We start from the raw sequence: 57,090 nt of genomic DNA on the forward strand, positions 1-57,090 counted from the left end.
TCAAGGTCCTGCTCGTCAAGCCATGCGTAAAGCAGGTCTGTCTGATGCAACGGGTGCAGTGACGATTAATAAACTATGTGGCTCAGGTCTAAAAGCGGTCATGCAAGCCCATGACGGTATCAAAGCGGGCAGCTTCAATGTCGCTGTTGCCGGTGGTATGGAATCGATGACCAATGCCCCTTATATCATGCCAGGTTCGCGTGGCGGCTATCGTATGGGACATAAAGAAGTCAAAGACCATATGTTCTTAGATGGTCTAGAAGATGCCGAAACAGGTAAGCTGATGGGTCAGTTCGCGCAAGAAATGGCAGATGAAAAAGGTTATACCCGTGAGCAAATGGATGATTTTGCTATCGAATCGCTTAACCGTGCGTTAACTGCTATTAAAGAGGGTCATTTCGAAGATGAAATTACAGCGGTTACCTTTAAAACCCGTAAAGGCGAGCAAACCGTTGACACTGACGAGCAGCCTGCCCTTGCCAATGCTGAGCGCATTCCTACCCTGCGTCCAGCCTTCTCAAAAGACGGTACCATCACGGCGGCAAATGCCAGCTCAATCTCAGACGGTGCTGCCGCTGTCGTATTGATGAAAGAGTCACAAGCCAAAGCTGAAGGTCTTGATTACCAAGCGCGTATCGTTGCGAGCGTTTCTAACTCTCGTCACCCGAGCGAATTTACGATTGCGCCGATTGGTGCGATTGAAAAAGTATTAGCAAGCGCTGGTTGGTCAGTGGCTGATGTCGATCTATGGGAAATCAATGAAGCGTTTGCCATGGTTACGATGGCCGCTATGGATGATTTAAACATCGACCATGCTAAAGTAAACATTGAAGGTGGCGCTTGTGCACTTGGTCATCCAGTAGGCTGTTCAGGTGCTCGTATCTTAATCACCCTCATCAACTCTCTAAAGCGTACTGGCGGCAAAAAAGGCGTTGCGACGTTATGTATCGGTGGCGGTGAAGCCGTAGCAGTGGCTATTGAACTTGCTTAATATTCTATCGTTCTAAATATTAGCTCTGCTAAAATCGCTCGTAGGTTGTAATCTTTTAATATATTTGCCAAAATTTAAAAGCCGCATTGCTAATTATCTTTGGCAATGCGGTTTTTTTATACTCAAACCTTACAAATAACGACAAGCCATTTATGACAGTAAGAAAGTGTTAACTTAAATTTATATAGGGATTGTTTCTTTTACAGGCTATTACACGCGTTTACTTCAAGCGAACACTTTGCTACTTTGCTCATATATCTCATTCCAAACCCTGCTGTTACGATAATAACAAGTTGATGCAGAGGCAGCTTAACGCACTTTGCTACCATCGTTAATTTAATAAAATAAATTATTGGTAAAATAGTTTATGCAAATTACAGCAATGCAAATTTAGAATAACTGTTAATCTACTCATACAAAAGGAAGATAATAATGAGCCAACTAATTCGTTTGAAAGATATCCAAGCTACCCACCGTGACCTAATTGGTGATGACTATTATGATCCAACGGGCAAAACAGCCTATGGTGTTAATGAAGAAAAAATTGGTAAGATTGATGGTGCCTTGGTAGAAGATACCACTGGTCGCATTCGTTATTTAATCGTTGATGCAGGTGGTTGGTTTAGCACAAAAGAAGTATTGGTACCAGCCGGTTTGGCACGTATCGTCGGTGATGATGTATTCTTTGATAGCTTAACGCAAGCGCAAGTAGAAGCAATGGAAGTGTACGACCACGATTATCAATATAGCTATAAAGATCAGTATCAAAAAGATCGCCAATCATTTGTCGCCGATAGTATTCCAGTAGCAGAGCGTATGGAAATTACAGACACTGCTTATAATGCGCCAAATACGCTAGAGCTATTAGAAGAGCGTTTGACCGTTAATAAAGATCGTATCGTAGCTGGTTTGGTAAAAGTCGGTAAGCATGTGGTCACCGAAGAACGAAATATCGATGTCAACCTAGAAGAAGAACATGCCAATATCGAACGCACCAATGTAGACCGCCCAACAGAACGCCGTATCGGCGATATCGATGGTAATCAGACCATTGAAGTTGAGCTAGAAGCTGAACGTGCACGCGTGAACAAAGAGACTTATGTCACTGAAGAAGTAAATGTCGGTAAAACGTCAGAACAGCACACTGAAACTCTGGTAGAAACCATTCAGCGTGAAGAGTTAGATATTGACGGTGATGGTAATGTAATTGACCGTGATGGTAACCCATTCACTCGTGATGACATTACTGCTGAAGATGTACGCCGCGCTCGTGGTATGTAATAGGCTACTCTTTCGCATAGCTGCAAGATGTAATTAGTGATTTAGATGTTTGTTATTTAAAGCACTGTTATCTAAAGCGCTATTATTTAAAGAACCATTATGCGATAGTTACTAGCAGCTGAGCGTACCCGCTTAGTAGATAAGACCAGAGCTTTGTCTCTGGTCTTTTTTTATATCTAACCGTTTTTTATGCTTAATAATGAGGAACATCACCATGAACGCCAATAATGAAAATAATTATCCTGACACCAGCTATCCTGACCTTGCAAACGCTACTGAGCACAGCTCACACGATGAATTAACGTCATCAAGCTTATCGTTACCTGCAGATAATCAGGAGCAAGCGATATTAGCCAATCAAAAAGATAACGTTGTAAATAATCTAACAAATACTGGCAACGGTGGTTATTTAGAATTATTAGAAGAGCGTCCAGTGGTCAATAAAGAGCGCTTAGATGTGGGTAAAGTAACCGTCACTAAGCACTCTCGTACTAAAACTATCCAAGTGCCTATTGAGCTGGTGGAAGAGTATGTGACAATAAAGACTGAATATGATGATGCTGAGAGTCAGGATTTATTGTCAGGCAATTATGATGATAAAGATATCTTGCGTCACGTTGAGCCATCGTTAGATAGCAAGGCAGTCGTTACCATCAATGGCAAGCAGGTTGAGATCGGCGATGAACCGATTGAGATAATTCTATCGCGTCAAGTAGCGACTATTACCAAAGATACCTATGTTATTCAAGAAGTGGCGATTGAAAAAACCACACATACGCATACTGATAGTATCCAAGTAGCGCTTAAACATGAAGAGCTAGACGTCAAAGAAGAAGGTTTTTTAGCACACGACGGCAATTCAGCTCATAAAAAATAAATTATTTTTAAAGAATTTAAATATTAAACGTAAAAAAGCAACGCGAACGTTGCTTTTTTTATGAGGTATTTTAATTTGAGAATAAATTAATAAGAACTACTATTACATAGCATTTTCTGCTGTTTTCTTACAATCATAAGTAGTAACATTGGCTGCATCTTTACCCGCTGTACGCATCACACCCGTTTCACGTTCTTTACTAGCCACGCGCCACTGCACAAAACCTTCACTACCATCAATAGCAGTTGCTGCTTCAAATACTTCAGGATTACTGTCATCATTAGTCTTCGTCAAGGTTACCGTTCCTTGAGCAGTACCAATAACCACTTGATTGTCCATGTCTTTGTAAGTCGCTTCAACTCTCAGCTCAGGTGAACATAAATACGTTATCTGATTCACGCCTGTATTGACCGAAGCAATCGTATCATCTTCCACGTCGTTAATAGGCGCATCTACGACTACGTCACTTGGCTCGGCAGGCTCAGCAGACATAGGCACTGACTGCTCTTCACTGATGCTGTCTTCTAAACTTGGCTCTGTCTCTTGCTTTGGTTGGCAGGCGCTAATCGTCATGGCACCAGCCAGCAAACCTGTTATGACTACGGAGGTACGCAACTGTTTTAATAATTCTAAATTCACAATGCTCTCCCAAATAAATATGTTAAACACTATAGCCTGTCTATAAATGCACGCCTATGTTGAATTTGTAAGTAATCACTACAATGCCAATACTAATTTTACTCAGCCCATAAAAAAGCCCCTGTTAAACAGGGACTTTTTATCATAATTTACTTATGCTTAGTTAATAATGTTTGGTTATCAATATTTAGATTTTACCATGACATTGTTTATACTTAAGTGCTGAGCCACATGGACAAGCAGCATTACGGCTGATATTCATACCAGCATATGGGTTTGGCTCATTGGCATTGTTGCCGCTGCCGACCATAGCACCGCTCATACCTGCAACTGCTGCACCAGCAAAATTAAGATTTTGCGCTACCGCTCTATCCTTAGCGCCATCTACGCCACTATCCATATTATCGATATCACTGTGCTCAAACTGCATTTGCATCTGTGCTGCATTCTCACGCTGCTGGACTTCCAGTGCTTCTAGCTCTTCTTTAGTTGGAATATGCACGCGTGATAAATCTTGTACCGTCTCAGATTTAATTGCACCAAGCATCATTTGGAATAGCTCAAACGACTCACGCTTATACTCTTGTTCAGGGTTTTTCTGTGCATAACCACGTAGATGAATACCTTTACGCAGCTGATCCATCTGCGTTAAATGCTCTTTCCAGTGCTTATCTAGACTTTGCAGCATAAAGTGACGCTCAAGCTGGGCAGCATCTTTTTCACCCATTTGCTCACGACGACTATGATAGCGATCTAAGGCAGTTTGGATGACTTTTGCACGTAGCGCTTCTTCATCCAAGCGGCGGTCTTCATCGAGCCAATCATTAATCGGCATCGCAATCTTGAATTCGTCTTCAAGCTCATCCTCTAAACCGTCGACATTCCATTGATCATCAATAGATCCTGGCGGAATAAACTGGCTAATCATGGCGTTATAGACTTCATAATGCATGACTTTAATGGCTTCGAGCAAATCCATATCTGCCAGTAAATCATCACGCTGACCATAAATAACTTTACGCTGCTCATTGGCCACGTCGTCATATTTCAGTAGATTTTTACGCGCATCAAAATCGCGACTCTCAACTTTACCTTGGGCGTTTTCAATCGATTTGGATACCATTTTATGCTCAATGGCTTCATCTTCTTTTAGACCCATCGCACGCATCATATTGACCACGCGGTCGCCTGCGAAGATACGCATCAAATCATCTTCAAGCGATAGAAAGAAACGCGACATACCAGGATCACCCTGACGACCCGCACGACCACGTAACTGGTTATCAATACGGCGTGATTCATGACGTTCAGAACCAACAATATGTAAACCACCAGCTGCAACGACTTGGTCATGTTGCACCTGCCATTGCGCTTTTAGACGCGCCATTTCTTCTGGGCTGACAGATTCTGGATCTTCAATAAACGACTGCCAGTTACCGCCAAGGATAATATCTGTACCACGACCTGCCATGTTAGTCGCAATAGTGACTGATTTTGGGCTACCCGCCTGTGCGATGATTTCTGCTTCACGCTCATGTTGTTTAGCGTTAAGGACATTATGCTTGACGCCTTCTTGATCCAGCAAATAAGACAACTCTTCACTGGCTTCAATCGTCGCTGTACCAACCAATACTGGCGCACCCTTTGCCTGAATCTCTTTAATCTCGCGGATAATACCTTTATATTTGCCTAGCTTAGTTAAGAAAATCTGATCATCCATATCGATACGAGCAATGGGCTCATGCGTTGGAATCACAATGACATCTAAGTCATAGGTTGATTTAAATTCTGCCGCTTCAGTATCAGCAGTACCAGTCATACCGGATAGTTTGTCATAAAGACGGAAAAAGTTCTGGAATGTCGTGGTTGCAAGCGTTTGGTTTTCGGCTTGAATCTCAGCGTTTTCTTTGGCTTCTACTGCTTGATGCAAACCTTCTGACCAGCGACGACCGGGCATAGTACGGCCAGTATTTTCATCAACGATAACCACTTCGCCATCATCGACAATATAGTGAACGTTTTTGACAAAAACATGGTGAGCACGAATAGCGGCTTGTACATGCGCGAGAAGTGGTAAACGGATTGGGCTATATAAGCTTTCGTTTTCACCCAGCTCGCCGACTTCGATTAAGAAGCGTTCAATCTTTTCATAGCCTTTTTCACTAATCTCAATCTGACGGTTCTTTTCGTCAATCCAGAAATCTTCTTCTTCATTATTTTTATTGGCTTCTTCGTCTTTTGAACGTATCAGCACTGGGATAATGGTGTTAATCAGCGCATACATACGTGATGAATCTTCGGCTTGACCGGAGATAATCAGCGGCGTACGTGCCTCATCAATTAAGATAGAGTCAATTTCATCGATAATACAGAAGTTCAGCGGACGCTGCTTTTTCTCATTTAAACTAAAGACCATGTTATCGCGTAGATAGTCAAAACCGTATTCGTTATTGGTACCGTAAGTGATATCCGCTTGATAGGCATCAATTTTTTCTTGCGGTGGCTGCTGTGAATAAATCACCCCAACCGTCATACCCAAAAAGCCAAATAACGGACGGTTTAATTCAGCGTCACGTGCGGCCAAATAATCGTTGACCGTCACTAGATGGACGCCTTTGCCACTAATAGCATTGAGATACATCGCCAAGGTGCCCATCAAGGTTTTACCCTCACCGGTTTTCATCTCAGCGATTTTACCTTCGTGCAAAGTAATACCACCGATCAGCTGCACATCATAGTGACGCATACCCGTAACGCGTAGTGACGCTTCACGGCAGACCGCAAAAGCTTCTGGCAATAGCGCATCTAAGCTTTCACCATTTTGGTGCCGTGCTTTAAATTCTTCAGTTTTTTGTTGTAATTGCTCATCAGACAGGGCTTGTATTCCAGCCTCTTGTGCGTTGATTTTGCTGACCACTTTACGCATGCGTTTAAGTTCACGCTCATTTTTGGTGCCAACGACACTGCCTATAATCTTTGATAACATAATTTTTTGACCTATGGAAATATTCGATAATTAGTGCGTATTAGTCAACGCTTTACTCGCCGCCTTGTCATCATCCGGCTAAGTGGTACACAATGAAGTATCGCCTAATGAAGTATCGCCCAATTAAGTGTGACGTCATTATATATGGTTATGACGCCGATGGATACAAGGGCGGTTAGTAGATATTTGCCGACGTTAAAACGCGATAGGACGTGTTAAAATAGCGTTTATTTACCTAAGATTTTTTGATTCTTCTGTTTGTTAGCAGTGCGTTTTTTAGGTACTTCTCTTTTATTGCAAACCTATTGCCACTAGCCTCTATATATAAAGCCTTCTATCTAGCCAAACTTATTTAAGCACACTTATTTACTAAACGAAAAAGACAATCTAAGAGATCCTGCATGCCAGTCAAACCTTCTGCTCAAACCAATGACATTTTAAAATCCACTTCAAAATCTTTGCCAGCTGACTTTGACTTATTGGTCATAGGCGATGCCATTTATAATTTGGCTGATCATACGCCGATGATGGTGCAATATCTAACCATGAAAGCCAACTATCCACAAGCGCTACTGCTATACCGGATGGGTGATTTTTATGAGCTATTTTTTGATGATGCTAAGCGCGCTGCGCAACTATTGGACATCACCTTAACCCGCCGCGGTACGGATAAAGCTGGTAACACTATTGCGATGGCAGGCGTCCCTTTTCACGCTGCCGATAGCTATATGGCACGCTTGATTGCCGCTGGGCAAACGGTGGTTGTCTGTGAGCAAATTGACGAAACCTTTAATGGTAATAGCACTGGCAATGCAGGTAATAAGTCCAATGCGCCTACAATGGGCGATAAGCAAAAGAAAGATAAAAGCAAATCTGCCGCTGGCACTATTATGCGCCGTGAAGTGGTAAAAACGCTGACCGCAGGGACGATTACAGACGACGCCTTAATTGCACCCAATCATACGCCTACTGTTGTCGCTATTGATATCTTAATACCTAAAGCGAACAGTAAGCAATCCTTGCAAGCAGCCATCAGTCAGATGGATTTAGCCGCTGGAACTTTGACGACGCAAACGCTCAGCGCCAGCTATAATAACAGCCACAATGATATTGAAGCTTTACAAGCTCAGATGCTGACAGTATTAGCGCGCTTCGCCCCCAGTGAATGTATCGTTAGCGAAGCACTTAGTGAAAGTCTTCACGACGATTGGATGCTGTGGTTACGGCAAAATCTTGATTGCCCTATTATAGAAGTCGCTGCCAATGACTTTCATCGTGAACATGCCAGCGCGACACTTTGCCAGCAGTTTGCTGTTCAACGCCTTGATGGCTTAGGTGTTAGCGATGCCCCATTAAGTCAATCTAGCTGTGCCGCGCTGATACATTATGCGCGGCAAACTCAGCAACGTCATGTGCCACAAGTTAACCAGCTGATCGTAGAGTGCAGCGACGATTACTTGATTATCGATGCCAATAGTCAGCAAAACCTTGAGCTATTTTCCCCTGTTAGTAGCAATGGCACATCATTGATGTCTGTGCTGAATCATTGTCAAACGCCAATGGGAAGGCGTTTACTAGTACAGCAAATGAAGCGTCCACTGCGTCAGCATGCACGTATCAATTTGCGCTTAGATGCTGTAAACAGTCTTTTGCAGACAGATAATAAATTTGGCGAAAATCAAAACATTAATCAAAATCTAGAAAATAGCTCATTAGTCACCAGCTTACGTGAGACACTCAATGCCATCGGTGATATTGAGCGCATCAGTAGCCGTATCGGGCTGATGAGCGCAAAGCCACGCGATTTGCGTAAACTTGCTGATGGTATTGCCAGTAGTAATCAATTAACCTCTTTACTGACCAATGCTGGTATTAAGCACGAGCAAGCAGGTTTGTTGCCAATGCTGATGCAGCAATTGCCAGCTCAGCTACCTGCGGTACAATCCGTCGCCGAGCTGATTGAGCGCGCCATTGTCGCAGAGCCACCTGCACATATCCGTGACGGTGGCATGTTAGCAGCTGGCTATGATGAAGAGTTTGATCGACTCACTCATCTACATGACAATATCCAAGTGACATTAGATGAGATGGTAGAGCGTGCCCGTCAAGAGAGCCAATTACCCAGCTTAAAAGTTGGCTTTAATAGAGTGAGTGGCTTCTATTTTGAATTGCCAAAAATGCAGGCGAAAAATGCACCAGCGCATTTTATTAGGCGTCAGACGCTCAAAAGCAGCGAGCGCTTTATCACTGATGAGTTAAAAACAGTCGAAACTGAATACCTAAGTGCGCAGAGCTTAGCATTAACTCGTGAAAAGCAATTGTACCAAGAGCTGCTAACTACACTCAGTAGCCATTTAGCAGAACTGCAACAACTTAGTGCTGCTATCGCCCAAATAGATGTGCTCAGTAATTGGGCACAGCTTGCTACGACTTATCACTGGCAGCGACCAGTCATGACTAATAATTCAGATAATAAAGATAGCTCGAATACTGGCAATCAAACCAGCATTGATATCAGCCAAGGTCGTCATGTGGTCGTCGAAGCTGCACTAAATCCTGTGCATACCCATAGCAATACGACTACCAAGCATAGCAACTATTTTGTCGCCAATGATTGCGCGCTCGGTAGCGATACAAGTCCTGAACGTTTATTAATGATTACTGGTCCTAATATGGGCGGCAAATCAACCTATATGCGCCAAACTGCTCTGATTGTCCTACTCGCCCATTGCGGTAGCTTTGTCCCAGCAGATCAGGCGCACATCGGTGATATCGATCGCATTTTTACTCGTATTGGCTCGGCTGATGATTTGGCTGGCGGTAAATCAACCTTTATGGTTGAGATGATTGAAACCGCCAATATTCTCAACCAAGCAACGAGTAAGTCGCTGGTGCTCATGGATGAAGTCGGACGCGGCACCGCTACTACGGATGGGCTAGCAATCGCCCATGCGTGTGTCAATCGACTGGTAGAGATTGGCTGCCTGACCTTATTTGCCACCCATTATTTTGAGCTGACACAATTGGCGCAAAATAATGAAGGTAACGACAAACTTATTCGCAATGTTCATGTAGCCGCTAGCGAAGTCGACGGTCAGTTGTTACTACTGCATCAAATCAAAGATGGCGCAGCAAGCTCTAGCTTTGGGCTACATGTCGCTAAGATGGCTGGCATTCCTACTCAGGTATTGAATGATGCCAAGCGTTATTTAGTAGACAACTTAAAAATAGACGACCTAAAAGCGGAAAACGAAAAAGTTGTTATCGATAAAATTGATGACAAAAATGAATTAGTTAAGTCAGTAAAGGACAAACGCCAGCAGGCTTATAATGATGAGACAGAAAAAGTGAACGGCAGCAACCATAGCCAAACTAAAAATAATAACGATAATCCACAGCAAAATCAGCTATTTAGCTTGCAAGATGAGCTTAACGCTATCGATCCTGATAGCCTGACGCCGAAGCAAGCACATGACCTGCTGTATCATCTTAAGAAAATCATTAGTCATTAAAGGGAATTGTCAAATAGTGGTAAAAGCGCTAAAATATCTCTTATTTCCAACTATTCTATTTTGCCCCAACCCAATAACAGGTAGACATCACTATGACCTTTGTCGTTACAGATAACTGCATTCTTTGCAAATACACCGACTGTGTGGAAGTCTGTCCTGTGGACTGCTTTTATGAAGGCCCAAACTTCCTCGTCATCGATCCTGATGAGTGCATCGACTGCGCGCTATGCGAGCCTGAATGTCCCGCCAATGCGATCTTCTCAGAAGATGAAGTACCCAAAGGGCAAGAGATGTTCACTGAGCTAAACGCTGAGCTGGCACAAAAGTGGCCAAACATTACTGAGATGACGCCAGGACTGCCAGAAGCCGAGAAGTGGGATGGTGTGGAAGGAAAGATTCAGTATTTAGAGAAGTAATCAGCATAGACTAACGATAATAAATTCCAGAATTAAAAAAGCGATAATAAAATCTTTTTATTATCGCTTTTTTAATGCTCCATAAACATAACTTGAAAAAAACCATAGGCTTGTCATCGGACTAAAATCTAATTCTTTTCTATATATATACCATTGCCAACTGGCTGCTCGAAACTTATTAGAAGATAAAGACTTATTTGATACGCGGTAATAAGCAAGTGGCTCTTGAACGCAATATCCGATGCCAGCTAGTTTGACTATCTCTAACCACATCAGATAATCTTCGTGACCTACTTCCTTTTGATAAATTTTACCTATCCGATCACAGCGGTATATACCTGTTAAATTACCTATATGATTGGACTTTAGCATATCGAAAAAGTTAAATTCTTTTTTATGCGTAACTTCTACAGGTGCACTATTTTCCTTTATCCTAAGATAGTTTGAGCACACCAAATTATAGCCCTCTTCAATCTTAGCCATTTGTCGTTTAAGCTTATCACTATGCCAATAATCATCCGAATCTAAAAATGCAATAACATGCCCTTTTGATTGAGCTATACCTGTATTTCTAGAGAGGACGACTCCTTGATTAGTCACGTTATCAATTCGTATCATTTGAGAGTTACTGGTAAGCTGATTTTCTATCAATATACAGCTATCATCAGGACAGCAGTCGTTAATTATGATCAACTCCCAGTTTTTATAAGACTGAGCAACGACGCTTGCGACCGCTTGTTCTATAGTCCTACTGGCTCTATACACTGGCATGATTATTGAAACTTTTAAATCGGTATTATTCATTTCTTTTACATTCATCGTCAATTAAGGTTATCCATTGATTAATAATCTGCTCAGGCTCAAAGCGTTTAGCAGATATCAGTGCATTAGCTGAAAACACTTGTCTAATAGACTCATTATCTATCAAATAGCCTATTCTTTCAGCAAGCATTTCAACATTTCCATTTTCTACTAAGTAGCCGTCAATACCCTCACTGATAATCTCAGCTGGTCCTGATGGACAGTCAAAGCTTACTATTGGTAAGCCTCTACTCTGAGCTTCTATCAACACCATACCAAAACCTTCAAACCTTGAACTCATGACGTATATTGAAGCACCATCATAGACGCTTCGCACGTCATTCGTAATCCCTTGTAAAGTAATACTTTGCATATTAAAACGAGTTATTAATCGTTCTAACTTTTCTTTATCTTCGCCTTCACCGTAGATATGTAGTGACCAGTCGGGATGTTTCTTTTCGACTAAAGTCCATGCTTTAATAAGTAGATCATAGCCTTTTTGAGAAGTGAGTCTACCAATACTAACGATAATTTTTGAATCTAAACTATCGACCGACTGTCGAATTGGCAAAGGATTACTATTGGCAATCACCGATACCTTATCAGCGATGAAAGTATAATTTTTAGCGTCTTCATGAGTTAAAGTGATGACTTTGTCTAGCTTTTTATAAAAATTATGCTTTAAATATTTAAAGAGGTCATTATGGAAAGCAAAGGAGATGTGTTCTAGGCTCCAAATGTTGTCAGCTTTAATACTTCCTAATAGCAGGACTGGCGTCAGCTTACTCATGGTATGGATAATAACAATATCTGGTTTGCTCTGAGCAACATAGCTTTTACATTGTTTGATGAAACTAAAATTATTGCCAGTAAATTTAATATCATTTACAGCATCGTTTAATTTAAATGCATTGGGAATATTGTCCTTCGATTTACGCGATACTATAGAGACGTCATATTTATCGCTAAGAGCATTAGCTAGTATAGTAGCTACTCTTTCTGTTCCGCCTCTATCCTCCAAACTATTTATAATAAATACAATATTCATTAAGTACCCACTCACTAAAGTGAGAATATTTTCTTTAGCTTTCTCGGTATGCTAAGTACTGCCTGCCCAACCTTATAATCTACTTGTTTGTTACCCGAAATAAAATCAATAAAAGATTGCTCATTTTCTGATAGTTTATCGAACACCTTCCCATTTTCTACTATCATTTCATCAATGAACTCCATCATCACTCGTTGATTGATTTCGCTAATAGGTAGAAAGTTCAGTCCATAATCAAACTCATGTAGCATGCCTTTGTTATTCTGTCCTTGGATACCTATATGCTGAATATAACTCTGCTCTAAACATGCTAATTTTATTCCTTTATTTTGAAGAATAGCAGACCATTGCCAATCAAAACCTTTAACTTTTTCTTTTGGGATACTATCAATTATCATAGAAACAACTTCTCTATTCATTACGACACCTGCAGCCCCTAAACTACTCTTGAACCCTAATCCATCGACTGGGGATTGAATGAATTCATGTTTATTAGAATTATAAATAGATAACACGCCATCTGTCTGCGGCAAGTATTTTTCAACCATCGCCAACCAGTCAGGACGAAAGATTAAATCTGAATCAGCATTTATAAAGATCTCATCGTCTGTTTCCAGAAAATCTTTATACATCTTATACATATTCATGTCTGCTTTAAGATTGCTTCCTCTAACAACAATCTCAGTAGCAAAGGGCAGTATTTTCCATAGGTCATGTTGGTTAATTTCGTTACTGTTATCGTCATATATTCTTATATGTAGTTTTTTACAATCTACAGAGGCATATAGAGATTTTGACATTTTCCGTAGGTAATGAAGTCTATTGAAAGTGGTCACGCCAACCGTTATATTTGTGGTGAATGGCATAGATTATCCTTAATGTTCTATGAGCTTTTCGTGGATAATCTCATCTATACTTTTGTAGATGGGTTTTCTAAAAATACGTCTTAATAATTTATTATTTCCTACCTTTTTTATGACTTTTTGGCTCAATGAGTTGGCACGCCATTCTCCAAAAAAGCAATGTATGGCATAAGTTTTGGGATGTAGATGTTCATTGACTAAGCTACCATTAGGAAAAGTGTAGCTAGGATATATAACAGTGTCATGAGGCAAATTTTGTTTGCTATCCTCATATTCAAAGCCAAACTGCTTTAAAACATAAGCATATATATCTGGAGCTACAATCTTATCGAAATGACTACCATCCTGATTAATAAAATGTTTGTCTTCATACCATTCCATACAGGTCTTTATGCAAGGATGCCCAGCGATTGCACCTAATACTGCAGCTTGAATAGTGATACCTCTATTATGTGATAGATCTAAACCAGCTACTTTTGCTATTGCTAAAGTTTCTTCGTCAAAACGACTGTTGCTATTCTGCTCTATAGAGGTAAAAAAACCACAATCTAGCAATTCATCGAATTTCTGTTTAACAATGACATCAGTATCTAAATAAATACCACCTTCTGTATATAAGGCATACAATCTTATATAATCCGCTGCAAATGCCCATTTTCTTTGCTGATAGGCTTCATGTACAAAAGGTATGGAAGTAATGTCAAATTTATTAGTATCCCACAGTACTAGCTCATATTCAGGCATAATACTTTGCCAAGTTTGCATACATTGTTGAATTTTCTCTGGCAGTGGATCGCCACTTAACCAGCAATAATGGATCTTTTTAGGTATCATCAGTTTAACCCTTAATTTTCTGTAAAGGCTTTAGGCTTGCCTCTTAAGCCTTTTACAAAGTCTAGCAACCTAACATATCTTTCTTCTGATAAGAGTTTTACGCCTTGTTTAGATACTTGATAGCGCATATAACCTTTTACTTTTATGGATAAAGGTATCTTGATACTAAGTTTTTTAACAGCATCGTTCAACTCTTCATAACTTGCGATTATTCCACTGATCGTTGCCGATATACCTCCTAACGGCATTAAATTAATGATAAAAGGTACATAGAGAAAACTCTTATCTAAATTCTGTAATAGAAAATGACTATCTGATACAATTTTGAACCCTGTATCAAATTGCTGTTTAATGAACATATTCTTATTGTGAAAGATAGCGGGATGTGGTGGTAGTCTAGGTCGATTACCTTCCCACTTCCCTTGATAACGCTCCCAAGACTCACCCGAAACATATAGTTCCTTTCTACCCTTTTCACTAATATGCATCACTTGCCCATAGACTAGCTCATATTTTGGATAAGCATCTTTCAAATAAGAAGCGACTTTTTCCAAGGTATTAGTCTCATATAGCTCGTCACCAGCACCGATGAACTGCACCCAATCGCCTTTGACATGCTGAAGCGCCTTATTCCATGCATCGTAGATACCCGTATCAGGCTCACTAAACCAATAATCAATAACGTCGCTATGCTGTTTAAGTAATTCAACCGTTCCATCATCAGACGCACCATCAGCAACGATCCATTGCACATTTGGATAAGTTTGATTATTGATAGAATTTATTGTCCAGTGTAGATCTCGTGCTACATTATAAGTAGACGTGATAATGGTAATAATGGGCATATCCGTTTGGGTACGTACTTTATCCCAATCTCGCTGTTGGCCACCTTGCTGTCTTTGCTCATTTATACTTTGCATATAGATATCACTCTCTTAGCTCATCAGATTGACAAAACCATTCATAAGTACGCTCAATACCTGTCTGCAATGCTATACGCGGCGTCCAACCAAGATTAGCTAATATGCTGCTGTTTATCCATTTGCGTGCTGTACCGTCAGGCTTGGAGCTATCGAATGTTATTTCCCCTGCATAGTCCACTACTTTTGCAATAAGTAAGGCAAGCTCCTTGATACTGAGATCTGAACCATAACCGACATTTATATGTGAACACATAGGACTTATAGCTTGATCTAATATTTTCTTCTCTAAATTCATAACGTGAAGACAAGCAGAGGCCATATCGTCAACATGTAAAAACTCACGCTTTGGTGTTCCACTACCCCACACGATAACTTCTGGATTGTCATTTACCTTGGCTTCATGAAACCGTCGCAATAACGCAGGCAATACATGGCTATTACTTAGATGGAAACTATCACCTTGCCCATATAAATTAGTCGGCATCACGCTTCTAAAATCAGTGTCGTATTGCCTATTATAGCTTTCACACATTTTGATACCGGCTATCTTTGCGATAGCATAAGGCTCATTGGTAGGCTCTAACTGCCCTGATAACAATGCTGCTTCGGCCATCGGTTGCGATACGTTTTTTGGATAGATACAACTCGACCCTAAGAATAACAACCGATTAACTTTATTTAGATAGGCCTCATGAATCACGTTATTCTGAATCATTAAGTTTTGGTAAATGAAATTGGCTGGATAGTCATTATTAGCTTGAATACCCCCTACTTTAGCAGCCGCTAAAAATACATAATCAGGTTGCACGCTCTCAAAGAATTGCTGTACTTGCGATTGACAGGTTAAATCTAACTCATCGCGCGTGCGTAAGATTAGATTATTATAGCCTTGAGTCTTTAACAAACGCACAATCGCGCTGCCCACCATACCTTGGTGTCCGGCAATATAAATTTTGTCACTAAGCAGCATAGCCATTTATTATATTATCCAAATCTATTCTTCAAAAGAAAGTGGTAGCTCATAGCCATGAATTTTCAATAGTGCATGGCGCTTAGCAATACTTAAATCGTGCGCTATCATTTCGTGACACATCTCTTGCGCAGTAATCTCCGGCTCCCAACCCAGCTGATTCTTGGCTTTACTCGCATCTCCCAGTAAGGTCTCAACTTCGGTAGGCCTGAAATAACGCGGGTCAACTTGTACGATGACATCGCCCTTTTTGATAGCAGGGGCTAAATCACCTGAGACACTATCGACGATACCTTTTTCCTCTACGCCATCTCCCTCAAAACTTAACGAGATACCGAGAGCTTGCGCTGACCATATAACAAACTCGCGAACGCTATATTGCTTGCCTGTTGCAATCACATAATCTTCTGGCTGATCTTGTTGTAGCATTAGCCATTGCATCTTCACGTAATCTTTTGCATGACCCCAATCACGCAGCGCATCCATATTACCTAGGTAAAGACAGCTCTCTAAACCTTGAGATATGTTAGCAAGGCCTCTAGTAATCTTACGCGTTACGAAGGTCTCACCCCGTCGCGGTGACTCATGATTGAATAATATACCATTACAGGCATACATGCCGTAGGCCTCGCGATAATTAACCGTCATCCAATAAGCATACAGCTTGGCTACTGCATAAGGTGAACGAGGATAAAATGGTGTGGTTTCAGATTGAGGTGATTCTTGCACCAAACCATACAGCTCGGAAGTAGAGGCTTGATAAAATCGGGTCTTCTTCTCAAGACCTAACAGTCTTATAGCTTCTAACAGTCTAAGCGTACCCATAGCATCAACATCAGCGGTATACTCTGGTGACTCAAAGCTAACGGCAACATGCGACTGAGCGCCTAAGTTGTATACTTCGTCGGGTTGGACTTCTTGAATAATACGGGTCAAGTTAGACGAGTCGGTTAGATCGCCATAATGGAGAATAAAGTTTTGATGTACGACATGCGGATCTTGATAGATATGATCAATACGTTGGGTATTGAACGATGACGCACGGCGCTTAATGCCGTGGACTTGGTAGCCTTTTTCTAATAAAAATTCAGCCAGATAAGAGCCGTCTTGACCAGTCACCCCAGTGATAAGTGCTTTTTTCATAATATTTAATACTTATTTTTATAATATTTCAAATACCAGTCAACTGTTTCTCTGATACCTATTTCGAACTCCTTATTGGGAGACCAGCCTAACTCATTATCAATTTTTGAAGCATCTACCGCGTAACGCTTATCATGACCCGCTCTATCTTCTACATACTCTATTAACTTAGAATATGAAATATTTTTAGGGCTCATCTCATCCAAAATAGCGCATATTACTTGGGCAATTTCTAGATTAGTCTGCTCATTATCTGAACCAACATTGTAAGTACTGCCTTTTTTCCCACAATGAAATACTAAATCAATAGCCTCACAATGATCATTTACATGCAGCCAATCCCTTATGTTGCTACCATCACCATAAATAGGAATAGTACTACCCAACAAAGCGTTTCTAATAATAGTAGGAATTAGCTTTTCATCATGTTGTTTAGGACCATAATTATTTGAACAGTTTGTAATAACTGTATTCATTGCATAAGTATGATAATAGCTCCTCACTACCATATCACTACTTGCCTTACTCGCACTGTAAGGTGAATTAGGCGCATACGGTGTTGTTTCACTAAAGGCGCCGGTTTCGCCTAGACTGCCGTATACCTCATCAGTAGAGATATGATGAAACATACAATTCTCGTAACTACTTTTGTAGTTAGATGGAGAAACCATCCAATATTTATATGCAGTATCTAATAACGTAAATGTACCTAAAACATTAGTCTGAAGAAAAACGTCGGGCTGCTTTATACTATTGTCCACATGTGTTTCAGCCGCTAAGTTAATGACACCTCTGATATCATATTCAACGAAAATATACTGTACCAACTCTCTGTTGCAAATATCACCTTGAATAAATTTATACCGAGGATGCTGCACTATGTCTTTAACATTATTTAAACTTCCTGCATAAGTCAGCTTATCTAAATTTATTAGTACATAATTGGGATACTTGGTTAGCAAATATATTAAAAGGTTTGAACCAATAAACCCTAGTCCACCAGTGATTAATAATGCTTTCACAAGCTGGCTACCTTTAATAGATACTGACCATAGCTATTTTTAGCCAAGCTATTGCCTATTTCAATAAGCTGCTCTTTTGATATATAGCCTTTTTTATATGATATTTCTTCTAAGCAGGCAATTTTTAAGCCTTGTCTTTTTTCAATAACATTAATAAAGTTGCCGGCTTCTAGTAGGCTTTCATGAGTACCTGTATCAAGCCAAGCATAGCCTCGACCTAATAGTTCTACTTTAAGGCGATTCTGCAATAGATACTCTTGATTAATCGACGTTATTTCAACTTCTCCTCGGTGTGAGGGCTTAACACACTTTGCAATTTCAACAACACTGTTATCATAAAAATATAATCCAACTAAAGCGTGGTTGCTTTTAGGATTTTTGGGTTTTTCTTCAATACTAACCACTTGGTTATTATCATCAAACTCCACAACGCCATATGATGCAGGGTTATCAACATAATATCCAAACACCACACACTTCTTCTCGTTTTCTACTATATCAATACTTTTAGATAATAACTGGATTAGGCCTTCACCATATATAAGGTTGTCACCCAATATTAAACATACATCATCGGAACCAATAAAATCTTTACCAATAATAAAGGCTTCTGCAATCCCTTTAGGGCTTTCTTGTACCGCATAAGAAATACTAATACCTAGAGTATCACCGCTCCCAAAAATATCTTCAAATCTATCAATATCTTTAGGAGTGGAAATAATCAAAATCTCTTTAATGCCAGCAAGCATTAGTACTGAAAGAGGATAATAGATCATAGGTTTATCGTTAATAGGTAATAACTGTTTTACGATTCCTTTAGTCAATGGGTAAAGCCGTGTACCGGTTCCTCCCGCTAAAACGATTCCTTTCATATTTTTTTCCATTTATTCATAGTTTCGCAAACTTTCAAGACATCACTTTCAGTATGAAAGAATGAAATTGGTAAACTTAATGTAGTTTCATGAATCAAACTACTAATAGGATAATCTTGCCTGATAATATTTTTTACAAATTTTTGTTCGTGAGGCGGAACTGGATAGTGAATCTCGGTCTGAATATCCTGATTTAATAAATAAAGCTTTAAGCTATCACGATACTCATGTCTAATATTAAAGATATGATAAACATCAAAATTATCTTTTTCTAAAACAGGTTTAATGTATTTATCAGATAGGTTTTCAAAATAAACCTGCGCCAACGCCCTCTTATGTGCGTTAATCTCATCTAATATCTTAAGCTTTTTAGATAAGAATCCGGCCTGAATTTCGTCTAACCTAGAATTAAAGCCTAAATAATCATTATAATATTTTTCTTGTGAGCCATAATTACGTAACCATTTAATCTTGTCAGAGTATTCCTTATTATGGCTTAAAATAGCGCCTGCATCTCCTAACGCGCCCAAATTTTTGGTAGGATAAAAGCTGAAACAGCCAATACCAAAACTACCTGCCTTCTTATCTTTATGGCTGGCTCCATGCGCTTGTGCTGCATCCTCAATCACCACAAGACTATGTGCCTGAGCTAATGACATGATAGCTGTCATATCGCATATTTTTCCATAGAGATGAACAGCGATGATCGCACAGGTTTTATCGGTTATTTTTTCCGAAATCTTATCAGTATCTATATTATATGTCTGAATATCTGGTTCCACTAGTACTGGAATAAGTCCGTTATTTAAAATAGAAATAATCGTGGCTATATAAGTATTGGAAGCAACAATTACTTCACTACCTACCGGAAACTCAAAGGCATTAATTGCGATGGTTAAGGCATCTAACCCTGATGCCACACCAACGCAGTGCTTAACACCACAGTAACTTGCAAATTCTTTCTCAAAGCTATCAACTTGCTTCCCGAGGATATACCAACCACTGTCTAACAACGCCCTAAAGCTATCTTCATATTCTGTAAAAAGCTTTTGATTAACCCTCTTAAGATTTTCATACTCGATCATAAGGGTTTATCCTCTATATAATCCATGGGATTATATAGTTCAGAGGCAAATACTAAGAGGGTTGCGTGATTAGAAAATTGACGCATCAAATGCCAATCAGCTGGTTCAACAATAAGGCATTTATTAGGGTTATCTAGAACGATAGTTTTCTGCTTGATACCATCATCTAAATATATCTCACAGCTTCCACTCACACACAATAAGGCTTGAGTCGTTTTGAGATGGCGATGACCTCCCCTCTCAGATTTAACCCCATAAATACAATAAAATCTCTTGATCGTAAATGGGAGACAGTCTTCTATTACTGTCAGCTGACCTCGATCATCTTCATATGTAGGGAGCTTTAATAAGTATGACAACTATTTCTCCAATAGACTGTTAAGAGAGTAAGAAAAAAGTCGGTTTTTTATTATTTGTTTAATAAATCCTAGTATATTTTTACGATTAAAATTTAGATTTGGCCTAATTCCATGATAATCATATTTTTCACCGTCAGAATTTAATCTGGCTTGAATTTGATTGAGATGGCTTATATAGGGCTTATAAATGATGTTGATATCCTCTGTGGTTAAATCATATGAACTCAACATAACTCTATCGCCCTTAATGAACTGTAAGCCATGAAAATGATAAAAAACTAGTTCAATAGAATTAGACTTTAAATCATATTGTTGAATGTTCCAAGGCGCTACGCCTCCACCTAAATCAACTAATACATGTATACCTTCAAATCGTTCAGGCCAGTCATCTAAATACTTCTGATCACCGAATTTTCCATCTTCAAATCGATTAAAGCACCATAATAGGCATGCTTCTCGCCACCAGTTCAATACATGCATTGCCCGCTTGTCACGTTTGAAAGTCATAAACTGCACACAGTAAATGCCACTAATAGCGCTTTGATCATATTTAGGCGTATAACGGTGTTCAGTTATCAGTACAGACTTATCTTCCATCTCTTCAATTAATATCGATGGGTCTGAGTAAAAGTAAATATCAGCATCAACATACGTACAATTATCTATATCATAATTATCTAAACAATATTTGATAACCGAGGGCGTACAAGTCCAGCAATACTCACCTATTGCTCTCGTGGGTTTTACAGCTAGTAACTCTTCATCTTCAAATTCTAAAAGCCCAATAATCGTCGCATGTTCAAGTGATAGCTTTTTGAGTAAATCTAAACTTCTGTTATCGAAGGCGAAGATATATAAATGAAAATCAGTAGAATAACATTTTAATGATTCGTATAGAGCCAAGCCACGAGTTAAGTAATTACTGTCGAATAGGGTGCAATAGTTATACATTTTATATTTTTTTCGCCAGAATAATATTATCTAAATATAAATCATTATTTCTTGGAAGTAACTTAGACAGAACAAGTCCAATGATATTTATAGGCGCATGAATAATAAGCGTTATCAACAGTCTGAGATAGGGATTAGTTATATAAGTAACTTTATACAAGTAAGCATTGAGCAATTGGAATATGGCTTCAATACCATTATTAGTTTTTTTATGCTCAATTATAGTAAAACCGTTTTCTTTTAATAAATGAATTAAACCAAAAGAAGAGTAACGTGCATAATCATAAGGCTGTTCATGTTCATCCCATACAAATGGAACAGTTAATAATAATAAACCATCAGTTCTTACTACTCTGTTTAGCTCTTTAAGAAATTGAGCTGGATTAAACACATGTTCTAAAACCTGATTACATAAGATACAATCGAAATAACTCTCAGAAAATGGCATATAACTACCATCATATAAGACGTCTGCTTCTACCGATTTAATCTCGCCAACTGTTTCAATTTCAAGTCCAACATATTCATTTACATGAAATAAACTCTTGTAAGGCTTACTACCACAACCTACATCTAACAATCGGCCTGCAAGCTGATCTCCCAGTTTTGATATATTCTCGAATAGTCCTTTTCGAGCAAAATAAAAAGGATTTATAAAGATGCCGAGTAAACCAGGGTTAAACTGTTGACGTGAATAGCTATCTTTAAGTATTTTCACATATCTTCTCCCAGATTGCTCCTTTAAATACAGCATCTTTAATATAGCCCTCCTCTGAAATAAAGCTTTCTACAAGAACATAGCCATGATTCGACAATAGTTTATTCAGTTTTATCTCAGACAAAAACCAACATGGGTAGCTAGCCTTATATATGCTAGGGGGTACTACCTGTACTTTGATCTCGTCTTGTTGAGATAGACTAAATGGCGTCCTATCTATAATAATAAATCTGAAAGAATATGTGAGTAGCTTGTCTATTAAACTATAAGGCTGTTCAATGTATTGAATTACGCTAGAGAGCAGTAGCACATTATGCATGGTTTTTAGCTTACAACTTTCTATGTCTCTAAAAAATCTGAGATTATCATGTTCAAATAATTCTTTACCTATTTTGACAAAATGTTCTTGCTCAATAATATTCCATAACACTGAATCCAGCCTATCTAAGAATTTTTTATTCTGGTAATAGCTACTTCCTAAGCTCCCACCAAAATCTACAACACTTAAACTTCCTTGAAATTTAGCACTCGCATACATTAAACCAGCTAGTAAAGGCCATGAATATTCAATTTCATCGAACAGTACACTGTCTCTTTCATACGCCACCTCTCCCTTCTTCACTTTAAGCAAGCTATCTTTAACCAGATTTGCAATTTTTATATCATCATACCCTGTTGAAGCGTCTTTAACTTCTTGCCAATTTTTATAGTTACCATGCCAACCATATTTTGACCGTCTCCAATAATTTACTATTTTTATAAAGATTGGTGGCACTACAAGTCTTAATATTACTTTAACATTAAACATATCGGATTCTTCAACAAAATAAAAAATTAATCTTCTAAAAAATTTAAATATTATCTTTGTTACAAAAGAAAGCTATTCTATTTTTCTCTAGTATTTTCTTCTCTATTATAGTACTTCGTTTTGAAAGATGATAAGCAAACCATTCCTCAGTATAGAAACTTGGCAATTCTTTTATACTATTCTCCGTACCATCATAGAGTCCTAATGGCATGAATTCTATGATTAGATATTTTTTGGTGAGTATAAAAATCGTATCTAAAATAAAATTAATACTAAGATTTTGTGTAAGAATTAAGTGATGCGTTAGTGCCATGCAAACAACTATGTCACTTTTGAATCTTTCTATAAAAACACCATAAAATGTACTTATGTCAGGTACAAATGGATTTGCTAATGCTATATTTAATTTACTATTATCTTTATTATTAAGATACATTTTATCTACTGCACCTTCATCATAGTCTACTGCAAGAATATTAGGTATTTCCGTTATTTCAGATATATATCTCGTAAAAGCACCCTGATTAGCTCCTAATTCAAGATAGGTATCAATGCCACTAAGTTTTTTAATAGTGTTGCCTATGTATACCATACGGGGATCCGTTTCAGAAGATATACCAGTATGATAACTTTCCCAAACTGTTGATTTACCTTCAGTTCGAGTGAATTTATTAATTCTCTTCCTATAATATTCTTTTCCACGATTATTGTTGAGAAAATCTCTAACTGACTTTAGAGCTACACTAACAATTTTTGAGCTAAACCTAGAATCAATATTTTCGTCTGACTTTTCTTTCAAAACATTCAAATTTAATATTATATTTCTAATCGCTACTGGCAACATTCTCATCATCGGATAGCATAACCTTAAATACTCGTCTTCCGACAAATGATTATATTGATACATTAGAGTACGTCCCAAATTTTCATAATTTTCTGAAAATAAATATAATGGAATATATAAACCATATAAAAAATCCTTTATACCTATCCAAGCTGTATCATTAGTTTTTTTTACAAAGCTACCAAAGTCAATATATATTGGCTTATTTTTATTGAATACAATATTGTATGCATGCGGATCTTTAAGCTGATAACCATACTTATTAGCAATATCTTCAACCTCTAAAACTACTAATGCTGCATCTACCATCATATGAAAAGACCATTCAAAGCAATAGCTAACAAAATCTATTTTTTCATGTTGAATTATAAGTTCAAATATACTGCTTGAGTAATCAGTAATACGAGTTTTAGGGAATAAATTATTTTCAACTAATTCATCAATTAAACCACTGGATAACAAATTTTTCGTCTGCTCGATAAATTCAATATTAATACCTCTAAGTAATTTCTCCTCATAAGTAAATACTGATCCTATTAAATCAACAGAATTTTTATTATTTCTTATTAACTCTTCATTTATTTTCATATAACACTCTTATATAATTTGATGGCAACCAAGATTTAATATTAAAAACATTTATAATAGCTCTTGTTTGAAATATGAAATTTTTTCTGGTGTCTTGAAAAAAAATATTTACAAGATAACTAGATATGAAATATGATATCAATGTGGCTACCGCTGCACCTTTTAATGAATATAACGGTATAAGGTAAAAATTTAATAATACATTTATTATCGCACCTACTACTAGACGATATGATGCAATTTTATGTAATTCATGGTTGATGTAAAACAACCAAGATGCATTACTCATAAATACAAAAATATTAGACCATATATAAATATCTAAAATATTTACTGCAGGTTGGTAGTCTTTTCCATATAAATAAATAATAATAAAATCTGAATTTAAATAGATAGTAATGCAAATCAAAAAAGATAGTTTCATAAGAATGTTATATATCAGCTGCAATCTACAATCAAACATTTCAATATTTTTTTGAAAAATTTTAGTAAAATATGGTGAAAATGTACTTACAATTGTAGTTGTAATAAATAACCAAAGAGTACTTAACTTTACAGCTACTGCATAATATCCTACATATCTACTATCTTTCAGTGTACCTATCATGACTTGATCAATTTGCATATATATTATTGCGGCAAAGCTGCCTATAGCTAACGGCCAAGAATCTAATAACAGTCTAATAGCAAGAGAAACATCTAAACACCAAGGACTAATTAAATGATGACTTTTTAAAGTGTAAAAGTAAATTAAACCTAGGCCTAATATTGCACTATCAAATACTCCTACTATAGCAAAAGCTGTTAACGACGCATTATTTAATATGAGCACGATTTTGATAATACTAGATAACCCTAAGGTAATAGTATTAGCAAATGCCACATATTTAGATTTCACGGTTGATTGATAATAAAAGTCAATGACATTAAAGCTCTGAAATATCGTCCCACTGGCTATGATAAATATCAGCAAATTGGTATAGCTATCATTACTGGTGAACTGTACTGCTACCCATAATAGCGGCAATATACAAATTGAACCAATTAACTTTAGAGTAAATGACGTACCCAACAGGACATCGCGCTGACTCTCATCTCGTACCAGCTCTCTGACGACAATACTGTCTAGACCCAAGGTAGCTACTGCAGTAAACAAAAACACAAAGCTCTGGGCGTAGCTTAATAGACCAAACTGCTCAGGGCCAAGATAACGGGCTACCCATATACCTACGAATAGGCCTATAAACATCCTTAGTATCTTTTCACCCATCAGCCAAGCAGTATTAGCGCCGTAGCGCCTAAAGCCTTCATGCGCCAGTAGCTGGGTTTTGATTTGGAGCAGTCGCTGCCACATTACAGCATATCATCCACGGCCATAGTCATCTTGTAACCGGACTATATCATCTTCTTCCAAATAGCTGCCTGACTGCACCTCTATAATCTCAAGAGGGATATTGCCAGGGTTGGATAGACGGTGGGTCACCCCTAAAGGGATATAAGTCGACTGATTTTCGCTTAGCAATAGGGTCTCACTACCACAAGTAACCTCGGCAGTACCTTTGACTACCACCCAATGCTCAGCACGGTGATGATGCTTTTGGAGGCTGAGACTGGCTTTTGGTTGCACGCAGATACGCTTAACCTTAAAGCGCTCGCACTCATCAATACTTTGATACCAGCCCCAAGGTCTATAGACTCTTCGATGCGTATTGGCCTCTACACGCTTGTCCTCATTCAGTTTATTGACTATCTTTTTGACATCTTGGCTATGCGACTTGTGCGCGATCAATAGCGCATCATCGGTATCGACGATGATCAAATCATCCACACCTAATAGACTAACCAAACGCTGCTCTGCGTGGACATAACAATTAGTAGTATCAATACCGATGACATCCCCTAGCCAGACATTGTCATTAGTCTCAGCTTTATCTGCCTTTTGGTAGTCACTGACCGCTTGCCACGTCCCTAGATCGCTCCATCCCGTTGATAACTCAAACATACCCAGCTGGTAGTTGCTATCTGTACTAGTACAAGGCTCTATCACCGCGTAGTCGATAGAATTACTGGGTATAGCTTTGAATAAATCAGCGTTAGGTCTGATAAAAGGCGTGTCTAATTTTTTAGTGTGCCAAGCGCTACTGACGCCGTGAAAGACAGCATTATCGAATTTCTCAATAGCTGCTAGCCAAAACTGGCTTTTGACAATGAAGACACCACTATTCCAATAGAAGTTAGATTGCTCGATATACGCTTGTGCGCGCTGAAGATTAGGCTTTTCGACGAACCTAGCGACTTTATGATAGTTAAGCTTAGTATCAACGGTTTGGCATTCTATATAGCCATAGCCTGTCTCCGCATAAGTAGGAGTCACCCCTAAAGTGGCAATCACAATATCAGCAGTAATTACCGCACTAATAGCAGCAGTCAAAGTCGTACAAAAGTCATTATCATTGCTAATAGCATGATCGGCAGGTAATGCTATCAGTACCGCATTGTCGTATAGCTCATTAGCTTGTAAAGCAGCCAATGTCAAAGAAGGCGCGGTGTTTTTGGCTACTGGTTCTAGGATAATGGTTGCAGATTGGTCAATTTGATGTAATTGATCCAACACTAAGAATCGATGCGCTTCGTTGGTCACGATAATAGGTTTTTCTACTTTTAGCTTATTCTGAGCTAAAGACGCAAGTCGTATTATGGTTTGTTGAAACAGAGAATGCTCGCCTGCTAGTTTTAAAAACTGCTTAGGATAGCTCTCGCGTGATAGCGGCCATAGGCGAGTACCAGAACCGCCGCATAGAATGACAGGTACGATAACGGTTGTGCCTTGGTTATTAATTGCCGTCATTATTTCGCCCCAAATCCCGTCATCATCGTCTGAATCGTCTTTATGACAATCAATAAATCCAGTGTTAAAGAAAAATTCTTAATATAAAAAAAATCATGCTCAAGCTTAATCTTGGTTTCATCTTCATCGCTAGCATATCCATGCATCACTTGCGCCCATCCTGAGATACCGGGTTTGACGATATGGCGATAGCAATAAAAAGGAATGGTTTCATTGAAGCGTTTCACGAAGTCGAGCTGCTCAGGACGAGGACCAATCAAACTCATCTCACCTTTTAAGACATTGATAAACTGCGGTAGCTCGTCAAGACGAGTCTGCCTAATAAAGCGACCAAATTTTGTCACCCTCATATCGCCGTTGGTCGCCATTTGAGCACCATTTTGCTCAGCACATGGCAGCATACTACGGAACTTGTACATGGTGAACAGTTTACCACCTTGTCCAATGCGCTGCTGCGTAAATAGTACAGTGCTACTGCTATGACGACCTTGCCACTTTAGAGCTATTGCAACCAATAAAGCCAAAGGTATTACTATAGGGGCAGTGATCAATATAGCTAACGTATCCAACAGACGCTTTATCAGTAGGTAGCTCTGCGAGGGTAATAGCGACCCTAGGTTGTTCTCGTATAGATGTTTAATCGGCAAACGGCCAGTCAATGACTCTCTGACTTGTAATACATTGTAGACTGGCGTGCCCTGTAGAGCCGTCTCTGCTAATAGCTGCTCCCACTCTGCTGACAAGCCTTTATCAGCTAAGTCAGCCACTACCGCATGAAAAGGTAAGCGTCGATGACTAGCAGTTTCAAAACAAGGCGTTAGCTCAACCCAGCGTACACCTTCGATATCTAACAGATTTTGGCAGCGACCTATAGGAACGTAACCGATAGTCGCTTGGGTGACGGCTCGCAGATAGATCTGCGAGATGAAGCAAAATAGTAACCCTGATGCTGCACTCAAAGATAAGTAATAGACAGAGTACGGTAAACGAAAAATAAGTAGTAATAATCCCACGGTTAATCCGCTCGCTAATAGCGTTGGTAGCACGGTTACCATGGATTTCTGTCCCGGAAACTGGGTCAGACGCTCAAGCCCTATTAAGCTCAAAATAAGCGCGATACTACTGGCAACGACACTATTGACCTGAGTAATCAGTATATTGTTAGTTAGGATATATTCCCAAAATAGTACTATCGCTGGCAATATCGAGACAACTAGCCACCCTACTATTATTCGTATACTTAAGTATTGCCAAATATGTTGCTGCATATAGCTAATATAGCCTTTTAAAAAAACGATCGCTCGTACATTTCTTTGCTTTAGTAAAGTTATGCAGGAGCAATAATATCATTGAAATAAAATAAGTATTAGCCACTCAGCATTTCTATCTACATCCATTTCCATCTATAAAGAGCAGATATTTATAATTTATTAATCAATATTTTTTAGCTCTAATCACTACAGTGAACAGCCTATCTAATAGGCGGTATAGTATTAAATGTGTTTATTATAATTGATAGTCGTTTGATATCAAAGCAATAGTCGACAAGGAGATCCATTAGGAATATCACATTCGATGCGCCTATTTAAAGGAGCTTTAGTAATAGCAATAATTTTTTGTTGAGTATCTAACGTCCATCCTATGGCATTAGTAATTGACTGACAGGCGCTTATGACTGGCGCTGGTGGAATGCTACCGTTTTGATCATTAAGTATATTATATACATGATTACTGTAAACTTTGGCTTCTGCTAGACAAGAGTTTTCTTGAGCATCTTGGACATATTCACGATAACTGGGTATGGCAATAGCAGCTAATATACCGATAATCACTACTACTATCATGACTTCTATTAAAGTGAAGCCCGTTTGTATTTTTGATGTACTCATGGAGCTATCAGCTTTTATAGTTAGAAGTTTGATTAATTTAAGTTCTACCCAGCACAAACCATGCCAGTCAAGCCAATGAATGAGGATAAAAGACCTATAACCACCCCTAAGTAATAAAAAAAAACCATCCTAACATCATAAATTTTGGCTAATTGATCAATTGTGCACGTCTAGCAGCTACAGCCGATAACCATATACCCAAAAGCGTGGAGGGGTAAAAGGAACCTCTGACAAAAATACTTCAGTGGCTACCAACAAATCAATGAACCAAAGGCTCACCACAACATAAAATAGCGATGGCAACAAAGTCATTATAAGATTTTTTGGTGTTGATGGTACTAGACTATCAGATGCAAACTCGGGGTTTTTAAGTAAAAACACAAATAACCATAGTAGTACCATTTGAGTTACGGGATAGATATGTACGCCGGAAAAAAACATATCCACGCCAACTGCGGACAAAGCTGCTATAACAAAATAACGACTCCTAGACTGCCAGTTGATACGTTTTAAAATATTTATCCCTACATAAAATAGAAAACAGAACCCTAACAATCCAGTTTCGCTCAATACTTGAATAAATAAGTTATGAGGATGTGCTGCCAAGTGCTCATAACCATCCAACTGATAAAAACCGCAACCCCATAGCGGTTGTTTTGACCAGCACTGATAGGCATTCATCCATAAATCGTCGCGTAAACTGGTCGTGACTCTCAATATTTGTGAGTCCATACCTAAAGATCTGACAGCGTTAAGATTAGCGATATAATTGACTGATAAGTAAACTAGCCAAGACGATATATAGACTAGGATAAGTGGATAACGAACATGACGATAGAATATACTAACTGTGACGATAAATAGAGTATAGGCCAAGATAGCTGAACGTCCAGCATCGAGTAAAATAGCTAGAAACGCCAAAAATAAAAAAAGCAGATATAAGTAACGATAGCGTTGATTTGTCAAATAAAGCCAAACAGCGAAAATAGAGACTAGCAGAAAGTAACTGTCATAGACCCGAATATTCCATGTCAATGGATACCAAATCGCGGCATACTTACCTGTCTGGATGTAATCCCATAATGCAAGTGGTAATTCAATAAACATTGTCAAGCTACTTAGTACTAACAGCTTGCTAGCCAACTGACGATATTGTAAAAGACCGAAGCTCTTGTACAATAAATACGCTAGTAATAGCTCAGAAATGACAAAAGCAGGCTGCGCCCAAAATATACTACCGACTGCGACAAGAGCAAAAAAGACGAGCTCACCTTTAGAGATCTTATCGCGTTGAAAAAAGCAAGCAATCAAACCAAAAAATAATAGTAAGATAATCTGCATCGCTCTATATTCATTATAAAATAAATAACCATCCTGCGTCGTAAAACCAGAGATGAACAGTAAGATATAAAGTACCAGTAACAGCTCTATATTCAACAAAGGTTTGATATAAGTTTTAAATGCCTTTTGGTTACTTGATACATCTAATAGCGAGCGAGGACTATTCATAAGTAGAACACAACAAAAATATAAGTAATAATGGATTGGCTTCTTCAAGCTGTTAAATAATGCATTAGGCGATTATTATCCTATGGCAAATCTTTTTATGCTTTTTTACTTTATGCTTAACTTAAGCTATTACCTTAACTGCTGCAGTGCTACCACGTTGACGGAGGCTTAGGGCAAGATTTTAAATTGTCATAAAACTTCGTGCTTTGATAGCGTAAGCAAGCGTCATAAACTTTATTCTCTAAACCTTCAAGAGTTGGATGAGAATTGTAAATAAAGACTAGCGATTGACCCAACTGGCTAGGATAAAAATGCCATGAGCGCTGTAACCAGTCAAGACCTGCTTCCTTGTGGCCAACCTTATACTCATACAACCCTCTGTACTGGGATGACTGCGGCGTTGGTTTATATTCACTATATCTGAGCAAAGCGGCGACCTGATCGTCGCTGAAACTGCCTGCCATGATATCTATATTCTGTACAGTTAACTTATCTTCATCTTCTCTAAATAAAGGTAACTTCAAAAATACAGAATAAAAAGCATTCGCTCTGGCGTTATATTGATCTTCTTCATTAGAAGCGTTTGAGGCATATAGGCGATAATTATTTTGATAAATAAACATGAAAAAGCACAGCATTGCAAAACTGACAAAAGATATGATTAGGATTAGTAACTGGTATAAAGAACCCATATAACGTTTAGGACTCTCTGAATGCTGATTTGGTATGGTGGTCAAAAACAATACAACTGCGAGCAAAAAGAAAGTGTTCCATAGCGGATACTCAACCATACTATGTGTAGCCGTAATAGTTAGTAAAGCTAGTATAAAGGTACTCTCAAGTTTCAATGAAGTCCTGATAGCAGGTATGAGTGCCCATATCGTGCCTACGACAACGATAATAGTACCGACAACTCCCATCTCAACTAGCAGTTCACTAATAATATTGTGTGAATGTTCTGGTAGCTTTTCTTGCTGATGCATATTTAAAGGCATGATATCTAAAGCCCTCGAAAATGCTTGAAAAGTAGACTCATTCCATCCTTGTCCAAATATAGGCGTTTGCATAAAACCTAACAACGCTTTTTTTAACTCGTATCCACGCGCAGTATCACTACCACTTGACAAGACGCGCTGAAGCCCTGTCTGAGCAGCAGTATCAAAACTAGAGAGCATGAGAGGCATCAGTACTTGTGGAACGAGTATCAAAGCACTAATCGTAAGTAGACATCTAGAGCTCTTTAAAAGTTTTCGATGGTATAGGATCTGTAGTAAGGCGATAATAAGTATCGCGGTGCCATAGAGCAAGATACTTCTAGAATCAACCAGTCCTAATGTGATGGCTGTTAGCACCGTCAGTGTTGCACTGAGATAAAAGCTATTACCTCTTTGCACTGTCAAATAACTGCCTGCGACGATACCCCAACACAGATAATGTGCCAATAAGTTACGCTGACCTAGCTGACCTTGTATACCACTGTCTGCACTTACGTTAAAGACACCTAACACAGATATCTCTATGCCAATTGCCTGCATCACGACCACCAGCGCTTGGATGCTAGTACCAATCAGTAGCGACCACGCGATTACGCTTATGAGCTGTGTTCTATCTATAACAGAATGAATACTCCAAGCTACCGCTGCAAATAGCACAAAGACTATCGACGCTTTAATATTACTCTCTATATAAATCACATCGGTAAATAATGGCTGAAGTAACCAATAGCCTGCCATTGCTAGTAATACATAGCTGATGCGAGGAGCACTTGCTTTAAGAGATTTGGTCATCGTCGCTAGTAAAACGATGAGCAAGCTAAAAGCAACCACCACAAAGTCTTGGTACAGAATGCTATATACGGCATAACGTCCAGAGATAGCAAAGGGCACAATTAGTAATAGCGCTATACACACTAGCATAGCGCTAACTGACCAGTGCTTATTATTGGCTATTTGGTTCATAAGGACAACTCTCGATAGCGAAAACGTTATTCAGTGGAAGTAAAACAAAAATATGATAGATTTTGGACAGCGTATAAAAAACCCCTCATGTGAGGGGTTTTCATTTATCAAATACTAATATTAATTTGAATATTTAAAGGTAGATTAGGTACCAGCTGCACAAGTACCAGTAGTCATGGTACATCTAATTTTACCTTCACCAGGAGCTTTAGGAACAAATATCTCTGTTTGTCCAGATAGGGACTGAGGAGAAACATACTTAGTATTCCAAGCTGTCGATTGGCTAGTAGCACCAGCGGTAGTACCAGCGGCACTACCATCACAAGCTGACAACGTAGGAACTACAACCGGCCCGCTAATTGTAGCATTAGTAGTGACTGTACGTACATAACTCGATGCTTCGTCTAAACAGGCATTGGTAGCACTTTTAATAGTATAGTTCTGATACGCAGGAATAGCGATCGCAGCTAGGATACCGATAATCGCAACCACGATCATTAGTTCGATTAAGGTAAAACCTTTTTGAGCAGTGTTCATATGAACTCCTTTTGGGTTATATAAAGATAAGTGGCTGTCGGTGATACAGACGCGTTTTATCTTTAGTAATATAATATGTTTCTCTTATTATAATTTCTGCATATAACGTGCCAACGTTATTGAAATCACTATAGTTTATAAATCAAATCTCTTTAAGAAGTGATTTATTATATTAAACTATCAAAAACCATTAAATTCTTACTTTTTCTCAGCAATAAATTTTTTAATATAACAGATATTGTTACTACTAACTTACTAAAATTTATTCAGCGAGTGACATTTATTGTTCATTAGTAATTATGACTGACAATTTTTGTCGGTCTTAGTTAAAAATTTCACTAATTCCATTCATCGCCAAACCCACACAATCGTTCTGTACCACTGCCTCGGCATTTATTACCTTGGGGGTTTAGGGTTAGTACACCATCATTCGCCATCTGACGACCTGGTATAGGCGTAGCTGTGAGCGTCCAGTTCCTACCATTCAACCTACTACCGCTGACAGGCATAATAGTGACATTATAAAGCGCTGTGCCCGTACTAGGGAAGGTTGTACTGCTCCCCGTTACCGTGTTGGTAAAGATCTCATTGAGCGGAACACGATCATAACGCTTATAAGTAATCTTATTGGCTTCTATTCGTGATCCTATCTGTTGCATTTCGGACATCATATCGACGCGCTTACCCTTTTCTATATAGCCTTGATAACTTGGATAAGCAATCGCTGCTAATACACCAAGAATAACAACGACGATCATAAGCTCTATGAGAGTAAAGCCCTCCATATCATCTTTTACCATGGTTTACTCCCTACTCCACAATTCTGTTTCGACCCAGCTTTTACCATTATATCGCCTGCTTTAGATTCACACTTAACGCCTTGGCTGGTGTAAGCCAACATAGGACTATTTTCAACCAAACTACCAGCGCGCGGCGTTGCTACCATTACCCAGCTATTGGCAGGCGAGGCTGTGGACAAAGATAGAGCAACAGGGGTACTGGCTGAGCTAACATGCATGATGCTTATAGCATAGTTATGAGTCGTTGCACTGCTACCACTAGGAACATATACGGTATTGGCGGTGGATGACCAACCTTGACGCGGCGTAAAGCCACCATAGGTTAGGGTTTTCGCCCGCCACTGCTCAAGCTCTACGCTCATACCTAACAAACTTGACTCGGCTTCACTGCGTGCGTTTTTTTGCACGTATTGCCTATATGAAGGTATGGCGATAGCAGAAAGAATACCAAGTATTGTCACGACGACCATTAATTCGATTAGGGTAAAACCATGCTCAGTATGGCGGCTCACTTATCGCTCCTTCCACTGCATCGGATCTATCTGCGAGTCTGTCACAACTTTACAGTTGGTACCAGAACAGTTGACTCCTTCTGTAAGCGGATTGACCTTAAGATCTACTTTCCCAGTACTACAATCCCCACTTGGACAGAAGTTCTCAAGAACCACGACGCTGTTTTTGGTATCTCCAGCGAAGTTACCATCTGAGATAACATTATCTACGATACCGATACCAGCGTTAGATAAATAACGCGTTTTTCGTACGGTCCAATCTCCAGTAAGCGCACCACTTGCATTGACTGCTTTGCTTAGACATACCCCATAAGGTAAGCATAACTGCTCTCTTTGAGTAAGACCTGTCACTCCAGCAGAACATTTACCCGAGGTATCACCAACATTAGGATTATAGACAGTCGTGAACAGTAGCCCTGCTATTGCATCAGGCTGGTTGAACATCTTGATGCCTTTACTATCAGTTGAGATCACTGATACTGTTTCGTTTGTACCATCGGCTTTCTTCTTAGTCACAGTTCCAGACCACACTGTCAATGGCATGTACCAGCCCAGCTTAGTATAGACATCCATTTGCGTTTTGATCGTAGCATCATTACTAAACTCACCAGAGGCATCGGTAGTTAATGGGACCAAGTCGGCAGGCTTAATAGCTGTTGCTTGTGCCAAAGTCGTGGTCACACCAGTACACTCATTATCTGGCGTATCTTGAACGTCATAACAGAATAAATCTGATCTTGCGATATCGCGATCGACAAAGGTATAGATGCGATCAGCTACTTCACGCTGCGCTCTCACAGGAGAGCTTCTATCACCTGTACCTACCGTTACTAACCCTACGATTCCAGGGTTTTCACCAACTCTAGTAAAGGTAACTAATGGTTTCTCATATATTCTCGGTAGTGCGTCAGTGCCAGAGGAGGCAGCGTTAGTACCACTAGCCGATAAGTCAAGTATCTTAGCGACTCGCTCGACCTTAAAGTTGTTAGCATCTTCAGCGCTATTGATATCTACGCGCCATACACGTCCACCCAAGTCAGCAAAGACCACCTGATCCGTCAGACCATCATAGTTGCGATCGAGTACTCGTACTTCGGTCACGACACTGTGGTTCATATCAGTCACTTTAGTGAAGTTGGCATTGCCAGCGCTATTATTATCGCTACTGGTCCACCACAGTAGATCGCCCTTACCGATAGCGTCAAAACTGCTCTCGTTACTTGCGTCAGGGTTGGTCGCTGAGATGCTATCGACTTGTTCTTGACCTACTTGCACCATATAGAGACCATTGCCTTGCGCTTTGGTTTTACCATTACAATCATCGACGGTATTAGTAGTGATACCTGCGCCTAATTGAAATTTCGGATCTTCATAGCAGCGATCATAACCGCCAGCTAGGAAGTTAACCATGACTCGTTTGCCACCTTTCATTACATAGCCTATACTTGGCTTTGCAAAGCTAAGTCCCATTCTTGCATAGGCTTTTTGTTCGTTGGTGTTAGTCGTCGCATTGGCGACAGTATCATTTTTGACACCTTTGGCATTGGCACTACCGTCTATCGCATAAGTTGACCCCACTGAATAAATCATCTCGGGGCTACTGATATTCGTCAGATTGAGTCCATAATACATCGACCCACCCATCCGTAATCCACCAAAAGCGAGAGACTGTAGCGCCGTAATTGCGGTATCGGTATATTTATAGTTGTTGAATACGGTCCAGGGTCCATCGACACCGAATATAGGATGGGTTATTGAGACTCTATCGGGATCAACGAAACTTGCGCCCTGTTGCTCTAGGACATGCTTGGGTATAAAGGTAAAGACTTCTTCGCCTGCAGTATTGCTTCCATAATCTGAATCTTTTACCAAATGGAGAGCGCCGTCAAGCGAGCCGTATATTATATAGTCCTCGCGTTTGGTATTGTCAATCGAACCATCTGCTTTTAATTCCGCTTTCTTGGAGAGGAGTTGAGGAAGCGAATGCAATACGCCACCCAATTGCTTTTTATTGCGATCAAATGCGAAGCCAACTGCAGTAGTATCATTAACAGTCAATGTATTGGCAACTGGAAACCCTAAGAAGTTTAAGAGCTGCTGCTTCTGAGGATTGGTGTAGCTAGTCAGTGCATTAAAGCCTACTGGCTTTGCAGTTGCTGTTATCGCATTCGTGCTAATGTTTTTAAGCGTCCCGCTTTGATTGACGTAGAGATTACGACTATTGCTATTCTCAAAGATATGCTGATAGGTACCGCCAACCTGTGGCTTACCCATATCAGGTCGCCTGGTATCTGCACGACTAGTATTGATAATCGTGTTATACAAGTCAGAAGTATTTAAGGCAAATACGCCATCCTTACCAGTGAATATTGCCTTGTTATCCTTATCTACCAAGGTACCGTTCTTTACCTTATATTTTTTCAGATTACCTCGCCATAGTTTTTTTGGTGATAAAGGATCTGGATCAAGAATAGGCAGATAGGCAAATTTACGTGAGGTAGATACGTTTAAATCATCCAAAGGTACTGCCATACTACCGGTAGATATAGGAGGGATATCACTGGTTAGCCTACCTGTCAAAGACTTGACACTATTTACGATATCTTGTGCACTCTCTGCATAATAAAAGCCGCCTTGACCTTTAATACCTAGATTACATAGATTTTTAGCATTGGTACTGGTTCCTGCATTACAGTCAACAGAGGTTGTTGCATTCTGAATACTGTTATAGACAGAACCAAAGCCAACCGTCGCGGTCTTGATTTCAATTCTACTAGGATTGGCAGTATTCAGCAGCTTATCTGAAAAATCAGACATACAGTCCCATCCAGATACACCACTGGCACTACAAGTTACTGATAGAGCTCCAGTACTTGAACCTACTGGCTTTAAAGCATTATCCATCACTGTTTTGGCAATCTCTTTGCTGGAAGCGTTGGGTTCGCCATCCGTCAGGAAATAAATACCATTGCCAGCACAAGTTTCATTACTCGGTGGTAGAGGCTTATCGTAGAACCTACCATTGGCAGTTTTAGATGTAACTACAGAGTACGGGAAGCCACTATATGCATTGTCCGTGATGGTAGTATCGAAAAGTGGATATGGGCTAATATTATTACCAGTTATCAGTGGATCATTGGCTGCTACTTCTTTCTTATATAAGTCAATTTTATTGGAAAAAAATCCACTACCAGTTGAGCTGTACATAATATGACCATTTAGGTCTAGCTCATTACTATCGAGTCGAGACGACGTATCTTGCCAATCAATGCATTTAATAAAATTATTAGACGGACTAAGTGAGCTTATATCAATAACTTCCCAACCCACACAGATACTATCAGTTTGATTATTATCACCACCATTGAAAAAGTTTCCTCTATTATCTATATAAGTCTCTTTTTCTAGCTTAAAAGCATTATAAGTAGCTTTATTAGTTGTCGTTCCCATCATATAGGCGCCGGCTTCCGCATAGGCCTGAGCTGCAGGCGTACCGCCACTAGCCCTCAAATTAAGAACAAAGTTATCGATAGTAGACTTATGGACTGCATCAAGTTTTTTTGCGGGTACATCGATATGACCATTATCTTTATTACCACTAGACTGTCGAGGATAAGTACCGATACCTATCTTGACGATACCTTGCAGCTCAGGGTCTTTAACCAAATCAGAAACGCCCATCTTGAGGTTATCAATACGGCGATAATACCTTTTACCCCCGCTATTACAATACTTACGTTCATATGGATAATCAGTAGTCGAGCTTTGAGTCTGAATATTATTACTACAAGTAGTATTGTTAGCTAAATCAATTATATCCATACTACCGGAAATATCGAGCATCAACGTAATAACAGGCAGCGCTGCTTGTGGGCCTTTGTATATCTCAAGATCACCATGGCGCTCAAGACTGGCGTACGCGGCACTACCCAACATACCTGTTACCACGGCAACCGTTAGTGCTTTAAACTGCCATGAAGGGAATTTATTACTCATATTTGTTTTCATATTGTTTTTCATAATATTCACCTTTATATATAGGTCAGCTTAAACAACGCACACCGATAGGTTTAGACTTATAAGCTTGCATTTGTGTGTTGTATGGTACGCCAAGATTTTCAAGACAGGCATCAATACTACACGCTACAAACAATTCAGGACGCGTAGCATAATCTGCATTTTCAGCTTTAACTTTCGCGTCACATTTATCTTTTAGAGTATCTGTATTCACAGTTTTTAAGCACGCATTTATTTTTGAAGTAGCAGCGTCTGAAAAGGCTGGAAGTAATGAAGTGGCATATACTTCAAAATCAGCACATTCAAAAGGCGACTGCCCTGTGGCTGATATCTGATCATCAGTCCAAGTCAGATCCCCTTCTTGGCTATAAGGCTCGGCTTCTTTGACATCGCTCTTTGCAAATGTGATCTGGGTAACCGTACGGCTTTCACCCACATAGTCTGCTGAGTCACCAACATTGCAAAAGCCATCGTTTTTACCAGAGATATATCCTGTACCATCTATGGTTTTTTCAGTGAGTTTTGTTGCATTGAAAAACCTGCTGGTCTTAGGACGCACACAGAAGATAACTTCTCTGCCAACATACTGTTTGCCCGGTCTGGTGACGTAACCTCGGACGTTATCTACACTTCTACCTTTGCCTATAGAACGGTCTTCTTTTTCTAGCTTATTGAATGCAGCGTCAGTAGATTGAAACGTCAATTTACTGACTTGAGAAGCCGTAGCAAGCTTTAAGTCTGTCGTACTGCGTTGTATCGCTATAGTGCCGATTAAGGTTATTAGGATGAGCACTAGTAAGACAACAATCAATACTGCGCCCGATTCTGAACCCCTGATGGATGTGCTGTTAGAAGTATGAATCATGGCTTACCTCGTGCATTCCGAATTAGAGTAGTGGTTTCATATACGTTTCTGAGGTATTTGCTACCGTTACTAGCAGTTGGATTAAGCTGTTGATCACGTCTGTCTAATACATTAAAACGCAAGCTACTATTTTCTTGCTTAGACACCGTTGGTGTATCTGAATGAACCAGTAATCCAACTTGAACACTCACTATACGCCGACCTGCTAACGTCGTTGGGTCACTAGGCAAAGGCTGATAGACGAGAGCTAAACTCGTAGGGTCAGCTGCAAAGTCGTCTTGAGCTGTGGTGCCTAACAGTACTCTGAAATAATCTACGTTTGGTATGACAATAGTGCCAATACCAGTGAAATTCGCTAAATCAGCTGAGACATCAATCCCTGTTGTCGTTGCAAGCGCTTCATCATAAGTATATATCAAAGAAGCACAGGCAAGACCGAGACTGTTCGGCGTTACCGTAGTATCATTGCGAACGAAATAGCGCTCTATAACGTAATCATCTTTATCGATTTTTTCGCCATTACAAGTGAACATATCGTTTTGATATGCTTGATATTGAATAGTGAGTTGATCACTTTTAGTATTCGTCGTTAAATTACTAGCGCTGTTAGTTGGAGCATTGGCAGATAATATAGTCTCTGGTAAGGCACTACTACCTTTTTTAAGACCATTTAGATTAGATCCAACCCATGTTGTTACAGTAGTCGTATTAGGCGGCGTACCCGTCGTTTTCGTTGTACTAGTTGGCCTAGTTAAAACAACTCCACCTTGCGGTGTTAAATGATTAAGATAGTAGGCACTCGTTGTATTTGAGTTTGCGCCATAGTTGGCTCTACGCAGATGTTTGCTGAAATCATCTATTCCAAATACTGCATTATTTTGAATCTGAGAGCCTGCCTTCTGACGATTACTATTTACACTAGTCGTATAAAAAATCTGCAATGCTGCAGCAGAGATCAAGAGCCCTAGTACCAAGGCTATCATCAGCTCAATTAGTGTAAACCCATTTTGAGCTGTGTTCATAGGAGAGGAGTAATTTAAGTTATTCATTAAGTCACCTCCATAAACATGCAAGTAGCTTTTGGATGATAGGCTCCACCAAGCGTAATTGTAGTATCTGCATTAGCGACTTGTGGCGTTAAACAATCAATGTCAGCATTACCACCTATAGTAGGCGTAGTGTTGCCCCAAGCACTGATAAGACACCATGAATACATAACGTTTGTAGCATCCTGACCACCAGTACTAGGACAAGCGTACAGATTTACTGTAAAGCCATGATTACTCATATCTTGCGTATAAACATAAGCTTCTGCTGCTGCTAGCTGAGCTGGGGTACATGCTGTCGTATCAGAACCATAAAGGCCGCAGCTAATAGCGGGTGCACTTGCAGTAGGCGTATTGATTGCCGTCTGATAGGCAGTAATTGCAGTAGGGTTCAATCTAATTTTCTCACCCATATTACGCATCATTACCAGCGATTGCGTACGTTCAAGGGACTCATCAGTAGCTTTTATGGCTTGACCCTGCATGGCTGTAAAGCCAAGAACAGCAACCGCTAGAATGAGTAGCGACACCATCACTTCTATTAAACCGAAACCTTGTTGCTTTATATTCATTAGCAATTTGTCCCTGAACATTCAAACGCTCTTTTTGTATTTACTCGAACTCTTTGGGTCGTAGCACCTGCTCTCGTATCCCCTATATCAATCGCCAAATTCATCGCTCCACCCGATGTAGTTCTTATGTTACCCTCTTTATCTATGACTAGAGTAGTGACCCCCGAAGGATTAAAGGTTAGTGAGCTTTCAGGATTTAAATTATAACTGGCAAGGGTGGTACCCTTATCCACTAATGTGATTAGAGCATTGGTGTTGTTATAATTCCAAGTAATAGAGCTACGTCTGATAGTACTTTCAGCTTTCGCCCTTGCAATAGAAGTCTGGATTAAAGTAGACGTCGCTTTTATTTGGCCTTGTGCTAATTGAGCAATAATACTAGGCGCAGCGATACTGACAATAATGGCAAGCACAGCAATCGTTACCATCAGCTCAATCAGAGTAAACCCTGAGCTGGTCATTCGCAATTTCTGTGGTAGATTGTTCGCAGATGCGTTCACATCAAATCCCTATTTATAACTGCCAGTATTTTTAATTAGAACTAGATTTAAATTGTAAATAATGACCTAATATTCAAACGAGTTGTCACTCAATATTTTTGATATATTCATCTATAGATATGCAATTTCTGTTCCATAAAATGTATCAACTATTCAACTTAAACCCTTATCTTTGCACTGCTTACAGAACAGACTACTTGACGATTGCAATGTAAATAAATGTAAGACTTCTAACAATTAGACAATATAACGTTAAGGTAACATATTAGCAACATAATAGTGATTGAGAGTAAACAATATTAGGACTTATGACTGGCTACCATGCGCTAAGGCATAGGCAGAAAGGTGATAGTTGTTAGTGGTTTGAGGAGTTGTTGTAATTGCCGTTTGAGAAGATATTGACAGTGCACGCCCCAAGGCTTGCAAACTAGCGCCTGTGGTTGCAACATCATCGAATAATAGCAAGCGCTTAACGGGAGGTTTTTCAATTGCAGCAAATGCATTGTTTAAATTACTTAAGCGCTCTGCACGTGTGAGTCCTTGCTGACTAACCGTATCGTCAATACGCTTAACCCCTTGCCACAAAGGTATATGCCAATGTTTTGACAGTTGCGCGGCCAAAATACTGACAGGATCAAATCCGCGTTTAATCAGCCGTTGATTGGTAGTCGGCATAGCAACAATCATACTATTGTCATAATGGCAGCCATGAGGACGTGGTAGTTGGCGTATCGCATGTAGCAACAATGGCAACTTGGTCATGTCTTCATGATGCTTAAATGCTTTGATCGCTTGGCGCATCGGATAGTCGTAATAGGTCGCTGCTTGAATGGTGAGCGTTGTACCGACAGCGATATCAACTTCAAAGGGCTCAGGTAACCATGTAATACTATTATGGCAACTGGAACATAGAAGTCCGCTACTAAAACGGTTATTAAGTGGCTGACTTATATTGGCAGAAGACGAATAATCACTTGCTAATGACTGCGGTATGTCGTTAGTAGTTGATAAACGACTGGTATGTGATGTGGAGATATTGTATGAGTGCTGTGATTGTGGAGTGCTGCGATAAACACGGCATAACTGGCAGCGTATGTCTACATATTCTGCCAGCCATAATCCGGCTTGGTAAGGCGCTAAGTAACGCATAACTTACTGTTAATATTGGCGTTGATATTAGAAACCTTTCCAATCATTAAGTACGATACCAAAACCAATCGCGGTATTTTCATGGTTGTAATCGACGATAGATTCACCATAACCTTGGAATAGCTGCACGAAACCGTTGACGTTTTTTGTTAACGGATAAGTATAGTCGATTTGCGCTGCGCCTTTACTAGTGCTTGGATTATAGCGCAAGGTGCCACTCAGGCTTTGCTGCTTAGGTAAATCATATAAGAATTTGACATCGCCATAGCCCATATAATCTTCAATATCTGGATTGTCCTCACTACTTTCATCTTCGTTATTCACTCGAGCCCATAGACGCGGTATCACTGATAACTTGCCCCACTCTGCCCCTGCCATCAGATAAGCACGGTTCCATGAGCGTGATAACGGATCGCCCTTGCCATTAGAGTGGTGGATAGCGCCTACACCCAACATGCGTAAACGCCCACCAAAAGGCAAGTTGGCTGTCACAGGTTGAGTCAAAAATATTTCGGGCTGATAATCAGTGGCGCGAAAGGCTCGTGAGTTATCCTCATTATAGACCTGCCAATGCGACTCTTGGGTATAACCAAACCACAAGTCAGCACTGGTATTGAATAAATCCTCTGCGACTTTAGTCTTTAAAGACAACTGAAATTTTAGCTCGGTATTACGTGTATCGTTAGAAGTAAAAGACTCGTTTTCTTGTGAGGGACTACTTGGATTCAAATTGGGATCAAAAGTATAAAATAATGGCATGACATAAGTGGGTCGGTATGGTCTTACCGTCCAAATCCCGCGCTCACTATTTTTATCAAGATCATAAGCTAAGCTTAGCGGTGTATATTTTTCGATATCTGTTTGAGTCACACCCACACTCTCTAAAACCTGTGCTTCTCTTTGCGTTAATCCAACCGTATCTAAACTCTCATCAGCTGGTTGATTGTTTTCTATTTCATTAATATTATCGTTATTATTAGCAGTAACCGCGCTTGTTTCTTCTGCAAGTACCACTTGTGGATTACCCGAGATAGTACTTTGAAAAGTTTTTGCCAAATCTACTGGCTGTTTACTCATAGTATAACTTGGCGTTTTACCTTGCTCAGCAACCTTATCAAAGCAGGCCAAACGCGCACCACTACTCTCTACTTGGGCGCACTCAAAAAATAACGTCGCTTGTTGTGCAACAAACTCTTTGCTCACCACTTGGCGAGTTTGAGCAGCAGTATTCGCATTTATAGACTGTTTATCGACACCCTGTGGCAATTCATAACCTTCATATTCAAACGCCGCTTCTGGTAAGGGTAACTTATTATAAGTCTGAGCCTTATTAGCAGCCTGTGCCTGTAGCGTAAAACAACTGAGCGCTATCCCAACAGCGATAGTTAAATAATGCTTAGTCGCTTGAGGCACGTTATTTTTTTGCGCACTGAGACGGCTTAAAGACTGGCGCTGCGGAGTAATATTGGAAAACATAGATATCCTTTATTCAACTGACATTGTTGTCAGCAGAATATATGAAATGATTGATATAATCATTAGCGTCGTCGCTAAAATAGAATAAAAACTACTATCAATCCCAAAAAGTATGATTAGCTTTGTCAAACTCGCTTAGTCTACAATGCGTAGTACTTTCACTCGTTTTCCTGGCTACTCTAATTTTTGTGAATGATATAGAATAAAACTGGTAAAATTTGGATATAAAAAGCAGTTATTACGCTGAGTAGCGCTTTTTTAGCATTGTTGCTTTATTGTAATGAAAATATGTGCACTATACTAGCATTATCGCTGAACTGTACAAAGCTAAATAGTACGAAGGTAAGTAGACATAACTAACGTTAAACCAAGTGCTTAGCCAAACGCATACATAGTGCATTACGTTAAGTTAAAAAAAGCCAATATCCTATCATGATAGGATATTGGCTTTTTCGTGTTAAGAGTCTTGAAAGAATAAAGCTAAGCGTTATCTAATTTAAATCATTTATTAAGCGCAGTCAGAGTTTGTTCGAATTCTGCCCGACCAACCTCGCCCACTTGCTTTTGAACCAATTGACCGTCTTGATAATATAATAGCGTTGGTGGACCAAATAACTTATAGCGTGCCAAGATTGCTTTGGAATCCTCAGTGGTCTCTGTAATATCCAATCTCACCAATTGCCAGCCTTGCATTTGTGCAGGGCGATTGGTAAATAAATTCTTATCCATAATACGGCATTCAATACACCAGTCAGCAGTCACATCGACCAAGACTCTAGGGTTTGCAGCGATAATAACATCCAATTCTGCCAACGTAGTGATTTTTTCATCTGACGTATTCGCTGCATTATTTAGACTGCCCGCTTGACCCTCTGCTGATTGTACTAGCATCGGAGTAGCGCTTAACGATTCTAATGGATGTAAGCTATCATCATTACCGAGAGCCGCACCAATTATTAAAGTAGTCGCCCAAATACCCGCAACCAAACCTATTGCTTGCGATAACATGCGCCCTTTACCCAACCAGCTCCAAGCCCATGTCGCTACAACCATAAACCATAGCGCCCATACCAGAAGCATCACCGGTGATATAAAGACGCGTTCAATTAATAGTAATGCTACTGCAAATAATAGTAAGGCAAAACCTTGCTTGACCCAGTTCATCCACTCGCCAGCCTTCGGCATAATACTACCTTGGGTAGCACCAATTAAAATAAGCGGCGCGGATAAACCAAAGCCGAGCATAAATAATGCGGCAAAGCCAAGTAGCGGACTACCAATGGTTGAGACCGCAAGTAATGCCCCAAATAATGGTGCAGATACGCAAGGCGATACCACTAGCGCGGATAAGAACCCAGCTGCCAAACTACCACCGGCACTACCCAATTTGCTATCACCAGCTTGGCTTAAGCCCTGCATTTTATTAGTGATAAAGCGCGGCAAGCGAATCGTAAACACTTCCAGCATATATAATGCTAATAAAACAAATACCACCGCAAAACTGATTAAAATAATTGGATTCTGTAGCCACCCGATAATGCCTAATGACTCACCAAATACCGCGATGACGGCACCGAGTATCCCATATGCAATCGATACCCCTATGGCATAGCTGGTCGTTAAAATAACACCTTTTTTGACCGTTGGATTCTGTTGACGGGCAACAATATTAGCGACAATAGGCAGCATTGGTAGCACACACGGCGTAAATGCTAAGCCAATCCCTGCCAAGAATAATAAACCCAATGCCAGCCAAGGATGCTTGGCTAAGCCAAACGGATCACTTTCTTCTAGATTATTGGCTGCGACACTGTCGTTATCATTGTCACTGTTATCAATATTACTACTAGTATTGTCGCTAGCCATCAACTCTGAGTCTGCGCCAGAAATCGTATTAGCAGCACTAAGCTCCCCTTCTAAAGAGCCTTCTTCTAGCAAGGCATAATCAATAACTTCGTCATCTGTCAACGCTTGTTCTGCTTCAAGACTGCCTATATCCGCCGCTGCATTTGCATTATCTATAATATTATCGTTAGTTGCAGCATCCTGAGCGACAGAATTTTTGTCAGCACTAGTAGTACTACCAGCGCTACTTGCTGTAGCCTGTTGCGGTGCCGCAGCGATATTGACAGTAGTTTTAATCTTTTCAGGTGGATAGCACAGCCCCGCTTTGGCACACCCTTGCCAACCTATCACAACAGCTGCATTGTCTACGCTTTTGCCAGTAGTGCTGGTCAAGGTCGTGGTTGCGACCATATTGGCCTGATCAAATACCGGTACTTTGCCAAAGGTTGGATCATCGATTAAGACGGACGATTGATTAAAAGTAAAGGGTGCAGCAGTCACGCCAGCAGGTAAAGTGAGTTTCAGCTGATTTTTATAAACATAATGCTCTGGCGTAATAGTAAAATTAATCGATAAGCGCGTCCCAGATTTGGCAGCTTTACTACTGCTAGTAACTTGAAATGCTTTATCCACTGGCAAAAATTTTGGCTGCTCGGCACTATTATTACTAAATAGATCGACCAATCCTGCCGCTTGCGTCGTCATGGTCGTCGCTGTCAGTCCTGCAAATAGCGAGCTACTCGCAATAGCAAAAGCTAATAGATAAGACTTTTTAGAACGCCTATCTACAGTTATTAATGGCATTTTAAGTGACGAGAGGGTTTTTGCTGTCTTGATGGACATGAAAGGCTACCTATTTATTACTACTTTATTACTAGTATTCGAAATCAACCTGATTACTATCTATTTGCGTGTGACCCCAATATTAAGCGTGGTCTTAATCTTCTCTGGTGGATAGCACAGACCTGCTTTGGCACAACCTTGCCAGCCGATAACAACCGGTACATTCTTCGCCGCCTTACCATTATTCGTCGTCAGCGTAGTGGTTGCTATGATACTTTTTTGCGTAAATACAGGGACCTTGCCAAAGGTTGGATCATCAATGGAAACTGGCGATTGACTAAAAGTAAACGGGGCGGCGCTCACACCTTTAGGGAAACTTAAAGTGAGTTTATCCTTATAAACATAATGACCGGGCGTAATATCAAAAGCGATCGATAGACGTGTACCCTTAGACGTCGCTTTAGTACTGCTACTCACTTGAAAAGCCTTGTCGACTGGTAAGAACTTTGATTGCTCAGCGCTATTATTGCTAAAGAGCTCGCCTAGACCTGCAGCTTGAGCAGTCATAGACGTCATTGATAACCCCGTCATCAACGAGGTACTTGCAATGGCAAATACAAGCGCATAAGACTTCTTAGCAGTACGTTTGTCTATGGTGGCTGAGTTTGATATTAGCATTTTGATGGACATATAATTACCTCTGATGGCTACTTTCAATGACGGACATTATTAATAACTGGGGCTTTTAATAACTAATACTTTCAATAACAGATATTTTTAATAAATAAAACTTTTGATAAGGGATATTTAAAACTCAAATGTGCTTATAGCAGTATTGGAATTCAACATACAAAATTATCTTATAAAATGATATGCGCGTGTATTGATATATTCATAAAAAATATCAACCAATAACGCCTTATTGGTTGATATATAGATATCACTAACGATGCTTTAACCAGTGGCTGATTTATTTGTCAAACTAAATCTTATATAGTCGATTCTGTTTAAAAACCATACAGTACTACTGCTATGAATTTTTCGTAGCCTCTGTCACGCTTGCGAACAGCAAGCAAGAAAAATTTATAGCAGTAGCACGCTCAGATAGATGACTCTTTTTTATTTAGACCTAACTATAGCTTAGCATAAATATCAGCATCCTGACCTTCACCGCCTTGCTGATTATCACCACCGAGCGAAAATAAATCGTAAGGTCGACCTTCGCTACCAGGTGCAACATATTGCATCTCATTTTCCCAACCATCCGTTGGATAGCCACCTTTAATATAACCGCCTTCGGGATAATTTTTTGCTTCAGCAGGCGGCGTAGTAAGCGCCTCAAGACCTTGTGCTGTCGTCGGATAACGCGAATTATCTACCTTATACATATCCAGCGCATTTGATACCGTTGCCAGCGCCGTTTCTGTGGTTTTTACCCGAGCTTTATCACTCTGTCCAACCACTTTTGGCACTACGAGACCGGCAAGAATGGCCAAAATTACAATCACAACCATAATCTCAATTAGCGTAAAGCCTGATTGGCTATGTTTGACAGGTTTTACAGACAGTGCCATTCGGTCACTGTTAGCGCTTAAATATATTTGAGTATTATTTGCAGCAATCAGTGCTGTCGTATTTATTTGGTTTTTATCCATCATAGTCGTCGCTTGTATTATCACAGTTATATAAGTATTGAATTAATAATGAAGTCATTGCAACTATAGACTATGACTTTATTTTTATCTACCACTGCAATAATATTATCACCAATTATTATAAGCACTTATTATTCATACTTACCGTATCAATGCTTATGGCATCAATACTTAGATTAGTAATGTATAGCGACAACTTTTAAGTACAGCTCACTATAACGTAACGGCACATTTGACGAAAGTAAAAGCATTAACCAGTCAACAATATACAACAGTAAGCAAAACTTAAGAAACCTAATCAAAGGTTAAGTTAAATCGATAGAATATTTATAGGGTAATTATAGAATACAAACAAGATAACGTATCAAAGCAGAAAAGAATCAGACACAATAAATAATAGGCGAAAACCTGAAAATTTAAAGGAATCGAGGAAGAAATTAAGAAGTGAAGTACTCGCACAAAAATCGAATAAGATAATTTATAAAATCTAGCCGGCCAAATCATTCATATTAACAATCGGCAGCATGACCGCCATCACGATAATCATCACCACCACGCCCATTAAAACTAACATTAGCGGCTCGAGTAACGATAATAGCGTACTGATAAAGTTGGTTGCTTCCGCTTCCTGCATATTGGCGGCACGGCTGAGCATATTTTCAAGCTCACCTGAGTTTTCACCACTTTTAATCATTTGAACCATCATCGGCGGAAAGTATGGCGATTTTTCTAACTGACTTGATAAGCTTGAGCCTTCTGTGACGCGATCGGCAGCGGTAATAATAGTTTTTTGAATATGTAAATTGGTGGTGACGGCAGCGCCAATATGTAGCGCCTCAATTAGCGGCACACCGGAGCGTACCAAGATAGCAAGCGTGCTGGCAAAACGCGCCGCATTAAGCCCTTTTGATAGCCGTGCCAATATTGGCAATCTTAGTACAATACTGTCTATTGCTAATTTACCTGCCTGCGTTTGGGCAAAGCGATAGCTTAATAATACTGTCCCTGCCAATACCAATAGCATCAGCCACCACCACTGCGTAATGACGTTCGACAGGGCAAGAACGACTTGCGTAATTAACGGTAGTGCTTGCTCGGACTGCTCAAATACTTTGACAATTTTGGGCACTACAAAGCTCATCAGCCCCATAATTACCCCAACTGCCATGACCATCAGCACAATCGGATAGACCATGGCGCCTTGTATCTTCTTTTGTAAGGCAAAGCGATTTTCGGTGTAATCAGCAAGCTGATTTAGAATTAAATCCAAATGACCAGATTTCTCACCCGCAGCAATGGTAGCGATATAAAGTGGCGGGAAGCTCGCCGCTTGCTGTAAAGCACGCGCCAAGCTTAAACCCTCTAGCACATGCGAGCGCACAGCAAGCATCAAGGATTTAATATGAGTTTTTGGCGATTGTTTAGCGACGGCAGCCAAGGTTTCCTCTAACGGAATACCAGCAGCCAAAAGCACAGAAAGCTGACGGGTTAATAATGCTAGCTCGTAAGCAGAAGGTTTTTTATAGCGGCTTTTATGTTGACTTTGCCTATCATTGACCGCGCTGACTTCAACTGGCGTCCATTGTTTATCACGCAGCTGCTGACGTACTTGCCGCGCAGAATCACCCTCGAGTAAGCCTTTTTGCATACCGCCGCGATCGTCGAGCGCTTTATAATGATAAGCGGGCATAGCAGCAGATATCCTAAGGCGGTCAATGGTAATGGGTTATAAAGGCGTACTTAAACCATGAATGATTGAAATAAAAATAGTTTAAAAAAGTGGTGTAGAGTCGTTACTATCCGGCATCAAGCCTTGCAATAATAAAACATCTAAATGCTGTTGTTGCAATTTTTTATCAAAGTCATTCACCTCAGCAATCAGCATCCTCTCGATACGCTTATCACTGGCAAAAACACTCAATCGAGCGCAGATAACAGCCAATTGGTAAATACGTTTTTTACAATAGCTATCTAAACCTTGTAGTAGCCGAACCATATGCGGGGTTTCAAGGCTGGCATAATCATAATCGCTGACCACTTGCTGACCAAGCGCTGTGACACCGTAACTGATAGACAAATGAGCGCAGAAATAACAGCTGAATAAGTAGCCAACGACATGACCAATATAGTAACCGCGATCATAAGTAAAACTACTTACGCCAAAGTGTCCAAGCACATAGCTATTGAGACTGCTTTGATCTTGGATAGGTTTGTCATGTTTTAGCTTACCAACGGTGGCAAAACATAGTGGATTGTGTCCATCTTGAACTGTAAGCTGCCAACCCGCTGGCTGCTGGGCGGGCATATGGCGCACGATATCCTCGATAATATCATCGACCACATGCAACTGCTGCCACAAGCGCTCAAGTAAATCCGTATCCATCAAACCGCGTTTATCAAGCTGCTGTGCGAGTAGATATTGCTGATATTCGGCAAACTGTGTTTTGAGCGTTTGTACTAAATAGGTAGGACGGGTAGCAGCAGAAGCCATATATAATTGGCGCGTACGCTCGTGTTGAGCTTGATAAAGTGCTACGCGCTGGGCGGCGATATTAGTGTCGCTAGCAGCAAGATTTAGAGTTTGGTTTGTGGGTAATTGACTGGCAGTGCTTACGTTAGATTGCTCTACGGATAGTTTTTTAATGTCTGCTGTTTCAGACAAGATATCGTTAGCATTTGGCAAAGTGAATAATGCCAACAATGCCACTTTATCAAGCGCTGCAGCAATGTTATCTTTTCGCTTATTTTTTGACTTGTGCTGGCTATTTTCAACCTTGTCTTCATTATCGTTTTTATTGATATTATCTTTATTTGAGGCAAACGCAGAAACGCCTGATCGGCTATTTGATTTTACGGTTGGCTTTGCGGTCGGTTCAGTCATAAAACACCATCAGCTGCAAAAATAAAAATCACTTAAGTCATACTATATTACTGACATACAATAAAATATAGCAGGCTAAAAGATTGTCACACTTAGGCGACTCAGCATTCTATAGTACCTGAACCTACATGCATTGTCAGCCGTACATTGTCGAAATACTACTGATGAATATATACAGCTAGCACTTGATTCATGCAACATGAAATTCATTGAACCGTTATGCCCTAAATTAAGAACAATAGATTAAAAATAATAGGTTAAAAATATTTGGTATAAAAATCGCTACTATAAGGCAGCAACTAAGCGAGTATCTGTTGTTGATGTTGCTGACGATACGCTTTTGGGGAAACACCGTAAACACGCTTAAATGCTTGGCTAAAAGTCGAGTCTGACGCATAACCAACCAATTCGCTAATACGACTGATACTATTTTGCTGCAAACGTAAATAACGCGCAGCCAGACGTAAACGGTAATCCATTAAATACGTCAATGGTGGTATGCCAACCACCTCTTTGAAGCGTTGAGCAAAGCTTGAGCGCGACATGCCTGCTACCTCAGCGAGCTTATGAATGGTCCAGCTTTGGCTGGGTGCTTCATGCATCGCTACTAGCGCTTTGGTCAAAAAAGGATCTTTCATGGCTTTTAACCAATTGTCCGTGGCTTCAGGCAAGCTCTCAATATAAACTCGCAAGCATTCAATCATCATAATACTTGCCCAATGATTGATGATAGCCGTTTTGCCCATACGCTCGTGCTCAGCTTCTAACGTCAGCAGCCGAATCTCTACGTCGATCACTTCAAATCGACCATCAGATTCATTATTAATTTCAGGCAACATTGATGGCAGCACCGACAATAAAGGACGAATCATCTCTTTATCGTACTTGCATTCAATGAGTATTAAAGATGAACTTTGATCGCCATCACCATGGATATCAAGTGCATTTCCTTTACAGTTAATCAGTCGCTCATCTAACGGTTCGGCATCGTTACTGTGATGATTCAGCGCATAGCTGGTATGACTATGCGCACTAGGAATCATAATAATATCACCAGCATGTGCTTTTCTTACCCCGTTACCCACATCAATACAAAAGCTACCGGACATCACCAAATAAAATAAAATCGTATCTTGTCTAGTGAGGGAATAAGACCAATTACCGGCACCATTTAAACGATAGTATTTCGTTTCGAATAAATGCACGTTTTGTAATAACACGCTCAATGCGTCCATCAATTACTTCCTCGATAACAGATGCTCAATAATAGTTGTTCAATAAAAATAAACTTTAAAAAAAAGCTCTCTGGCTTTCTGAACGCAAAGTCCGGTAGAGGCTACAAACAATTTATCCTAGTATCCTATATTCTTTTTAAAAGGTATTAACTATAAATAAATGATCTAATCAACAGTATAGCAGACACACCCTTTGAGCAGGCTTGCGTCATAAAAGACCTATAACTATAGTCGATCCACTATTAAATACATACAGCGCTACTGGGATAAATTTTGCGCAGCCTCTGTCTGCGCAGGCGCAGCAAGCAAGCAAGCAAGCAAGCAAGCAAGCAAAATTTACACCAGTAGCGCCTGATAATAGCTTTACTTTTTTTATTTAGAACTGACTATATAGCGACCATAAGAAAAAGTAATAGCAGCATGATTCATCATTAAATATCTAAATAATTTATAATTATGAATTATGAATTATTTAGAATAATAATATGAAACAATCAGGCACAAAAAAATGCCAAAAGTGGCAGGTGCTGTTATTTTAAATAGAGTTTTAATTGAGAGGGTATAATTAGATTTTACTGAAGATAAAGCAGAATAAAATATGGGGCGACTGATGGGACTCGAACCCACGACAACCGAGATCACAACCCGGGGCTCTACCAACTGAGCTACAACCGCCATAACTATTGCCAAAGGAAAGGCAAAATTTGCAGGCTAAATGGTGCGCCTGGCAGGATTCGAACCTGCGGCCACCTCCTTAGAAGGGAGATGCTCTATCCACTGAGCTACAGGCGCTCTTAGAGGACTTTTATATAATGTGGTCCGTTTATAGTATCAGAAACTAAACCATTATACATAAAAAAAAGCCTGTAAGGCTCTTAAAAAATAGATGGTCGGAGTGATAGGATTCGAACCTACGACCCTCTGGTCCCAAACCAGATGCGCTACCAAACTGCGCCACACTCCGAAATTTCTATTATCACGATAGTTTGGTTACTTAACTCGTTATCGGTAATACCGCTAACTCATTAATGTTCCTTGCTATCGAGGTGCACATATTAAGGGGTAAAGCCGATTGTGTCAACACCTATTTTTAATTAATTTAAAGAAATGGCTAAATTATTTAAAAAACGCTTATCTCTTATGAAATCAGCTTTGACAAAAGCTCTTACCACCATAATCCATGCTGCTTAATCATCGATAGCGCTGATTATATTACATCCGATGCTGGAAGCAAGTCACTGTCTATCGTACCAGTGAGGACATTAAACGGTATGAGCCATAACTGCGCATAGTTGGTATTCTGATTGGTGCTTTTAATATCATGAATATCAACATTATTAATACTTTCATCATTATAAGCTTGCTGCTTCAACACTACTGGCTGTCTCTCATTACCTTGTACGGGATAAACCAGCCAGCACTGCCGTGCTCGGTAAGCCTGCGCATAACTGGTCAATTGATAAGCATCGCTGGCACTGATAGCACTTGCATTGGCTAAAGGCTTCCATTTAATATCGATGACATGACTATAACTACCTGAAACTCTAAGTTTTGGCGCTTCTTCTGTGTCCTCCTTACCTTGGAGAGTATCAGTGTAAATATCAGCGTGACTAACTGAATGCTTCATGGCCGTCTCATATATAAGTAAGTCAGGACGAATAGACAGACACGCCTGCCCTTCTGCATCGTTAAGCCACACACTTTGCGCTTGAAACGACGGCTTATAAGCTGAACTTACTTGCTGAAACATCGCCGCTATGCGCTGACTGGCCCATTGTTCAAAAGCTTGATTCATATCAATTAATAGACATAAGCGCTGTTGGGCTAGATTTGGGTTGATTGGATTTTTTGGGTCAATACTGTTACCAGTGGCAGCATTTGACTGCTGCAATAGCCAGTAAGCAAAGTCTAATAACTGCAGGGCAGCTTGACATTGCTGAGCTCGAAGCGGTTGAATAGCAAGCTCGCGCTTTGCTTGACTATATACTGTTTCTATACGCTGCCTCTCATGATGAGTCAATGCAGGTACTTGCTGCCACAGTTGCAAATATTGGGGAGCGCTTAATTTAGGTAATAAAGGCGCTAGCAGCTGCAATGCGCTTTTAATCAAACGGTTACCCAGCATATCTTTACTCAGCACACTGTTCTCACAGACAAATTTATGCGGCTGCATACTATTGTGGCGCAGTTGTTCTTTGATGAGCAGTCGACCTTGGAGTGCAGCTTGATTGTGAATCTTCGCCTGATAGTGCTTGGTCGGTTGATAATGAATCAAGCGCTGCAAAAATTGCGCAATCAACCAGTCCGACAATGGCAATGCTGTCATCGGTAGCGGTGTTAATTGACTACTAAACTGACCAAGGTTTTTTGTATTAGGCAGTTTACTAGCTGTGCGTTCACTGCTGTTGGTTAAGTCGGACAGCATATTTTGCACCCATTGGCGGGTTTGTCCTATATCGCTGTTTTGTGTTGACTGATTAAGCTTTGGTAATATCTCAAGTGTCATACCACTAGGCAGTAGAATAACTCCAATATAATGCCCCACCTTTAACTGCCACTGTCCCTGCTTGCGTTTAATACTAAATACCGGAAACTCTTGCGCCATTAGCCAGTGAAAGTCAGATACGCTCAAAAAATCATGAGTCGTTAGCCGTTGGTGCTCGAACACAGTCATGATATCGGCTTCAACCGCTTTAATACTGGCACTATTAACTTTATTGGCTGTAGCATTGCTATCAGATTGGACAACTCTACTTATCACTGCTTAACAACCTTATTAATATAAACGTTGGTAGACAAACGGCTTAGCAAACTCACCAGTCTTATTGATTAAATCAGTATTTATTCTATAACTACCGGCACTCATAGGCTGACTAAGAAATGTGTTATGCCCTGAGAAAATTTGGTTTTGGGCCGTGATAGTGTTCTGACTATCCATCTGATGGTCTGCATTATTATTTATTAGCGTTTGGCTATCATGAATAAACTGCGCGCGCATCGGCTGCTGCTCATCTTTAAAAATAGACTGCAAGACGGCCACTTGCCCGCCAGCCGCTTGGGCTAATTGCGGAATAATTTGTTCAATCAGTACTGTTTGCAATTGCTCAAAATCATGCACTGACAATAAAAATGCGTGACCCAATTGCGCCTCGCCTCCTAGTATTTGGCTAATGCGATTATTTAAACTCGTCAGCAATTTGGCTAAATCTATAGACTCAGCTCCATTGGGCGCTTCTGAGCCTTTATCAAGGCTAATAATCGGTAAAAGCTCAGGCTGCGGTGGGCAGTCAATAAAGCGAAAACGTCGACGCAGTGCCATATCCAGTGGAGCTAAAGAATGGTCTTGAATATTCATAGTGGCATAAATATCGACATTGGCAGGAACGCTAAATGCCCGCCCAGAGTACGCCAAGTTAATCGTCATAGCATTTGCCATACCAGCACGCTTGTCTGGCTCAATCAAGCTGAGCAACTCGCCAAAAACGCGTGAGACGTTAGCGCGATTTATCTCGTCAATCAGCATGGCATAACGCCGTGTGGGATCGCTTGCCGCACGCTGGCATAGCTTTAAAAATGCACCATCTTGAATACCATAACTCATTTGAGTCTGACTGTTATTTTCCTGGCTATTACTCACAAGCTTACTATTTGATGAGTTGGAGACTGCCATCACAGGGCGAATACCTTCGACAAACTCTTCATAACCATAAGCTTGATGGAAGCTGACCATACTAAAGCGCTGTTGGTGAAATTGTTGATTTTGGCTGGCATTATTATCGCGCTGCGCCTGCTGAAACTCTGCTAATTGCTGCGATAACTCAGTTAATAATTCAGTGCTTTCTGGTAGTAAATACCATGCACCGCTATTATCTTTATCAAAATACGCTTGGCTGGCTCGATTTTTATACGTAACCGTTTGTGAGCTGGTGGGACTATGCATTTGCAGCACCGACCATGCCGTATTACTTAAGTTTTTCTCTCGCGCATTTTGTGTCGCTTTAGCGGTAAAAAATTCATGACTGACGATTTCAGGTACTTTTACTAAGTCTTGCTTTTGCGATTGAAAGTCTAAGAATACTAAACAGACAACGTCACGCCAGCTCAACTCGTGCAATAACTGCTTGAGCAAATCTTCGTCCTTGGCTCTAGGTAAATAATCGGTATATTGTTTAGCGATTTGTAGCAATCGGTAGGTTTTACCCGTACCAGCAACGCCCGTATAAATAATATTGGTCGGCTTACAGTTAGACATATCAGGCATAGCGTTATCCAGCATTAAAAATCACGTAAAAAATATCAAAAAGTGTTAAAGCTTCACCATTATAGCTTGTCTATCTAATCTTTCTAAATAGCATCTATAGTCAGTGAAAAGTAATATCGATACATCACACACTGCTGATATCAATTTTCCTTGCTTGCTGTGCCTGCGCAGACAGAGGCGACAAAAAATTGATATCAGCAATACCGTAGCGATTTTAGGAT

The 57,090-nt window shown here is 39.9% G+C and carries 46 protein-coding genes and 3 tRNA genes (1 of these 49 cut by a window edge); 5 read left to right on the forward strand and 44 right to left on the reverse strand.

Going from position 1 to position 57,090, the window contains the following annotated elements:
* The 3 genes from WAZ74_RS10105 to WAZ74_RS10115 form a co-directional block, all read left to right on the forward strand.
* Nucleotides 1-991, forward strand: the 3' portion of a protein-coding gene (locus tag WAZ74_RS10105; RefSeq protein ID WP_422308173.1) for a thiolase family protein. 191 nt of this gene lie to the left of the window's left edge; the window shows 991 of its 1,182 coding nt (coding positions 192-1,182); its start codon lies off the left edge, out of view; it ends in the stop codon at nucleotides 989-991.
* Nucleotides 992-1,423: 432 nt separating this feature from the next.
* Complete coding sequence (locus WAZ74_RS10110) at nucleotides 1,424-2,272, forward strand: DUF2382 domain-containing protein (protein WP_422308174.1); 849 nt, start codon at nucleotides 1,424-1,426, stop codon at nucleotides 2,270-2,272.
* Nucleotides 2,273-2,486: 214 nt separating this feature from the next.
* Complete coding sequence (locus tag WAZ74_RS10115; protein WP_422308175.1) at nucleotides 2,487-3,149, forward strand: YsnF/AvaK domain-containing protein; 663 nt, start codon at nucleotides 2,487-2,489, stop codon at nucleotides 3,147-3,149.
* Nucleotides 3,150-3,251: 102 nt separating this feature from the next.
* Here WAZ74_RS10115 and WAZ74_RS10120 read toward each other — a convergent pair whose 3' ends face one another.
* Complete coding sequence (locus tag WAZ74_RS10120) at nucleotides 3,252-3,788, reverse strand: hypothetical protein (RefSeq protein WP_422308176.1); 537 nt, start codon at nucleotides 3,786-3,788, stop codon at nucleotides 3,252-3,254.
* Nucleotides 3,789-3,975: 187 nt separating this feature from the next.
* Complete coding sequence (secA, locus tag WAZ74_RS10125) at nucleotides 3,976-6,774, reverse strand: preprotein translocase subunit SecA (protein WP_422308177.1); 2,799 nt, start codon at nucleotides 6,772-6,774, stop codon at nucleotides 3,976-3,978.
* Between the two features lie 401 nt (nucleotides 6,775-7,175).
* Here secA and mutS point away from each other — a divergent pair, with 401 nt between their 5' ends.
* Nucleotides 7,176-10,286, forward strand: coding sequence for a DNA mismatch repair protein MutS (gene mutS / locus WAZ74_RS10130; RefSeq protein ID WP_422308178.1), 3,111 nt, complete (start codon nucleotides 7,176-7,178; stop codon nucleotides 10,284-10,286).
* Nucleotides 10,287-10,378: 92 nt separating this feature from the next.
* A complete protein-coding gene (gene fdxA, locus WAZ74_RS10135) occupies nucleotides 10,379-10,702 on the forward strand; it encodes a ferredoxin FdxA (protein ID WP_201621748.1) in 324 nt (107 codons plus the stop codon).
* A gap of 60 nt (nucleotides 10,703-10,762) precedes the next feature.
* On the opposite strand, the gene WAZ74_RS10140 is transcribed toward fdxA, so the two are convergent.
* From WAZ74_RS10140 to WAZ74_RS10345, 42 genes are all read right to left on the reverse strand, one after another.
* Nucleotides 10,763-11,506, reverse strand: coding sequence for a glycosyltransferase family 2 protein (locus WAZ74_RS10140; RefSeq protein WP_422308179.1), 744 nt, complete (start codon nucleotides 11,504-11,506; stop codon nucleotides 10,763-10,765).
* Nucleotides 11,499-12,551, reverse strand: a complete 1,053-nt coding sequence (locus WAZ74_RS10145) for a glycosyltransferase family 4 protein (protein WP_422308180.1) — start codon at nucleotides 12,549-12,551, stop codon at nucleotides 11,499-11,501. Before WAZ74_RS10145 ends, WAZ74_RS10140 begins: the two co-directional genes overlap by 8 nt.
* A 14-nt stretch (nucleotides 12,552-12,565) precedes the next feature.
* Nucleotides 12,566-13,417, reverse strand: coding sequence for a hypothetical protein (locus WAZ74_RS10150; RefSeq protein WP_422308181.1), 852 nt, complete (start codon nucleotides 13,415-13,417; stop codon nucleotides 12,566-12,568).
* A 9-nt stretch (nucleotides 13,418-13,426) separates the two neighbouring features.
* Complete coding sequence (locus WAZ74_RS10155) at nucleotides 13,427-14,248, reverse strand: glycosyltransferase family 32 protein (protein ID WP_422308182.1); 822 nt, start codon at nucleotides 14,246-14,248, stop codon at nucleotides 13,427-13,429.
* 11 nt (nucleotides 14,249-14,259) lie between these two features.
* A complete protein-coding gene (locus WAZ74_RS10160; protein WP_422308183.1) occupies nucleotides 14,260-15,168 on the reverse strand; it encodes a glycosyltransferase family 2 protein in 909 nt (302 codons plus the stop codon).
* 7 nt (nucleotides 15,169-15,175) lie between these two features.
* Nucleotides 15,176-16,147, reverse strand: a complete 972-nt coding sequence (locus WAZ74_RS10165; RefSeq protein WP_422308184.1) for a GDP-L-fucose synthase family protein — start codon at nucleotides 16,145-16,147, stop codon at nucleotides 15,176-15,178.
* Between the two features lie 18 nt (nucleotides 16,148-16,165).
* Nucleotides 16,166-17,284 carry a GDP-mannose 4,6-dehydratase gene (gene gmd, locus WAZ74_RS10170; protein ID WP_422308185.1) on the reverse strand — a complete coding sequence of 373 codons (1,119 nt, stop codon included), beginning with the start codon at nucleotides 17,282-17,284 and terminating at the stop codon, nucleotides 16,166-16,168.
* Between the two features lie 5 nt (nucleotides 17,285-17,289).
* The gene (gene rfbB, locus WAZ74_RS10175) at nucleotides 17,290-18,306 is read right to left on the reverse strand and encodes a dTDP-glucose 4,6-dehydratase (protein ID WP_422308186.1); all 1,017 of its coding nucleotides are present in this window, start codon (nucleotides 18,304-18,306) and stop codon (nucleotides 17,290-17,292) included.
* A complete protein-coding gene (gene rfbA, locus WAZ74_RS10180) occupies nucleotides 18,303-19,178 on the reverse strand; it encodes a glucose-1-phosphate thymidylyltransferase RfbA (RefSeq protein ID WP_422308187.1) in 876 nt (291 codons plus the stop codon). Before rfbA ends, rfbB begins: the two co-directional genes overlap by 4 nt.
* Nucleotides 19,175-20,263, reverse strand: a complete 1,089-nt coding sequence (locus WAZ74_RS10185; protein ID WP_422308188.1) for a DegT/DnrJ/EryC1/StrS family aminotransferase — start codon at nucleotides 20,261-20,263, stop codon at nucleotides 19,175-19,177. The genes rfbA and WAZ74_RS10185 overlap by 4 nt, the downstream gene beginning before the upstream one ends.
* Nucleotides 20,260-20,622: a sugar 3,4-ketoisomerase gene (locus WAZ74_RS10190; RefSeq protein ID WP_422308189.1), complete on the reverse strand. Its 363-nt coding sequence runs from the start codon at nucleotides 20,620-20,622 to the stop codon at nucleotides 20,260-20,262. Before WAZ74_RS10190 ends, WAZ74_RS10185 begins: the two co-directional genes overlap by 4 nt.
* Nucleotides 20,623-21,573 (reverse strand): hypothetical protein, encoded by a 951-nt coding sequence (locus tag WAZ74_RS10195; protein WP_422308190.1) that lies wholly within the window; start codon nucleotides 21,571-21,573, stop codon nucleotides 20,623-20,625.
* A gap of 1 nt (nucleotide 21,574) precedes the next feature.
* Nucleotides 21,575-22,291 (reverse strand): class I SAM-dependent methyltransferase, encoded by a 717-nt coding sequence (locus WAZ74_RS10200; RefSeq protein WP_422308191.1) that lies wholly within the window; start codon nucleotides 22,289-22,291, stop codon nucleotides 21,575-21,577.
* Nucleotides 22,278-23,099 (reverse strand): TIGR04325 family methyltransferase, encoded by an 822-nt coding sequence (locus WAZ74_RS10205; protein ID WP_422308192.1) that lies wholly within the window; start codon nucleotides 23,097-23,099, stop codon nucleotides 22,278-22,280. The genes WAZ74_RS10200 and WAZ74_RS10205 overlap by 14 nt, the downstream gene beginning before the upstream one ends.
* Nucleotides 23,100-23,142: 43 nt before the next feature.
* The gene (locus WAZ74_RS10210) at nucleotides 23,143-24,531 is read right to left on the reverse strand and encodes a class I SAM-dependent methyltransferase (protein WP_422308193.1); all 1,389 of its coding nucleotides are present in this window, start codon (nucleotides 24,529-24,531) and stop codon (nucleotides 23,143-23,145) included.
* On the reverse strand, nucleotides 24,518-25,885 hold the full coding sequence (locus tag WAZ74_RS10215) for a flippase (RefSeq protein ID WP_422308194.1): 1,368 nt from the start codon (nucleotides 25,883-25,885) through the stop codon (nucleotides 24,518-24,520). The genes WAZ74_RS10210 and WAZ74_RS10215 overlap by 14 nt, the downstream gene beginning before the upstream one ends.
* Before the next feature lie 9 nt (nucleotides 25,886-25,894).
* Nucleotides 25,895-27,379, reverse strand: a complete 1,485-nt coding sequence (locus WAZ74_RS10220; RefSeq protein ID WP_422308195.1) for a mannose-1-phosphate guanylyltransferase/mannose-6-phosphate isomerase — start codon at nucleotides 27,377-27,379, stop codon at nucleotides 25,895-25,897.
* Nucleotides 27,379-28,647: a sugar transferase gene (locus WAZ74_RS10225; protein ID WP_422308196.1), complete on the reverse strand. Its 1,269-nt coding sequence runs from the start codon at nucleotides 28,645-28,647 to the stop codon at nucleotides 27,379-27,381. Before WAZ74_RS10225 ends, WAZ74_RS10220 begins: the two co-directional genes overlap by 1 nt.
* Nucleotides 28,648-28,908: 261 nt before the next feature.
* Complete coding sequence (locus WAZ74_RS10230) at nucleotides 28,909-29,268, reverse strand: prepilin-type N-terminal cleavage/methylation domain-containing protein (protein WP_422308197.1); 360 nt, start codon at nucleotides 29,266-29,268, stop codon at nucleotides 28,909-28,911.
* Between the two features lie 177 nt (nucleotides 29,269-29,445).
* Nucleotides 29,446-30,777, reverse strand: coding sequence for an O-antigen ligase family protein (locus WAZ74_RS10235; RefSeq protein WP_422308198.1), 1,332 nt, complete (start codon nucleotides 30,775-30,777; stop codon nucleotides 29,446-29,448).
* A 149-nt stretch (nucleotides 30,778-30,926) separates the two neighbouring features.
* A complete protein-coding gene (locus WAZ74_RS10240; protein WP_422308199.1) occupies nucleotides 30,927-32,735 on the reverse strand; it encodes a Wzy polymerase domain-containing protein in 1,809 nt (602 codons plus the stop codon).
* 144 nt (nucleotides 32,736-32,879) lie between these two features.
* On the reverse strand, nucleotides 32,880-33,272 hold the full coding sequence (locus WAZ74_RS10245; protein WP_422308200.1) for a prepilin-type N-terminal cleavage/methylation domain-containing protein: 393 nt from the start codon (nucleotides 33,270-33,272) through the stop codon (nucleotides 32,880-32,882).
* A 338-nt stretch (nucleotides 33,273-33,610) separates the two neighbouring features.
* Nucleotides 33,611-34,072 (reverse strand): type IV pilin protein, encoded by a 462-nt coding sequence (locus WAZ74_RS10250; RefSeq protein ID WP_422308201.1) that lies wholly within the window; start codon nucleotides 34,070-34,072, stop codon nucleotides 33,611-33,613.
* Complete coding sequence (locus tag WAZ74_RS10255; RefSeq protein WP_422308202.1) at nucleotides 34,066-34,584, reverse strand: type IV pilin protein; 519 nt, start codon at nucleotides 34,582-34,584, stop codon at nucleotides 34,066-34,068. The genes WAZ74_RS10250 and WAZ74_RS10255 overlap by 7 nt, the downstream gene beginning before the upstream one ends.
* Entirely contained in the window at nucleotides 34,585-38,604 is a 4,020-nt protein-coding gene (locus WAZ74_RS10260; protein ID WP_422308203.1) for a hypothetical protein, read from the reverse strand.
* A gap of 22 nt (nucleotides 38,605-38,626) precedes the next feature.
* Nucleotides 38,627-39,466, reverse strand: a complete 840-nt coding sequence (locus tag WAZ74_RS10265; protein WP_422308204.1) for a PilX N-terminal domain-containing pilus assembly protein — start codon at nucleotides 39,464-39,466, stop codon at nucleotides 38,627-38,629.
* Nucleotides 39,463-40,515, reverse strand: coding sequence for a PilW family protein (locus tag WAZ74_RS10270; protein ID WP_422308205.1), 1,053 nt, complete (start codon nucleotides 40,513-40,515; stop codon nucleotides 39,463-39,465). The genes WAZ74_RS10265 and WAZ74_RS10270 overlap by 4 nt, the downstream gene beginning before the upstream one ends.
* A complete protein-coding gene (gene pilV / locus WAZ74_RS10275; protein WP_422308206.1) occupies nucleotides 40,515-41,084 on the reverse strand; it encodes a type IV pilus modification protein PilV in 570 nt (189 codons plus the stop codon). The genes WAZ74_RS10270 and pilV overlap by 1 nt, the downstream gene beginning before the upstream one ends.
* A complete protein-coding gene (locus tag WAZ74_RS10280) occupies nucleotides 41,084-41,584 on the reverse strand; it encodes a pilus assembly FimT family protein (RefSeq protein ID WP_422308207.1) in 501 nt (166 codons plus the stop codon). Before WAZ74_RS10280 ends, pilV begins: the two co-directional genes overlap by 1 nt.
* Nucleotides 41,585-41,890: 306 nt before the next feature.
* On the reverse strand, nucleotides 41,891-42,733 hold the full coding sequence (locus tag WAZ74_RS10285) for a ComF family protein (RefSeq protein WP_422308208.1): 843 nt from the start codon (nucleotides 42,731-42,733) through the stop codon (nucleotides 41,891-41,893).
* A 27-nt stretch (nucleotides 42,734-42,760) separates the two neighbouring features.
* On the reverse strand, nucleotides 42,761-44,209 hold the full coding sequence (locus WAZ74_RS10290) for a phospholipase A (RefSeq protein WP_422308209.1): 1,449 nt from the start codon (nucleotides 44,207-44,209) through the stop codon (nucleotides 42,761-42,763).
* Between the two features lie 501 nt (nucleotides 44,210-44,710).
* Nucleotides 44,711-46,897: a protein-disulfide reductase DsbD domain-containing protein gene (locus WAZ74_RS10295; protein WP_422308210.1), complete on the reverse strand. Its 2,187-nt coding sequence runs from the start codon at nucleotides 46,895-46,897 to the stop codon at nucleotides 44,711-44,713.
* A gap of 60 nt (nucleotides 46,898-46,957) precedes the next feature.
* Nucleotides 46,958-47,527: a protein-disulfide reductase DsbD domain-containing protein gene (locus tag WAZ74_RS10300; protein WP_422308211.1), complete on the reverse strand. Its 570-nt coding sequence runs from the start codon at nucleotides 47,525-47,527 to the stop codon at nucleotides 46,958-46,960.
* Nucleotides 47,528-47,970: 443 nt separating this feature from the next.
* Nucleotides 47,971-48,411 (reverse strand): type II secretion system major pseudopilin GspG, encoded by a 441-nt coding sequence (gene gspG / locus WAZ74_RS10305; RefSeq protein WP_422308221.1) that lies wholly within the window; start codon nucleotides 48,409-48,411, stop codon nucleotides 47,971-47,973.
* A 568-nt stretch (nucleotides 48,412-48,979) separates the two neighbouring features.
* On the reverse strand, nucleotides 48,980-50,182 hold the full coding sequence (gspF, locus tag WAZ74_RS10310; RefSeq protein ID WP_422308212.1) for a type II secretion system inner membrane protein GspF: 1,203 nt from the start codon (nucleotides 50,180-50,182) through the stop codon (nucleotides 48,980-48,982).
* A gap of 81 nt (nucleotides 50,183-50,263) precedes the next feature.
* Nucleotides 50,264-51,373, reverse strand: coding sequence for a hypothetical protein (locus tag WAZ74_RS10315; RefSeq protein WP_422308213.1), 1,110 nt, complete (start codon nucleotides 51,371-51,373; stop codon nucleotides 50,264-50,266).
* Nucleotides 51,374-51,672: 299 nt separating this feature from the next.
* On the reverse strand, nucleotides 51,673-52,608 hold the full coding sequence (locus WAZ74_RS10320; RefSeq protein ID WP_422308214.1) for an AraC family transcriptional regulator: 936 nt from the start codon (nucleotides 52,606-52,608) through the stop codon (nucleotides 51,673-51,675).
* 599 nt (nucleotides 52,609-53,207) lie between these two features.
* Nucleotides 53,208-53,283: transfer RNA gene (locus WAZ74_RS10325), tRNA-His, on the reverse strand.
* Nucleotides 53,284-53,324: 41 nt separating this feature from the next.
* Nucleotides 53,325-53,400, reverse strand: a tRNA-Arg gene (locus tag WAZ74_RS10330).
* Between the two features lie 95 nt (nucleotides 53,401-53,495).
* Nucleotides 53,496-53,572, reverse strand: a tRNA-Pro gene (locus tag WAZ74_RS10335).
* Between the two features lie 243 nt (nucleotides 53,573-53,815).
* Nucleotides 53,816-55,369, reverse strand: a complete 1,554-nt coding sequence (locus WAZ74_RS10340) for an McrC family protein (RefSeq protein WP_422308215.1) — start codon at nucleotides 55,367-55,369, stop codon at nucleotides 53,816-53,818.
* A gap of 15 nt (nucleotides 55,370-55,384) precedes the next feature.
* A complete protein-coding gene (locus tag WAZ74_RS10345) occupies nucleotides 55,385-56,869 on the reverse strand; it encodes an McrB family protein (protein ID WP_422308216.1) in 1,485 nt (494 codons plus the stop codon).
* Nucleotides 56,870-57,090 lie beyond the last annotated feature (221 nt).

It is taken from the genome of Psychrobacter sp. (assembly GCF_049295055.1).
In the GTDB taxonomy this organism is placed as follows: Bacteria; Pseudomonadota; Gammaproteobacteria; order Pseudomonadales; family Moraxellaceae; genus Psychrobacter.

Excerpts from the sequence above, each read along its gene's own strand:
- WAZ74_RS10320 (WP_422308214.1), bottom strand. The coding sequence starts at position 52,608 with ATGGACGCATTGAGCGTGTTATTACAAAACGTGCATTTATTCGAAACG.
- WAZ74_RS10140 (WP_422308179.1), bottom strand. The coding sequence starts at position 11,506 with ATGAATAATACCGATTTAAAAGTTTCAATAATCATGCCAGTGTATAGA.
- WAZ74_RS10270 (WP_422308205.1), bottom strand. The coding sequence starts at position 40,515 with ATGAATAACTTAAATTACTCCTCTCCTATGAACACAGCTCAAAATGGG.
- WAZ74_RS10235 (WP_422308198.1), bottom strand. The coding sequence starts at position 30,777 with ATGAATAGTCCTCGCTCGCTATTAGATGTATCAAGTAACCAAAAGGCA.
- fdxA (WP_201621748.1), top strand. The coding sequence starts at position 10,379 with ATGACCTTTGTCGTTACAGATAACTGCATTCTTTGCAAATACACCGAC.
- WAZ74_RS10295 (WP_422308210.1), bottom strand. The coding sequence starts at position 46,897 with ATGTCCATCAAGACAGCAAAAACCCTCTCGTCACTTAAAATGCCATTA.
- WAZ74_RS10250 (WP_422308201.1), bottom strand. The coding sequence starts at position 34,072 with ATGGTAAAAGATGATATGGAGGGCTTTACTCTCATAGAGCTTATGATC.
- gspG (WP_422308221.1), bottom strand. The coding sequence starts at position 48,411 with ATGGCACTGTCTGTAAAACCTGTCAAACATAGCCAATCAGGCTTTACG.
- WAZ74_RS10115 (WP_422308175.1), top strand. The coding sequence starts at position 2,487 with ATGAACGCCAATAATGAAAATAATTATCCTGACACCAGCTATCCTGAC.
- mutS (WP_422308178.1), top strand. The coding sequence starts at position 7,176 with ATGCCAGTCAAACCTTCTGCTCAAACCAATGACATTTTAAAATCCACT.
- WAZ74_RS10300 (WP_422308211.1), bottom strand. The coding sequence starts at position 47,527 with ATGTCCATCAAAATGCTAATATCAAACTCAGCCACCATAGACAAACGT.
- WAZ74_RS10240 (WP_422308199.1), bottom strand. The coding sequence starts at position 32,735 with ATGAACCAAATAGCCAATAATAAGCACTGGTCAGTTAGCGCTATGCTA.
- WAZ74_RS10245 (WP_422308200.1), bottom strand. The coding sequence starts at position 33,272 with ATGAACACTGCTCAAAAAGGTTTTACCTTAATCGAACTAATGATCGTG.
- WAZ74_RS10315 (WP_422308213.1), bottom strand. The coding sequence starts at position 51,373 with ATGACTGAACCGACCGCAAAGCCAACCGTAAAATCAAATAGCCGATCA.
- WAZ74_RS10220 (WP_422308195.1), bottom strand. The coding sequence starts at position 27,379 with ATGACGGCAATTAATAACCAAGGCACAACCGTTATCGTACCTGTCATT.
- WAZ74_RS10265 (WP_422308204.1), bottom strand. The coding sequence starts at position 39,466 with ATGATTCATACTTCTAACAGCACATCCATCAGGGGTTCAGAATCGGGC.
- WAZ74_RS10165 (WP_422308184.1), bottom strand. The coding sequence starts at position 16,147 with ATGGCTATGCTGCTTAGTGACAAAATTTATATTGCCGGACACCAAGGT.
- WAZ74_RS10345 (WP_422308216.1), bottom strand. The coding sequence starts at position 56,869 with ATGCCTGATATGTCTAACTGTAAGCCGACCAATATTATTTATACGGGC.
- WAZ74_RS10230 (WP_422308197.1), bottom strand. The coding sequence starts at position 29,268 with ATGAGTACATCAAAAATACAAACGGGCTTCACTTTAATAGAAGTCATG.
- WAZ74_RS10225 (WP_422308196.1), bottom strand. The coding sequence starts at position 28,647 with ATGCAGCAACATATTTGGCAATACTTAAGTATACGAATAATAGTAGGG.
- WAZ74_RS10155 (WP_422308182.1), bottom strand. The coding sequence starts at position 14,248 with ATGATACCTAAAAAGATCCATTATTGCTGGTTAAGTGGCGATCCACTG.
- secA (WP_422308177.1), bottom strand. The coding sequence starts at position 6,774 with ATGTTATCAAAGATTATAGGCAGTGTCGTTGGCACCAAAAATGAGCGT.
- WAZ74_RS10145 (WP_422308180.1), bottom strand. The coding sequence starts at position 12,551 with ATGAATATTGTATTTATTATAAATAGTTTGGAGGATAGAGGCGGAACA.
- WAZ74_RS10290 (WP_422308209.1), bottom strand. The coding sequence starts at position 44,209 with ATGTTTTCCAATATTACTCCGCAGCGCCAGTCTTTAAGCCGTCTCAGT.
- WAZ74_RS10110 (WP_422308174.1), top strand. The coding sequence starts at position 1,424 with ATGAGCCAACTAATTCGTTTGAAAGATATCCAAGCTACCCACCGTGAC.
- WAZ74_RS10185 (WP_422308188.1), bottom strand. The coding sequence starts at position 20,263 with ATGATCGAGTATGAAAATCTTAAGAGGGTTAATCAAAAGCTTTTTACA.
- WAZ74_RS10160 (WP_422308183.1), bottom strand. The coding sequence starts at position 15,168 with ATGCAAAGTATAAATGAGCAAAGACAGCAAGGTGGCCAACAGCGAGAT.
- WAZ74_RS10285 (WP_422308208.1), bottom strand. The coding sequence starts at position 42,733 with ATGCGTTACTTAGCGCCTTACCAAGCCGGATTATGGCTGGCAGAATAT.
- WAZ74_RS10205 (WP_422308192.1), bottom strand. The coding sequence starts at position 23,099 with ATGTTTAATGTTAAAGTAATATTAAGACTTGTAGTGCCACCAATCTTT.
- gspF (WP_422308212.1), bottom strand. The coding sequence starts at position 50,182 with ATGCCCGCTTATCATTATAAAGCGCTCGACGATCGCGGCGGTATGCAA.
- WAZ74_RS10150 (WP_422308181.1), bottom strand. The coding sequence starts at position 13,417 with ATGCCATTCACCACAAATATAACGGTTGGCGTGACCACTTTCAATAGA.
- rfbA (WP_422308187.1), bottom strand. The coding sequence starts at position 19,178 with ATGAAAGGAATCGTTTTAGCGGGAGGAACCGGTACACGGCTTTACCCA.
- WAZ74_RS10260 (WP_422308203.1), bottom strand. The coding sequence starts at position 38,604 with ATGAAAAACAATATGAAAACAAATATGAGTAATAAATTCCCTTCATGG.
- pilV (WP_422308206.1), bottom strand. The coding sequence starts at position 41,084 with ATGAATATAAAGCAACAAGGTTTCGGTTTAATAGAAGTGATGGTGTCG.
- WAZ74_RS10215 (WP_422308194.1), bottom strand. The coding sequence starts at position 25,885 with ATGTGGCAGCGACTGCTCCAAATCAAAACCCAGCTACTGGCGCATGAA.
- WAZ74_RS10210 (WP_422308193.1), bottom strand. The coding sequence starts at position 24,531 with ATGAAAATAAATGAAGAGTTAATAAGAAATAATAAAAATTCTGTTGAT.
- WAZ74_RS10195 (WP_422308190.1), bottom strand. The coding sequence starts at position 21,573 with ATGTATAACTATTGCACCCTATTCGACAGTAATTACTTAACTCGTGGC.
- gmd (WP_422308185.1), bottom strand. The coding sequence starts at position 17,284 with ATGAAAAAAGCACTTATCACTGGGGTGACTGGTCAAGACGGCTCTTAT.